At 46.5% G+C, this 57,671-nt stretch carries 50 protein-coding genes and 1 other annotated feature (1 of these 51 running past the window's edge); of the genes, 42 read left to right on the forward strand and 8 right to left on the reverse strand.

Features of this window, described 5'->3' with window-relative positions; genetic code table 11:
* Positions 1–203: 203 nt before the first annotated feature.
* Entirely contained in the window at positions 204–740 is a 537-nt protein-coding gene (locus tag NLX74_RS07120; RefSeq protein ID WP_023989335.1) for a type 1 glutamine amidotransferase domain-containing protein, read from the reverse strand.
* 338 nt (positions 741–1,078) lie between these two features.
* Here NLX74_RS07120 and NLX74_RS07125 point away from each other — a divergent pair, with 338 nt between their 5' ends.
* From NLX74_RS07125 to NLX74_RS07140, 4 genes are all read left to right on the forward strand, one after another.
* Positions 1,079–1,525 (forward strand): hypothetical protein, encoded by a 447-nt coding sequence (locus NLX74_RS07125; RefSeq protein ID WP_165177404.1) that lies wholly within the window; start codon positions 1,079–1,081, stop codon positions 1,523–1,525.
* Between the two features lie 101 nt (positions 1,526–1,626).
* Positions 1,627–1,968 (forward strand): bacillithiol system redox-active protein YtxJ, encoded by a 342-nt coding sequence (gene ytxJ, locus NLX74_RS07130; protein ID WP_061828995.1) that lies wholly within the window; start codon positions 1,627–1,629, stop codon positions 1,966–1,968.
* 106 nt (positions 1,969–2,074) lie between these two features.
* On the forward strand, positions 2,075–3,082 hold the full coding sequence (ccpA, locus tag NLX74_RS07135; RefSeq protein ID WP_061828996.1) for a catabolite control protein A: 1,008 nt from the start codon (positions 2,075–2,077) through the stop codon (positions 3,080–3,082).
* Positions 3,083–3,196: 114 nt separating this feature from the next.
* The gene (locus NLX74_RS07140) at positions 3,197–3,895 is read left to right on the forward strand and encodes a 5'-methylthioadenosine/adenosylhomocysteine nucleosidase (RefSeq protein WP_061828997.1); all 699 of its coding nucleotides are present in this window, start codon (positions 3,197–3,199) and stop codon (positions 3,893–3,895) included.
* 12 nt (positions 3,896–3,907) lie between these two features.
* Here NLX74_RS07140 and NLX74_RS07145 read toward each other — a convergent pair whose 3' ends face one another.
* On the reverse strand, positions 3,908–4,540 hold the full coding sequence (locus tag NLX74_RS07145; RefSeq protein WP_254328343.1) for a GNAT family N-acetyltransferase: 633 nt from the start codon (positions 4,538–4,540) through the stop codon (positions 3,908–3,910).
* 239 nt (positions 4,541–4,779) lie between these two features.
* Between NLX74_RS07145 and acsA the strand changes: the two genes are divergently transcribed.
* Complete coding sequence (gene acsA, locus NLX74_RS07150) at positions 4,780–6,495, forward strand: acetate--CoA ligase (protein ID WP_254328344.1); 1,716 nt, start codon at positions 4,780–4,782, stop codon at positions 6,493–6,495.
* Between the two features lie 123 nt (positions 6,496–6,618).
* Here acsA and NLX74_RS07155 read toward each other — a convergent pair whose 3' ends face one another.
* Positions 6,619–9,642: a transglycosylase domain-containing protein gene (locus tag NLX74_RS07155; protein WP_254328345.1), complete on the reverse strand. Its 3,024-nt coding sequence runs from the start codon at positions 9,640–9,642 to the stop codon at positions 6,619–6,621.
* Positions 9,643–9,777: 135 nt separating this feature from the next.
* Positions 9,778–10,044 (forward strand) — a binding site (T-box leader).
* A gap of 66 nt (positions 10,045–10,110) precedes the next feature.
* Between NLX74_RS07155 and tyrS the strand changes: the two genes are divergently transcribed.
* On the forward strand, positions 10,111–11,364 hold the full coding sequence (gene tyrS, locus NLX74_RS07160) for a tyrosine--tRNA ligase (RefSeq protein ID WP_165177396.1): 1,254 nt from the start codon (positions 10,111–10,113) through the stop codon (positions 11,362–11,364).
* Between the two features lie 202 nt (positions 11,365–11,566).
* Positions 11,567–12,436 (forward strand): AraC family transcriptional regulator, encoded by an 870-nt coding sequence (locus NLX74_RS07165; RefSeq protein WP_254328346.1) that lies wholly within the window; start codon positions 11,567–11,569, stop codon positions 12,434–12,436.
* Between the two features lie 77 nt (positions 12,437–12,513).
* On the opposite strand, the gene rpsD is transcribed toward NLX74_RS07165, so the two are convergent.
* Positions 12,514–13,113, reverse strand: coding sequence for a 30S ribosomal protein S4 (gene rpsD, locus NLX74_RS07170; protein ID WP_061829003.1), 600 nt, complete (start codon positions 13,111–13,113; stop codon positions 12,514–12,516).
* A gap of 436 nt (positions 13,114–13,549) precedes the next feature.
* Here rpsD and NLX74_RS07175 point away from each other — a divergent pair, with 436 nt between their 5' ends.
* The 5 genes from NLX74_RS07175 (at position 13,550) to NLX74_RS07195 (ending at position 18,534) form a co-directional block, all read left to right on the forward strand.
* Entirely contained in the window at positions 13,550–15,535 is a 1,986-nt protein-coding gene (locus tag NLX74_RS07175; protein ID WP_254328347.1) for a sensor domain-containing diguanylate cyclase, read from the forward strand.
* Positions 15,536–15,753: 218 nt separating this feature from the next.
* Entirely contained in the window at positions 15,754–16,578 is an 825-nt protein-coding gene (locus NLX74_RS07180) for a hypothetical protein (RefSeq protein WP_254328595.1), read from the forward strand.
* A 76-nt stretch (positions 16,579–16,654) separates the two neighbouring features.
* A complete protein-coding gene (locus tag NLX74_RS07185; RefSeq protein WP_013310916.1) occupies positions 16,655–17,770 on the forward strand; it encodes an aminopeptidase in 1,116 nt (371 codons plus the stop codon).
* Between the two features lie 89 nt (positions 17,771–17,859).
* Positions 17,860–18,102, forward strand: coding sequence for an HPr family phosphocarrier protein (locus tag NLX74_RS07190; RefSeq protein WP_013310915.1), 243 nt, complete (start codon positions 17,860–17,862; stop codon positions 18,100–18,102).
* 141 nt (positions 18,103–18,243) lie between these two features.
* The gene (locus NLX74_RS07195; RefSeq protein WP_007431028.1) at positions 18,244–18,534 is read left to right on the forward strand and encodes an Fpa/YlaN family protein; all 291 of its coding nucleotides are present in this window, start codon (positions 18,244–18,246) and stop codon (positions 18,532–18,534) included.
* A 142-nt stretch (positions 18,535–18,676) separates the two neighbouring features.
* Here NLX74_RS07195 and cax read toward each other — a convergent pair whose 3' ends face one another.
* On the reverse strand, positions 18,677–19,747 hold the full coding sequence (gene cax, locus NLX74_RS07200; RefSeq protein WP_069289890.1) for a calcium/proton exchanger: 1,071 nt from the start codon (positions 19,745–19,747) through the stop codon (positions 18,677–18,679).
* Between the two features lie 192 nt (positions 19,748–19,939).
* Between cax and NLX74_RS07205 the strand changes: the two genes are divergently transcribed.
* Positions 19,940–20,305 (forward strand): Asp23/Gls24 family envelope stress response protein, encoded by a 366-nt coding sequence (locus NLX74_RS07205; RefSeq protein ID WP_235309494.1) that lies wholly within the window; start codon positions 19,940–19,942, stop codon positions 20,303–20,305.
* A gap of 225 nt (positions 20,306–20,530) precedes the next feature.
* On the opposite strand, the gene ftsW is transcribed toward NLX74_RS07205, so the two are convergent.
* On the reverse strand, positions 20,531–21,790 hold the full coding sequence (gene ftsW / locus NLX74_RS07210; protein WP_061829008.1) for a putative lipid II flippase FtsW: 1,260 nt from the start codon (positions 21,788–21,790) through the stop codon (positions 20,531–20,533).
* Between the two features lie 249 nt (positions 21,791–22,039).
* Between ftsW and NLX74_RS07215 the strand changes: the two genes are divergently transcribed.
* The 9 genes from NLX74_RS07215 (at position 22,040) to NLX74_RS07255 (ending at position 31,343) form a co-directional block, all read left to right on the forward strand.
* Complete coding sequence (locus NLX74_RS07215; RefSeq protein ID WP_254328348.1) at positions 22,040–23,245, forward strand: M20 metallopeptidase family protein; 1,206 nt, start codon at positions 22,040–22,042, stop codon at positions 23,243–23,245.
* An 84-nt stretch (positions 23,246–23,329) separates the two neighbouring features.
* Positions 23,330–23,758, forward strand: a complete 429-nt coding sequence (locus NLX74_RS07220; RefSeq protein WP_023989320.1) for a CBS domain-containing protein — start codon at positions 23,330–23,332, stop codon at positions 23,756–23,758.
* Between the two features lie 177 nt (positions 23,759–23,935).
* On the forward strand, positions 23,936–25,759 hold the full coding sequence (locus tag NLX74_RS07225) for a DNA repair helicase XPB (protein WP_254328349.1): 1,824 nt from the start codon (positions 23,936–23,938) through the stop codon (positions 25,757–25,759).
* A 6-nt stretch (positions 25,760–25,765) separates the two neighbouring features.
* Positions 25,766–27,790 carry a helicase-associated domain-containing protein gene (locus NLX74_RS07230; RefSeq protein ID WP_254328350.1) on the forward strand — a complete coding sequence of 675 codons (2,025 nt, stop codon included), beginning with the start codon at positions 25,766–25,768 and terminating at the stop codon, positions 27,788–27,790.
* 108 nt (positions 27,791–27,898) lie between these two features.
* Entirely contained in the window at positions 27,899–28,339 is a 441-nt protein-coding gene (locus tag NLX74_RS07235; RefSeq protein WP_061829012.1) for a YlbF/YmcA family competence regulator, read from the forward strand.
* Positions 28,340–28,378: 39 nt separating this feature from the next.
* Complete coding sequence (locus NLX74_RS07240; RefSeq protein ID WP_023989316.1) at positions 28,379–28,639, forward strand: YlbG family protein; 261 nt, start codon at positions 28,379–28,381, stop codon at positions 28,637–28,639.
* Between the two features lie 230 nt (positions 28,640–28,869).
* Positions 28,870–29,307: a hypothetical protein gene (locus tag NLX74_RS07245; RefSeq protein ID WP_023989315.1), complete on the forward strand. Its 438-nt coding sequence runs from the start codon at positions 28,870–28,872 to the stop codon at positions 29,305–29,307.
* Positions 29,308–29,517: 210 nt separating this feature from the next.
* Positions 29,518–30,474 (forward strand): selenium metabolism-associated LysR family transcriptional regulator, encoded by a 957-nt coding sequence (locus NLX74_RS07250; protein ID WP_061829013.1) that lies wholly within the window; start codon positions 29,518–29,520, stop codon positions 30,472–30,474.
* On the forward strand, positions 30,474–31,343 hold the full coding sequence (locus NLX74_RS07255; RefSeq protein ID WP_235309499.1) for a PHP domain-containing protein: 870 nt from the start codon (positions 30,474–30,476) through the stop codon (positions 31,341–31,343). Before NLX74_RS07250 ends, NLX74_RS07255 begins: the two co-directional genes overlap by 1 nt.
* A 93-nt stretch (positions 31,344–31,436) precedes the next feature.
* Here the strand turns inward: NLX74_RS07255 and NLX74_RS07260 are convergent, their stop codons facing one another.
* Positions 31,437–33,182 (reverse strand): Rqc2 family fibronectin-binding protein, encoded by a 1,746-nt coding sequence (locus NLX74_RS07260; RefSeq protein ID WP_254328351.1) that lies wholly within the window; start codon positions 33,180–33,182, stop codon positions 31,437–31,439.
* A gap of 229 nt (positions 33,183–33,411) precedes the next feature.
* Between NLX74_RS07260 and NLX74_RS07265 the strand changes: the two genes are divergently transcribed.
* The 19 genes from NLX74_RS07265 to spoVM all read left to right on the forward strand — a co-directional run bounded on the left by NLX74_RS07265 (position 33,412) and on the right by spoVM (position 55,970).
* The gene (locus tag NLX74_RS07265) at positions 33,412–36,210 is read left to right on the forward strand and encodes a calcium-translocating P-type ATPase, SERCA-type (protein WP_254328352.1); all 2,799 of its coding nucleotides are present in this window, start codon (positions 33,412–33,414) and stop codon (positions 36,208–36,210) included.
* Between the two features lie 109 nt (positions 36,211–36,319).
* Positions 36,320–37,153, forward strand: coding sequence for a diaminopimelate epimerase (gene dapF / locus NLX74_RS07270; RefSeq protein ID WP_254328353.1), 834 nt, complete (start codon positions 36,320–36,322; stop codon positions 37,151–37,153).
* A 206-nt stretch (positions 37,154–37,359) separates the two neighbouring features.
* The gene (locus NLX74_RS07275; protein WP_254328354.1) at positions 37,360–38,382 is read left to right on the forward strand and encodes a hypothetical protein; all 1,023 of its coding nucleotides are present in this window, start codon (positions 37,360–37,362) and stop codon (positions 38,380–38,382) included.
* 147 nt (positions 38,383–38,529) lie between these two features.
* Positions 38,530–40,416 carry a bifunctional homocysteine S-methyltransferase/methylenetetrahydrofolate reductase gene (locus NLX74_RS07280; RefSeq protein WP_254328355.1) on the forward strand — a complete coding sequence of 629 codons (1,887 nt, stop codon included), beginning with the start codon at positions 38,530–38,532 and terminating at the stop codon, positions 40,414–40,416.
* A 35-nt stretch (positions 40,417–40,451) separates the two neighbouring features.
* Positions 40,452–41,339: a YicC/YloC family endoribonuclease gene (locus NLX74_RS07285; protein WP_254328356.1), complete on the forward strand. Its 888-nt coding sequence runs from the start codon at positions 40,452–40,454 to the stop codon at positions 41,337–41,339.
* Positions 41,340–41,395: 56 nt separating this feature from the next.
* Complete coding sequence (remA, locus tag NLX74_RS07290) at positions 41,396–41,656, forward strand: extracellular matrix/biofilm regulator RemA (RefSeq protein WP_005548256.1); 261 nt, start codon at positions 41,396–41,398, stop codon at positions 41,654–41,656.
* A gap of 14 nt (positions 41,657–41,670) precedes the next feature.
* On the forward strand, positions 41,671–42,243 hold the full coding sequence (gene gmk / locus NLX74_RS07295; protein ID WP_061829021.1) for a guanylate kinase: 573 nt from the start codon (positions 41,671–41,673) through the stop codon (positions 42,241–42,243).
* 122 nt (positions 42,244–42,365) lie between these two features.
* Positions 42,366–42,569 (forward strand): DNA-directed RNA polymerase subunit omega, encoded by a 204-nt coding sequence (gene rpoZ / locus NLX74_RS07300; protein WP_013310893.1) that lies wholly within the window; start codon positions 42,366–42,368, stop codon positions 42,567–42,569.
* 90 nt (positions 42,570–42,659) lie between these two features.
* Entirely contained in the window at positions 42,660–43,964 is a 1,305-nt protein-coding gene (gene coaBC, locus NLX74_RS07305) for a bifunctional phosphopantothenoylcysteine decarboxylase/phosphopantothenate--cysteine ligase CoaBC (protein WP_254328357.1), read from the forward strand.
* Positions 43,964–46,540, forward strand: a complete 2,577-nt coding sequence (priA, locus tag NLX74_RS07310) for a primosomal protein N' (protein WP_254328358.1) — start codon at positions 43,964–43,966, stop codon at positions 46,538–46,540. The genes coaBC and priA overlap by 1 nt, the downstream gene beginning before the upstream one ends.
* Before the next feature lie 132 nt (positions 46,541–46,672).
* Positions 46,673–47,170 carry a peptide deformylase gene (gene def, locus NLX74_RS07315; RefSeq protein ID WP_254328359.1) on the forward strand — a complete coding sequence of 166 codons (498 nt, stop codon included), beginning with the start codon at positions 46,673–46,675 and terminating at the stop codon, positions 47,168–47,170.
* Between the two features lie 6 nt (positions 47,171–47,176).
* Complete coding sequence (gene fmt, locus NLX74_RS07320; RefSeq protein ID WP_254328360.1) at positions 47,177–48,136, forward strand: methionyl-tRNA formyltransferase; 960 nt, start codon at positions 47,177–47,179, stop codon at positions 48,134–48,136.
* Positions 48,133–49,548: a 16S rRNA (cytosine(967)-C(5))-methyltransferase RsmB gene (rsmB, locus tag NLX74_RS07325; RefSeq protein ID WP_254328361.1), complete on the forward strand. Its 1,416-nt coding sequence runs from the start codon at positions 48,133–48,135 to the stop codon at positions 49,546–49,548. Before fmt ends, rsmB begins: the two co-directional genes overlap by 4 nt.
* 187 nt (positions 49,549–49,735) lie before the next feature.
* On the forward strand, positions 49,736–50,776 hold the full coding sequence (gene rlmN, locus NLX74_RS07330) for a dual-specificity RNA methyltransferase RlmN (RefSeq protein WP_254328362.1): 1,041 nt from the start codon (positions 49,736–49,738) through the stop codon (positions 50,774–50,776).
* Positions 50,777–50,782: 6 nt separating this feature from the next.
* The gene (locus NLX74_RS07335) at positions 50,783–51,559 is read left to right on the forward strand and encodes a Stp1/IreP family PP2C-type Ser/Thr phosphatase (RefSeq protein ID WP_069289875.1); all 777 of its coding nucleotides are present in this window, start codon (positions 50,783–50,785) and stop codon (positions 51,557–51,559) included.
* Positions 51,556–53,835 (forward strand): Stk1 family PASTA domain-containing Ser/Thr kinase, encoded by a 2,280-nt coding sequence (gene pknB, locus NLX74_RS07340; RefSeq protein WP_254328363.1) that lies wholly within the window; start codon positions 51,556–51,558, stop codon positions 53,833–53,835. Before NLX74_RS07335 ends, pknB begins: the two co-directional genes overlap by 4 nt.
* A 73-nt stretch (positions 53,836–53,908) precedes the next feature.
* Positions 53,909–54,826 (forward strand): ribosome small subunit-dependent GTPase A, encoded by a 918-nt coding sequence (gene rsgA, locus NLX74_RS07345; protein WP_254328364.1) that lies wholly within the window; start codon positions 53,909–53,911, stop codon positions 54,824–54,826.
* A gap of 4 nt (positions 54,827–54,830) precedes the next feature.
* Positions 54,831–55,499 carry a ribulose-phosphate 3-epimerase gene (rpe, locus tag NLX74_RS07350; RefSeq protein ID WP_061829029.1) on the forward strand — a complete coding sequence of 223 codons (669 nt, stop codon included), beginning with the start codon at positions 54,831–54,833 and terminating at the stop codon, positions 55,497–55,499.
* Positions 55,500–55,889: 390 nt separating this feature from the next.
* Complete coding sequence (spoVM, locus tag NLX74_RS07355) at positions 55,890–55,970, forward strand: stage V sporulation protein SpoVM (RefSeq protein WP_010345573.1); 81 nt, start codon at positions 55,890–55,892, stop codon at positions 55,968–55,970.
* A gap of 224 nt (positions 55,971–56,194) precedes the next feature.
* Here the strand turns inward: spoVM and rpmB are convergent, their stop codons facing one another.
* On the reverse strand, positions 56,195–56,383 hold the full coding sequence (gene rpmB, locus NLX74_RS07360; RefSeq protein ID WP_013310881.1) for a 50S ribosomal protein L28: 189 nt from the start codon (positions 56,381–56,383) through the stop codon (positions 56,195–56,197).
* Positions 56,384–56,891: 508 nt separating this feature from the next.
* On the opposite strand from rpmB, the gene NLX74_RS07365 reads away from it, so the two are divergent.
* Positions 56,892–57,671, forward strand: partial view of a DAK2 domain-containing protein gene (locus NLX74_RS07365; protein WP_254328365.1) — the beginning only. 1,005 nt of this gene lie beyond the right edge of the window; only the first 780 of its 1,785 coding nucleotides appear in the window; the start codon lies at positions 56,892–56,894; the stop codon falls past the right edge of the window.

A 57,671-nucleotide genomic window follows, 5' to 3' on the forward strand; every position in this document is an offset into this window, starting at 1 on the left:
CCGGTAGATTACAGGCGACTGGCTGCTTAAACTTGAAAGGTGTTTTGATCCCTGTCTCACAAACGGGGGTCAGTCCCATGGTTTTGAAGGTTCTTTTTTTCATCTTGTTGACAACCTCTTGTTTATGGAAAATTCATAATTAGCAATTATCCTGATTCCATTAGATTGGGTTATTCAAGCCCTGAGTGTCAGGACTTATTCTCTTATTTCCGGGTGTTATCTGCTAACAAATCGCAGAACGCTTTTCCGTAAGGTGGAAGATCAGGCGGCCGACGAGCAGATACAATATGTCCATCCGTTACAACTGCCTCATCCTTCCAAATAGCTCCTGCATTCTCCATATCATCACGAATACCTGGTGTGGAGGTTACCGTAACACCATCCAAAATTTTAGCAGAGATCAGTACCCAGCCTGCATGGCAGATTTGCCCAATCGGCTTATGAGCAGCATGAAACTCCTGTACGAGTTGAATTACTTTGGGATAGCGGCGCAGTTTATCAGGTGCCCAACCGCCAGGGACGAGAATCCCGTCATAATCACTGCTATTCAGTTCCTCAAAGGCATATTCCGCTTCAGCAGGTACGCCATATTTTCCAATATATTTTTTACCCTTTTCCGCACCGGCTAAATGCACTTCTGCGCCTTCTTCACGAACACGGTAAATCGGATACCACAGCTCCAGATCCTCGAATTCCTCATCCACTAGGGCGATAACCTTTTTTCCAGCAAGTCTTGACATCCAACCATCCTTTCGTGCGTCACATGATGACACCTCTGTTTTGTAATCTGTACTTTTACATCTTAAGAAAAAGAACGCCCGAAGTCCATTCCTTCGCAGATTCTTATGTTAGTAGTCTGCTCTTTGACAGCAATTGTCGTCATTTTCTGACTCGCCAAAGCTTTGGTAATTTGTTCATAGCTGCAATCTGTGGAAGGATTTGAGGTCCCAAAGTCGAAATAAAACAAGGTATGATAGATTTAATGGAGTTAACAAATATTTATTAGACTAGTAGATAGATATATTTGGATTCTGACGAGATCCTCGTATAGTTTGATCCTACGTAATGAGGTGGTTAAATGCATAAGCAATGTCAATGTGGCAAACCGATGGGACTGGAACTGCGAAAGGTAATCTATGCGGGCAAGGTTGAAATTTTGCACGTCCCTGTATTCTCATGCTCGTCATGCTTTTCCAGTGAGGTTTTGCAGCATGTGACGAAAGACATTAAGGCACTATTACAAAGTCTAGGGAGCAAACCTACGGCACGGAGAATATCTTTTGCTCGCAACAATGAACTGGCAGAAATCATTCGCAAGCTTGTACTGGAGGAAGCGGACAATCCCAATGTGGATTGGCAATCTGCTTTGGAGGAGCGGATGGAGCTTCGAATTAATCTCTTATTGGATCTTTATCGCTATGCGAGAAGTCTGGGAGACGAAGATTGGATGAATGATGTAGAGAGAAAATTGGTTCAATTATCCGGTTTTACCAGTGAATCGGTATTTACGAATACAAAAAACTAAAAAATATGAAAATTTTCATGGTCACCATTGGATTTTACATGTTCTTTTTGTTACGATGAGAATAGGCCATACGACAAGACACAGAAAGGAATGTATATCCAATGGCGACGATGACAAAAATGACTACTGTTCAACAATTAAATACGGCTCTGGAAGCGTCATCAGACAAGCCGTTGCTTCTCTTTAAACATAGCACACGTTGTCCGATAAGTGCAGGCGCATATCAGGAAGTGGAGTCCTATTTGCATGGCGCTCCCAACGAAAATATTGAATACGGTATCATTTATGTAGTAGAAGATCGGCCGGTGTCCAATGAAACCGCGGACAGGCTTCAGGTGAAGCATGAATCCCCGCAGGCCATTTTAATCAAGGACGGAGAGGCTGTTTGGCATACATCCCATTCGAATATTACAGCCCGTGCACTCCACGATCATCTCACATAGATAAATGTGTGCTGTCGTTGCATAAAGTAGTATTTTGTCGTATCATGGTTCTAATTAGTTGATCTAGGATTCGGTTGAAAATTTATTGGCAATGGAGAGAAGGAATGTGACGGTAACGATCTATGATGTAGCTCGCGAAGCTGGTGTCTCAATGGCCACAGTGTCCCGCGTAGTTAACAATAATCCTAATGTGAAACCTCAGACCCGCAAGAAAGTGTACGAAGCGATTGAACAATTGGGATATCGTCCAAATGCGGTCGCTAGAGGTCTGGCCAGCAAGAAGACAACGACCGTCGGCGTGGTTATACCGGATATATCGAACTCAATTTTTGCAGAAATTGCGCGCGGTATTGAAGATATAGCGAATATGTATCACTATAATATTATTTTGTGTAATGCCGACAAGCGAAAAGAAAAAGAGATTCGTGTCATCAACACATTGCTTGAAAAGCAAGTGGATGGTCTTCTGTTCATGGGTGGTACAGTAACGGACGAGCATATTCAGGCGTTCCATACAGCTGCGGTCCCTATTGTTCTATGTGCAACGAGTGATGAAAAAGGAAGCTATCCTTCGGTCGATATCGACCATGAAGCCGCTGCTTATGATGCAGTAAACACGTTGATCCGCCATGGACACCGTCAAATCGCAATGATCAGTGGTACTCTTCAAGACCCTGCAAACGGCTATGCACGTTTCCAAGGTTACAAGAGAGCACTGGAAACAGCCGGAATTGATTATCAGGAGGATCTCGTGCGAATCGGGAACTACCGTTATGAATCCGGTGTCGAGGCAATGAAATATTTTCTCGGCCTAAAGAAGAAGCCAAGTGCGATTTTTGCTGCTACGGATGAGATGGCAATTGGTGCGATCCACAGTATTCAGGATGAGGGATTGAAAGTTCCTGATGATTTTTCGGTAATCAGTGTCGACAATATTCGTATGGCCTCTATGGTTCGTCCTCAGCTGACAACCGTCGCGCAACCGATGTACGATTTGGGTGCGGTAGCGATGCGTTTGCTGACCAAGCTGATGAAAAAGGAAAACGTGGAGAACCCTCGCGTTATTTTGCCGCATGAAACTATTTTGCGGTTGTCAGTTAATTATTTAGACTAGACGCAGTGCTGAATAGGATATACCTTCGATGAAAGCTCCTTTGATGGAGCTTTTTTCGCGGATATAAAGCTTCTTATGGACATCATCATCAAACCAAGAATAGAGGGATGCGTAATGAGCCGACTTTACGGATTAATGGGTGCTATGGATGAAGAAATTGAATTGCTGCTGGCAGCGATGACGGAAGCAAGCAAGACGGTCAAGGCTGGAATCACGTACACTACAGGAATCATTCACGGGCAAAGAGTCGTTGTCTGCAAATCCGGTGTAGGCAAGGTTAATGCTGCGGTAACAACACAAATCCTGATTGATCATTTTGGTGTGGAACAGATTATATTTACGGGAGTGGCAGGGGCCGTTCATCCCGATTTAAACATTGGGGATATTGTCATCTCATCAACATGTATGCAGCATGATATGGATGTAACGCCTTTGGGTTATGCCAGAGGAGTCATTCCTTATCAGGACACCTCAGAGTTTGTAGCTGATCCTGAGCTTGTAAGTCTAGCTGAGCAAGCCTGCAAATCATTTGGCGATCGTTATATTGTCGGCAAGGTACTTTCTGGCGATCAATTTGTTGCAAGTCGTGAGTTAGTGACTGCATTGCATCAGGAAATGGACGGTGCTTGTACCGAAATGGAAGGTGCAGCTGTGGCTCAGACAGCTCATATGAACGCTGTGCCTTATGTTGTCCTACGGTCTATGTCAGATAAGGCTGATGGATCGGCTCACGTTAATTATGCTGAATTTACGGTAGAAGCTTCACATCGTTCGCATCGTATTGTGGAGTTCATGCTCAAGCATTTGGGCTAATGGTATAATTTTTTAATACATGAATCTTCGGACAAACCGGATATGGTCAAACTGCTCCTGTGATGCAAGGGGCACATCCTTTCCCATTCGTACCATCAGACAGTTAGCAGGATGTGAACATATTTCAGGATCATCAGTGGCGTACCAGACCATATCTACAGTTTTCATCAGACGTTCCATCATGCGGCGGTATTCCCACACAGAGAGACCGCTGCCTTTTAAATCCCAATGCCAATAGTATTCGGTCGTAAAAATAATATAGGATTCAAGCTGGCCGTCCTCAAAGGCAATCCGAATCATTCGGCTACCCAGGCCCAGACCACGATAGTCATCGGCTACCTCAACAGCTCCAAGTTCCAGTAAATCCTTCATGCCAGCTTCCGACCAGCGCTCCATCTCATCTGGGTAATGAAAAGTAACATATCCCAGGAGAGTTTCCCCGTTGTGGGCAATGATAATTCTGCCTTCTGGCAGTTCCGAAATATCCACTAATGCTTCGAACTGTTCCTTTGGTTTGCGAAAGGCATCTAATTGCTTGTGCATTTGAAATGAACGCAGTTGATCCGCGGATACGGGGCCTTCTACATAGATTGTTTGTCCGTTATGATCCAGCGTATCCAAGTGGTACAGTTTTAAATGCTGCATGCGTACGCCCTCCTTGTTCGCCATAAGCTCGTTCCTCATATCCCCTACTTATAGCAAAAAAACAATTAAATGAAAAGGATGGTCGTCACATCCTGACCTATGATATACTGTTTTAGACATAAAATGTTCACAATTTAAATCAATCAGTAAACCAAAGAACTTCATCTGCTTTATTGATTTTGTAAGCGTTATCTTGTTCTGTGTGATTCTCATTAATCTATTGTGAGGAGGCTGAACGTATGAAGTTTGAAGAACTCCAGACTGTAGTTCCCACATCCAACATGGGCCCGTATGAACAAGCTTACAACAACTTTCAGTGGGAAGATGCAGAGCGTCATTTTACGTGGTATGAAACAGGCAAGGTAAATATGGCACATGAAGCCATTGATCGACATGTGCAGGAAGGACGAGGGGAGAAAGCGGCACTATTGTATTGTGACGCAAACCGTCATGAAACCTACACCTTCTCTCAGCTTCGTGCTAGCTCTAACAGGTTCGGAAATGTGCTTCGCAAATACGGTATTGGTAAAGGGGAGCGGGTGTTTATTTTCATGCCGCGTTCACCCGAGCTGGTTATTAGTTTACTTGGTGTTCTAAAGGTAGGGGCTGTTGTCGGTCCATTGTTTGAGGCGTTTATGGAAACTGCGGTTAAGGATCGATTGGAGGATAGTGGGGCAGTAGCATTAGTGACCACACCTGCGCTTCTGTCACGGGTAAAACGTGAGGAGCTTCCTGAGCTGCGACATATTTTTGTGGTTGGTGATATGGATGAACGCGAGCAGGGAATTATCGATTTTGAAACAGAAATGCTCACATCCTCAGAGGAACTTGAGCCAGAATGGTTGAATCGTGAAGATGGATTAATTATTCACTATACATCAGGCTCAACAGGCAAGCCCAAAGGCGTGTATCATGTGCAAAATGCAATGATTCAGCATTACTATACTGGGAGAATGGTGCTGGATTTGCGGGAAGATGATGTGTATTGGTGTACTGCTGATCCTGGCTGGGTCACGGGAACATCATACGGTATTTTTGCTCCATGGCTAAATGGAGCGACGAATGTCATTCGTGGGGGGCGTTTCAGCCCGGAAGACTGGTACCGCACGATTGAGCGTCACGAAGTGACCATATGGTATAGTGCTCCTACAGCGTTTCGGATGCTGATGAGCGCAGGGGAGCAGGTTGTTTCCAAATATGATCTTAGCAGTCTGCGGCATGTTTTATCCGTTGGGGAACCGCTGAATCCAGAAGTGGTGCGATGGGGATGGCAAGTGTATACACAACGCATTCATGATACTTGGTGGATGACAGAAACAGGAGCACAGTTGATCTGTAATTACCCTGAGCTGCCGATTAAGCCAGGTTCGATGGGAAAGCCACTCCCAGGTATCCAGGCTGCTATTTTGGACGACAGAGGGCAGGTGTTGCCTCCTAACCGGATGGGCCACTTGGCGATCCGTACACCATGGCCATCCATGATGAATCGTATATGGAACAATCCGAACAAGTTTCAGGGATATTTCCGCTTTCCTGGTTGGTATGTATCGGGTGATTCAGCTTACATGGATGAGGACGGATATTTCTGGTTTCAGGGTAGGATTGATGATGTCATTAACTCCTCCGGGGAGCGCATCGGCCCTTTTGAGGTGGAGAGCAAGCTTCTGGAGCATCCTGCTGTAGCGGAAGCCGGAGTTATTGGAAAACCAGATACCGTGCGGGGAGAGATTATCAAAGCTTTTGTTGCACTGCGTGAAGGCTATGCACCGTCTGAAGCTTTAAAGCAGGACATCTATCGCTTCGTTAAGGAAGGGCTGTCTGCTCATGCTGCTCCACGCGAAATTGAGTTTAAGGAAAAGTTACCCAAAACCCGTTCCGGTAAAATTATGAGACGCGTGTTGAAAGCCTGGGAGCTTAACCTTCCTACAGGTGACTTATCCACCATAGAGGATTGAAGTGCTCTGCATATTAGAATTAAAAAAGGGAGTCTCCAAAGCCTTAATGGCTAAGGGGACTCCCTTTTTGTTAGGGCGAATCTCATCTTCACCCAACCTATCACTTTCTGCTTTTGTCTTCAGTTATGGACGGACGGCTCCGGAAGGAGCCGATTCCCCCATGGCATTCATGGAAGTGACACGAAACCAACCTTTTAGCTTTTTCCCTGACTTATATTCAAAGCTGGTAGATGCGGTAGAGCCTATGTTTGTAAAAGGCTCCGCACCGTTTTCGCTGTAATACACGTTATAGCCTGTAATAGTGTCCGCAGATTTACCTGCGCTCCATTGGAGCGCTACGGATGAGCCAGCGGCTTTAGCTTGAGGCTGTCCAGGGGCAGTAGGAACCTCTGTAGGCTGCGCACCTGTTCCATCTCCCTCGCCCGGAACGTTTGGAGACTCAGAATCTGCAGGTGGCACCACAGGTGCTGCGCTTGCTTTCGTGCTTGGCCCGGACTCATGACCGCCCACATCAACGGCAGTCACGTAGTAGCTGGAGCTGCTGCCTCCAGGGCTGTCAGAGAACACCTTGGAGCTGTCAGCCATAACGACCTTGCCAAGCCGTTGGAAGCTACCCCCATCTGTAGAACGATACAGACGGTATCCTACGACGTCGCTGTTTCCGCTTGGGCTAAAGCTGATTATGGCTTTACCGTCACTATAGCTTACGTTGACGCTAGATGGAGCGTTAGGAGCTGCTCCATCGTCCTTGCGTGGATCAATCTGAGTAGGAGCTTCCTTATCTGCATCCTGAGGCAGATAATAGGACAACGAGTTATGTCGTCTCATCACCTTAAAGGCTTGCTGAAGCTCTTTAATCAATTCTGAGATTGACTTTTCCCGTTTCCTAACGGTCCGTTCATATAACATATCATCCGGTGTACCATCGCGTGGAATATAATTCACACCTTGGTAGGTAATATATTTCGCACGGCTCACACCATTTTCACTGTTTTTAGGTGGATACTTACTGTTATAAATGTCCGAACCATACGCGGATGCTGTACGGCTTACAATGCCGTCAGGTCTCTTGAAGTTGTCCGTTTGGAACAGCTGAGCATCTTTAGCTGTTACTTCATTCATGATTAGAGCCCATAAGCGGCGAGCCCGCTCTTTTTGGACTTTCGTTTCAAGCTTATTAACAGGTTGCTTGTAACCAACCCATACACCTAGTGTGACGTCAGGCGTAAAGCCCTCGAACCAAACATCAGTGTAGGATTGCGTAGTGCCTGTCTTGCCGGCAATCGGAATCTTACCGGATTGATCAAAGTTCCGCTTCACCAGTCTGCCTGTGCCTTCCGACACGGCTGTACGCAACATATCTGTCATCAGGTAGGCGGTTTGCGGTGAGAAGGCCTGCACAGGATTAGGCTGATGCTTATATACAATATTGCCTTGCGAATCCACAATCTTTTCGATCATATAGGCATCATTAAACACACCGCCATTTGGAATGGCTCCATATGCATTCGTGAGTTCCTCGACGGTCACCCCGTGGGCTAAACCGCCAAGTACACCCGTTTGGGCGTTGTTATCACTAGATTCCAAGGTGGTAATACCCAGTTTTTTAGCAAAAGCCCAAGCATTGCTAATCCCTACTTTTTCGTTAAACAGCTTGAGTGCTATCGTATTTAGCGATTGATTCAGTGCATAACGCGCCGTGACCAATCCTTGATAGCGGTTGTTAGAATTTTTCGGAATGTGATATCCATTACTGCCATCTTTCAAAATAATAGGGGCATCATCCACGATACTACCAGGCTGCACAAGACCGCTGTCCAATGCAGGGAGATAGGCAGCAATCGGTTTCATTGCCGAACCCGGCTGACGTACCATCTGGGTGGCATAATTCATCTGCTCCTTTTGGAAGTCCCGACCTTCCATCATTCCAAGAATGGCGCCTGTTTTATGCTGAATCAGAATAGCCGCTGCTTGTTCGTCACCCTTGGTTTTACTAGTGGCAGAGAAGTTGTTTTTATTTTCTGCAATTTGACGCATAGATTTGTATACGCTCTTATCAATGGTGGTGTACACCATATAACCGCCTGTGCGAAGCTGCTGTTCGGCTTCTTTGAGTAAATCGTTATCATCCTTGGTCTTGGTATCTGCACTGGCATTAGCTGCTTGACCCGGATTGGTGACAGACATGAGTGCCTGCGCAGCTTGTCGTTCTGTTTCCATCATAAGGTATGGATAGGTGTTATAAGCTTTAACAGTGCGTGGTGCGAGAGATTTTTTGATATCAAAAGCCATCGCTTCATCATACTGTGCTTTATTGATTTTGTTCTCCTCCAGCATTCGACTGAGTACCAGGTGCTGGCGGTTGATGGCTCTTTTAAAGCCAGCTTCATTAAACTCACCCTTACCGTTGAAAGCAGAATAAGAAGAAGGAAGCTGTGGCAAACCTGCTAGATAGGCAGCCTGGGCTATATTAAGCTCGTTCAGATCATTCTCATTAAAGATACCTTTGGCCGCTGCTTTAATGCCAAAGACGTTGTAACCGCTTGAACCATTACCAAAAGGTACTTTATTGAGATAGGCCGTAATAATTTGTTGCTTGCTTAGGAAGCGCTCAAGGCGCAGAGAAAGCAAAATTTCTTTGACCTTGCGGTCATCCGTGCGATCGAGATTTAGAAAGACACGACGTGCAAGCTGCTGGGTGAGGGTACTACCCCCGGTTTGTACGGATTCATGCAGCGCCTTTTGCTTCACAGCACGCAGCGTTCCCGACAGATCGACACCTTTATGCTCGTAAAAATGATTATCTTCAATGGCAATGACTGCGTCAATGACGAGTTGTGGAATCTCCTTAAACGTGACAGGTCTTCGATCTTCTTCTGTCCGAAGTTGTCCGATGGGAGAGCCATCATTGAAATAAGCGAAGCCTGTGATTGCATTCTTATCTACTTCCTGTAGGATCATGGATCTGGAACGCACGGGTTCGCTTTTTACAATAGAAGCAACATAGCCGGCGGCGGCTCCTCCTGCAAATAGTGCCCCCATAAAACCGATGATGACGACCCACTTTATGACACGGCCGAGCCTTCGCATGGTTGTCCGCAAGCGGGAAGGCTTTGGCTCTGATACATTGTTTTTTTCTTCAACCATTAAGTCTTCCTCCTTTATAACAGCCATTATTATAGCATAAAATTACAAAATGAACCCATATGCTAAAAAGCCTGTCTTTTGGTGTCGTTGACTACATAAAAGCAGTGTGGTATAAATAGGTCAAAGTAAATATCGTGAAAAGCAGAGAAAGACTTCAGTAGAAGGCGGATTCACGTTGTACAGAGAGCCGATGGGTGGTGTGAATCGGTAGCGTCCCTCCTTTGAATTACCGTCTGGAGCTGTCTGGATGAATGGAAAGCATTTGCAGATTTGCGAAGCTGCCATAGTAATCCAGTACCGGGTGTAGGCCCGTTATAGGAATGAAGTGAAAGAAATGTCTGTCTTTGACATGCGTTTCTTTAATTAGGGTGGTAACGCGAGCAGCTCCTTCTCGTCCCTTGGGATGAAAGGGGCTTTTTGGTTTGTCTAATATGTAATATTTTGGATGAAAAATAGGGGGTATACAGCATGAAGTGGGAAGAATTGAAGCCGGAGCAACAGGTAGAGGTCGAGCGACAGCTAGAGGTGATACGTCGTGGAGTAGCGGAAATTGTACCTGAGGATGAGCTGAAGCGTAAGGTTATTAAATCGGTCGTTAGCGGCGAGCCACTCAAAATTAAGCTGGGTCTTGATCCATCTGCGCCTGACATTCACATCGGACATACGGTTGTTATGCACAAACTGCGCCAGTTCCAGGAATTAGGCCATCAAGTGCAACTGATTATCGGAGATTTTACGGGAAGAATTGGTGATCCGACAGGTAAATCGGAGACTCGCAAGCAACTGACTGAGGAAGATGTACAGCGTAATGCACAAACGTACAAGGAACAAATTTTTAAAATTCTCGATCCTGAAAAAACAAAGGTATTCTACAATTCCGAATGGTTAGGGCCAATGTCTTTTGCTGATGTAGTAACCCTGTCGGCCAAAGTAACGGTTGCCCGTATGTTGGAACGGGATGATTTTACAAAAAGGTACCAAAACGGATTGCCGATCAGCATCCATGAGTTCTTTTACCCGCTGATGCAGGGCATGGATTCCGTGGCTCTCCAAAGCGATATTGAATTGGGGGGGACGGATCAGAAGTTTAATCTGCTAATGGGCAGAACCCTGCAAAAAGAATACGGAGTTGAGCCGCAGGCTACGATTACATTACCATTGCTTGAAGGGCTGGATGGCGTCCAGAAGATGAGCAAAAGTTTGGGGAACTACATTGGTGTTGATGAGGAGCCGAACGAAATATACGGTAAGTCCATGTCCGTTCCTGACGAGCTGATGCTGAAATATTTTGAGCTTGCAACGGATATCAACAACGAGGAGCTGGCAGAGCTGGCGAAAGGTGTTAAGGACGGCTCAGTGCATCCACGTGATGCCAAAATGAAGCTGGCTGGAACGTTAGTGCGCATGTACCATGGTGAAGAAGCAGAGGAAGCAGCGAAGCAGCATTTTGTGACCGTATTCCAGCAACGTGCGCTGCCTGATGATATTGAAGAGTTCACCTTGACGGCTGATCAGTTAGAAGAAGGTGGCATTCGTGTGATCCAGTTGCTGACTCATCTGGGCTTTGCAGCATCTAACGGTGAAGCCAAGCGCAGTATTCAGCAGGGTTCGGTCAAAATTAACGAAGAGAAATGGACCGATGTGAACGAAGCATACACGCCGAAGGAAGGCGACATTGTGCAGGTAGGTAAACGGAAATTTGCTAAAATCAAGCTTGGATAATGAAAATATATTTAAAAGCAGCGCTGGAGATTGTATCGATCTCAGCGCTGCTTTTTTATTTCTGCAAAGTGAAAAGTCATGGTAAACTTAGCACAAATAATCAAACATGTAGGTAAAGAGTTATACATAATGAAAACGTGGGTTGCACAATTTGGGTGTAGGATCGATAACCAAAACAATTACAAGTGCGGGGAAGGATTATATGGACTATTTTAAACGAATTCAATGTGCGATTGAGTTTATTGAATTGAATCTCCGTGAGGATCTAAAAATTGCCGATATTGCTTCACAGGCATGCTTTTCAGCTTTTCATTTCCAGCGGGTTTTTCAGGCCATTTCGGGTTTTACGGTTCAACAATATATAAGAAGGAGAAGATTGTCCGAGGCGGCTGAACAGCTAAAACAATCCAATCCAAAAGTGTTGGACGTTGCTATTGAGTATCAGTACAACTCACAAGAGGCTTTTACCCGCGCTTTTGAAAAGAATTTTGGGATCACCCCTGGGAAGTATCGTAACGGTGATATTGAGCTTCCTGGGCAAAGTAAAATCAATTTTCTGGATTACCAAAAAAATACGATGGGGGATTTGGATGTGAATAAGCCGGTGATATTGCAGCTCGAAACGGTCAAAATTGTAGGATATGAATATAAAACAAACCTGAATAATGAGCAGCACTATAAAGAAATCCCAGGATTTTATGGACACTTTGGAACAAATGAATATTTTATGTGTATCCCGAACAAAATTGCACCGGGAATGTCATATGGGGTTGCCTGTCGATTTGAAGACAACGGTGCATTTTCATTTGTGGTGGGCGAGGCAGTTGAAAAAGAGTCAAAAGAACTGGCAGAGGGTTTCATATATATTGAGATTCCAGCAGGGAAATATGCTGAGTTTGACGCTTCGGGTTCAGATGGACGGGTTCAGAATATACGAGACTTTATCTATGGCACATGGCTTCCTAATTCTAATTTTGAACGGAGGGAGGGGCCTGATTTTGAAATTACGGACGTGATGAATTCCTCCTATCCAGATCATTTGAGTATGAAGGTATACATCCCCATTGAATAAAACCCTCAGGCTCGATGCATAGAGAATATAAAAAAGCACCCGAATAAATTCGGGTGCTTTTGGTGCTAATGCAAGGCTTAGCGGTTGTAGAATTCGACGATTTGTTTTTCATCGATATCTTGGGACAATTCGCCACGCTCAGGCAAACGAATGAATTTACCTTCCAGAGCTGCGTCATTGTACTCCAGGTAAGCTGCCAAGTGGTTGCGGTTTTCCAAAGCTTCTTTGATGGAAGACAGGGAACGACTTCTTTCACGAAGACCGATCACGTCGCCAGGGCTTACTTGGTAAGAAGCGATGTCAACTTTTTTACCGTTCACAGTAACGTGACCGTGAGCTACCAATTGACGTGCGCCTGCACGGGAATTAGCAAAGCCAAGACGGAATACAAGGTTGTCCAGACGGCTTTCCAGCAAGAACATAAAGTTTTCACCAGCGATACCGTGCATGTGTTGAGCTTTGTTGAACAGGGTACGGAATTGTTTTTCACCCAAGCCGTACATGTGACGCAGCTTTTGTTTCTCTTGAAGCTGCATACCGTAGTTGCTGATTTTTCTCCGTTGGTTTGCACCATGTTGTCCCGGAGGGAAAGGGCGTTTCAATTCTTTACCTGTGCCGCTCAGGGAAATACCGAGACGACGGCTCAATTTAAATTTAGGACCAGTGTAACGTGCCATTATAGAGTTAACTCCTTCATAATTAAAATTTGAGTTGGGGCTCTCTTTGCGCTCCAATTTGTTCGGCGCTACCTATTAAGGTAAGACGCACTACTGACAGAAAAGTTCAGCCGCTGTCCTGTCAGCAACAAAAAAGATGAGGGTGACACAAACTGTTACGCCCAAAATTTAAGATCCGCACAGTAGATAGTTCTGCCGTACAGTCTTTTTCAATAATATATACTATATGTAAGACTAGGTCAATGTCAAGAAGAGAAAAAGAATGAAAACGTCAAAATTTGTCGATAGGGCTTTAGAACTAAAAAAGTGGGACGAATTTCTGAAAAATGGATGCAAATTTCTAAAGTTGAGAGTAAAATAGATCATATTATGAGCTATAGTGGTGTATAGCCGCTGTCTTGGTACAGCTAACTTTGCTGTGAAGGAGCGCCTTAATATGTCGGAATTTTCAACAACGGATCAGCAAATGCTTGACAGTAAAACAGTCCAGGCTAGCGGTGCTCCGCTGTTTGATGATAAAGGATATACGTCTTTTGCCTGGCTCCAGAACATGGATATGACACCCTATGATTTCCCCTATATTAATCAGCTTCTTGTCCAAGGATATCGGAGTTGGTTACAGCAGAGCAATGGTATATCTTGGATTAACGAAGAGTATACTGCTGTTTTTAATTTTATAGGTGTTCGTGTTGCTGGTAGGGAAGAAGATGATGACGAGGATTTGGATTTGGTCGAACGTTGTTGCATATCTAGAGAGATGGAAGTGAGCCAGCGCAAACTTCGTGATGGAAGCCTTGCGTTTGTGTATATGGTTCCCATACTATGCCGTAATTATAAGAGGGAGCCCTTTGCCGCTCTTCGTTTTACACAGCCTGTTCAACATTCTGTCTCAAATCAGGACACATTGTTAGTAGCTGCTTTACATTTTAAATCCTGCTTTTACTCGAAGTTTGAGTACATATTTATGGAAGATATCCTTGGGATGCAGAATCGAAGCGATCGTGAAGGTAGACGCCGTTCTATTTTATTTCAGATTGTAAAACGGATGCATGACAAAATTGACGTGGAAGGCGTGCTGGATGAGGTATTCGGGAGCATCGCCTATTTGTTTCCCCATGTAGATATCACCTTGTACATGAGTCAGGATCGACACAGTCGCAATCCGCAGGTCAAACCTTTGCTGCTGCATGAACGGAATGAAGATGTATGCGTTCGTGCATTTATGAAAGGGCAAATGGCTGTGAACGAGCCTGTCGGTACACAAGATGAAATAACTGAAATCGCCATCCCATTACGTGGCAAGCAGGGTGTATACGGTGTTTTCCATATGATTCTTCCATCGGGTGCGGATAGTATGAAAAAAGTGGATGTAGAGCTGATTGCCATGATGGCGGATACGGCTGGTACTGCATTTGAAAATGCGAAGCTGCTTGAGCAATCGAATGTACTTATCCATGAATTGCGTCTCATTAATGAACTGGTTCAGCGCTTGAATCAGAGCCTGAAGTTAAATGAAATATTTGAATTTGCCGTGCAGGAGTTATTAAAAATGTTCATGGCGGACTTTTGTTGTATTGTACAGCTTGATCAGGATGGAAATTGTTTTAAAGTCATGTCGAGTAATGTGGAAAGCTTAAGACTGGAAAGTTACCCTCTTGAAGATGGATTTGCAGGGCTGATACGCTTAACAGGAGAACCAGTGATTGTGTCGGACTATAGAAAGGATGGAAAGATATCCTCTCATTTTATGGATGCGACAGACTCCCAGTCTTTGATGGCTGTACCTATGAAGACCAGCGATACTCCTAAAGGGGTTATACTATTGTCCAGCAAGCTTCCACACTTTTTCTCTTACGATAATTACAAAATGCTGCAAATGCTAGCCCCTCATATCGGATTGGCGGTAACCAATGCTATGCTGCACGCTGAAGTGCGGCGATTGGCTAATATGGATATGTTAACAGGTCTGTATGTACGTCACTATGTGGACCAAATCATTCAGCAACATCAGGAAAAGGATTTCTGTGGATCTCTTATTTTGGTAGATATTGATCAATTTAAACAGGTGAATGATACGCATGGGCATCAGACGGGTGACGAAATTTTGATAAGTGTCAGCAATATCGTTCGTTCGGCGACTCGCGATGAGGATGTATGTGCAAGATGGGGCGGCGAGGAGCTTGCCATTTATTTACCGCAGCTGGGGGTTCAGCAGGCGCTCGAATATGCAGAAAAAATACGTTACCGTGTGCAGCATGAAACCGAGCCTCAGGTGACTGTTTCTTGTGGGATTGCTGAATGGAACTGGCTGGATGAGCAGATCAGTATTGAATCTTTATTTTATAGGGCTGATATGGCCTTGTACGAAGCGAAAAATGAAGGACGCAATCGAATAGTTGTTGATCATGTAGCCAATGTGTAGAGAATATTCCATAGGGAATGTTCTCTTTTTGTCTTGCATAACCCATTGCAGACAGGTAATCCTAAACGTAGCTATATCGTGTGTATGATTGAATTATAGGGAAAACACGATAAAGTGAACCAGGTAGCATAACTGCCTTGAAGCAGGCTTATTGCTCATGAGTACAGTTATGTTCAGGATAGGATGGATGATGGATGTATTGGAGAAAGCAATGGGTGATGCAGGTTTGTGTGTTCCTTGTAATAGGTGTGTTAAGTGGTTGTGCACTGGATCGACAATATACTCCTGAGCAGATTTTTAAGAGAGCTGTTGCAGGAATGGCCGGCAAAGAGATGGTAACGTTTACTGGACGAACTGCAATTAGAGCTGACAGTGGTCTGCCGACGAATAAGCAGTTTGAATATCGCGGTAGGCTAAGAAATCACGATGAATTGACCATGCACTGGGGCTCTGCAGTGGCTTTTCGTAAGCAAGGTGGCTACGCAGCTCTGCAACAAGGTAAGTCCGAGGATGATGTTACACAAGAACGTTTTCTTCGTCAGAGTGGAAAATGGGTTGCGCTGACATCCGGTTATCCCCCTCTGGTTAGAAATGGTATGTTAAATCGCTTTAATCCGATTCAGGAGCTTGAGGAATTAAATACACTGAATAAGAGCATTCGTATGGAAACGGGAGCTGCCCGGGGAACTTGGGTGTTGAGGATTGAACCGGAATCTGCTTCGGCAAAGCGCTGGTTGAAAGATCGTTTAATAAAAGAAATGAATACTTTAAACCCTCAAATCGGGATATTAAAAACGCAGCATACAGGAACGAATCGAGAACTGCAAAAGAAGTTGAGCCAAATATGGGCACAAAGTTGTGAGGATATGAGCAACCAGCTGGAGCAATCCATTGTGCGTACTGTGTATCATCTGACCATAGATCGCCAAACAGGTTTACCCTTAAAGCTTTCATCGGAATGCAGGATTTCCCGACAGGGAGCGAATGAAGAACTGCATCAAGAGGCTTTGATAACCAGAGTTACTTTTAAGGACTACAAGTAACGTGGCGGGCATGATACAATGAATTTTGAATTAACCATTGTTCAAAAAGAATGAAATAGAAAAGGAGAGACACTACATGAAAGATCCTAGAATACTAAAACTGGCGGAAAATCTGGTCGGTTACTCTGTTGAAGTGCAGCCTGGAGAAAATGTATTGATCGAAATGATTGGAACAGAGCGCGACTTGCTTAACGCCATCATTCATGAAGTTGGTAAAAAAGGTGGAAATGTTTTTGTACAACTTACAGACCGTAAGGTACAGAGCGCCATGCTTCGTCACGCGACAAAGGAGATGCTGGAGACCTGGGCTGAGATTGACCTTAACCGGATGAAGCAAATGCACTGCTACATCGGAATTCGTGCAGGTGAAAATGTAAATGACCTGTCAGATGTGCCGGAAGATAAAATGAAAATGTATAATTCCATTTATCAGCATGCGGTACATAGCGAACAACGGGTGAAACACACTAAATGGGTAGTGCTGCGTTATCCGAATGACAGCATGGCTCAATTGGCGAATATCAGCACAGAAGCGTTCGAAGATTTTTATTTCGATGTGTGTAATCTGGATTATGCAAAAATGGACAAAGCTCAAGATGCATTGGCAGACCTGATGAATCGGACGGACAAGGTACGAATCAGCGGACCGGGTACGGATTTGAATTTCTCTATTAAGCAAATCGGAGCTATCAAGTGTTCAGGTCAATGCAATATCCCGGATGGCGAAGTATACAGCGCGCCTGTACGTGATTCCGTTAACGGAACTATCAGCTATAATGCACAAACCCTGTATAATGGTATTACTTTTGAAAATGTTAAATTCCGTTTTGAAAATGGTAAGATCGTGGAAGCGACGAGTAACGATACGAAGCGGCTAAATGATATTCTCGATTCTGACGAGGGAGCACGTTATATTGGCGAGTTTGCCATCGGATTTAATCCGCACATTTTACATCCAATGAAGGATATTTTGTTTGACGAGAAAATCGCCGGCAGCTTGCATTTTACACCGGGTCAAGCTTATGAAACAGCGGATAACGGTAATCGTTCATCGATCCACTGGGATTTGGTGTTGATTCAGCGTCCAGAATATGGCGGTGGTGAAATTTATTTTGACGATGTTTTGATTCGTAAAGACGGCATCTTTGTACTGCCTGAGCTGGAGCCATTAAACCCTGAGAATTTAAAATAACGATATCCGTTCTTGCTGAGAAAGCGATTTCAATGTATTATTATGGGTGAGTAACGATACATGACAATTCAGTAAAGCGAGGGATCTCTATGTCCAATAATAACGCGGCGGTTGTTGAAATTGCACAGACGGCGAGCAAGTTCACCTCTTCCATCGTCCTTCATTCCGAAAATAAGTATATTGATGTGAAAAGTATACTGGGCTTGTTTACGACCCTAGTCAGCAGCCATAGCTATGAACTACACGTTCATGGACCAGATGCGGAGGAAGCTAAGAAAGCGATCATCGAGGTATTCGAGAAGCACGGACTTCATATTTCAGTAGCCAGCTAACTTTATTCTTGAAGCAAAAGCATCCCTACCTGTAACTGTAGGGATGCTTTTTTTGTCAGGTTCTTGTATTAGCCTGCAATTTGGTCTAATATTAAGGATAGGACGTCTTGTGCGACATTGAGACATAGGGGGGAAGAATCCATGACTTCATCTGATTTGCAGGAACAATTGAATATCAAGGCTATTAATCTGCTTCAGGAAGATGCAGATAAAATAAAGAAGCTTATTGAAGTACAGATGGAGAATTTGGCAACCCGTTATTGCCCTCTCTATGAGGAAGTGCTGGATACTCAGATGTACGGATTTTCCAAGGAAGTGGATTTTGCGGTTCGCGCTGGACTTCTTCCAGAAATGGTAGGTAAACAGCTGGTCAGTGAGCTGGAACGCAATCTGGCTATTCTATATGAGGCCATGAATAATAAGGCCAATTAGGAAGACGGTTGAATTGATGAGAGCATGCGGAGTTTGAGAGCATGCTTTTTTTGATGCCTTTTTTTAAAAAAAATGTTCCTTTAGGATGGCAAAAGCGCCTCGCCCTTCCACCATCCTAATGCACATTTTAAAACCTTTAAAGCTACACAAGGAAGAAGGATACACCTAACAATACATACACTACCAGTAGCATGAGTCCCTCATACCAGTTGGTTGAGCCGTCCTGGGTGATGGATTTGGCGATAAATACAGCGACAGCAATGGCGACCAGCTCAATAGTGGTGAAAACAATATTCATCGTGTTTCCCATAAAGTAACTGACAAAAATCAGCACAGGGGCAACAAATAGTGCAATTTGCAAACTGCTGCCGACAGCTATTTCGACCGATGCACCAATTTTGTTTTTCATCGCCAGTAAAATAGCAGCGCTATGTTCTGCTGCATTACCAATAATAGCGACGAGGAAGGCACCTACGAACAATTCGCTGAGCCCAAATTGGGTCGTAAACACCTCCAGTGTACCTACCAGCCATTCGCTGACAAAAGCGACCATGACGGTAGCGAGTACCAAATAGGCAATGGATTTGTTTCTGGACCACACAGGGGCATGCTCATGTGGCAATTCTTCATCTTTTTGTTCGGTCACGTCAGCTAAATAGTCCTTATGCGTAATCATAGAGAAAATAAGCCACGCAATATACGCGACAATGAGCGTGCCTGCGACAATCAGGCTGAGCGTATCTGATTCGTTATCCGTGATAACGTGTGTGTTCAGAAAGACAGCTGGAACGAACAAGGCAATAACAGCCACAATCATCAGAGAACCACTTAATCCAGCCAGCGATATATTGAAATTTTGCACTTTGTACTTCAAACCGCCTGCGAACAGACTTGCTCCGAGCACCAGCAGCAGATTACCGATGATGGAACCGGTAAGACTGGCCTTTACCATATCGTAAAGACCTTCTTTAACGAGAAAGATGGCGATGATCAGTTCGGCTGCGTTACCAAAGGTGGCATTTAAGAACCCACCTAGACGTTGGCCAGCATAATGCGCGACACTTTCGGTCGCCCTGCCGAGAAAACCGGCTACGAATACAACAGAAATTGCACAAATGACAAATTGGGCTATTGCATTCCAATGGGTGTAATGAGCGACTGCGCTAAGAGCAAATGTCGCTATGAGCAAAGCGGGAGATAACCATTTTTTCAATGAAGAGCACCTCGATATCAATAGATGTGTACAAGTTTGGCGAAAGCTGTCACTTGTATGGATTTTCTAAATTAATATACCCAAAATGATATAGGTTGTAAACGAAAGTTGTTTTTCATACGTAGGGTTTGCATTTGGAGTGGCTGAGGCTTTACAATACAAATAAAGGATGGATGAAGGGGGACATAGGTCATGGCAGAGCAAATTCAACAACTGGAAGCAGGAAACATCAAGATTTCCAACGATGTCGTAGGTAAAATTGCCGGGATGGCCGCATTAGAGACACCGGGCATTGCTGCAATGTCAGGCGGTTTATCGGAAGGCTGGGCCAAAAGGCTGAGCGGTAAAAATGTACAAAAAGGCGTATCAGTGGAGGTTGGACAGCTGGAAGCTGCCATTGATCTACGTATTGTCGTGCTCTACGAAACACCTATTCATGAGGTATCCCGAATTCTTCAGCAAAATGTGCGAGAAGCCGTCGAAAGTATGACGGGTTTGCGGGTTGTGGAAGTGAACGTAAAAGTGGAAGGTGTCGCGTTCAAGGACGACGCAGTGTAAAAGAATCAGGAACCGACAAATTGATGTTTTTAACCAATTGTATACATGTCGGGAAATTCCGTGGGATAACCCGAATAAAAACACGAAAACTGGTGGTTATAGAATCGCCAGTTTTCGTTTTGTGAATCAACAGTATAGCCATTTTTGCAGAGGGCTCTCGTATTTTATACATAACCAAAAGAACTTCCAAAGCCACCGTTGTAAGTGGACCTTGGAAGTTCTTTTTTAGCGAAAACGGTTGGTTCTACGAGTTTGAAAGCGATTGGGTACTTCATTACGGACAGCTACCCCTGTGGTGCGTTCCTGCACCGCTTGTTTGGTGTTCTCACGAGAAATACTGAGCATAATGCCCATGGAAAACATCATGACAAGTAGGGAGGAGCCACCAAAGCTGATAAATGGAAGCGTTACGCCAGTGATTGGAATCGTTTGGGTTACACCGCCGATATTAATGAAGGCCTGAATGGCGATCAAACCCATGATGCCGGTGCCTACCAACGTTCCGAACGGATCATGACAACGCAGAGCAATGATCATGCCTCGCCAAATGAAATACAAATATAGCATCAGGAATATGGCTGTTCCGATAAATCCGAATTCTTCACCGATTACGGAAAAGATAAAATCATTAAATGAATTAGGAAGATAGTGAAGCTTGATAATACCTTTACCAAAGCCTGACCCGTTTAAGCCGCCTTCACCTATAGCTTGTAAGGACTGTACCAGATTGTATCCCGTTCCTTGTCTATATTTCTCGGGATTAAGAAAGGCTTGAAAGCGCCCGATTTTATAATCTTGCTGGGCAGCAGCTTGTCCATCTGTGGTTCCAGAATCTCCTCCAAACAACGACCCAATACCAAACACGATGGAAGCACCTAGCACGAGCAGAACAATGGATGCTGTAATATGCTTGACACTGGCTCCCCCGGCATAAATAATCAGACCACTCGTAGCAACCAAAATGAAGCAGGAACCTAAATCAGGTTGAAGCATGATGAGTCCTGCAACACAACCTACAATGACTGTTACAGGTATGTAGCCAGTCCGCAGATCTCTAAAGCGATCTCCTTTTTTGACGATGAGTGCGGATAAGTAAAGAATGATGGAAATTTTCGCAAGCTCCGTTGGCTGGAAGCCAACACTACCAAACCTGAGCCAGCTTTTTGCGCCGTTAAGTGAGCCTGTAAAAAGAACGATGATTAGCAGTAATATAGTTATGAAAAATAAAGGTACAAAAAGCTTTTTATATTTTTCCATCTTAATATTCATAGCTACCAACATAATAAAAAGTCCAAGTACAGCAAAAGCAGATTGGCGCTTCACAAAATATAAAGAATCAAAATTGTATTCTTTATTCAGCAGAGCTACGCTGGAGCTGGAGCTAAATACCATAATTACACCGAATCCAACCAGTAACAAAGTGAGGATCAGCAATTGGAAATCCGGTGTGCCTCTTCTTCGAGTCTCCGGCTTCGTATTTCTCATATCAGCTTCCCCCGGTATTCGTCACAAGGTATATTCCTCGCAGACGGTTATCATTTTATCGTTTATCCATTTTATCATATTATGTTTGATGGGCTTCTGCAAGCTCCCTGGAGCAACAGATATCGCAACAATTCCATATCTGCTACAATAGGATAAAAATGAAGACTTGAGAGTAGCGGTGCATACGTGGTGACGCTGCATGATTAATCGGGAACTTGCCCGATGCTTTAAAAGGAGAGGTGGAGCAGAATGACACAACATGTGATAGACGAGACCTGGTTTGATCGTTTGCAAGAAAACATGGTGGAATGGCGTAGACATTTACATAAGAATCCCGAAATTTCCTTTCAAGAAAGCAAAACCGCAGCTTTTGTAGCGGATAAGTTGGAGAGTTGGGGAATCGAGATTCGCCGTCAGGTAGGGGGACACGGTGTTGTAGGTACCATTCGTGGTGCTAAGCCCGGGCCTGTCGTCATGCTGCGCGCCGATATGGATGCTCTTCCTATTCAGGATGAAAAGGAATGTGAATATCGCTCCAGCGTGGACGGAGCCATGCATGCTTGCGGCCATGACGGACATACATCCGCGTTGCTTGGAACGGCTTACTATTTTAGTCTGAACCGGGACGAGCTGCAAGGAGAAATTCGGTTGTTGTTCCAACCTGCGGAGGAATTGTTGCCTGGCGGAGCGGTCAGTGTGATAAAGGATAGTGTATTGGAAGGTGTGGATGTCATTTATGGCATCCATTTATGGACACCTTTTCCGGTCGGGACGGCCGCGAGTTGCGCAGGGCCGCTGATGGCGGCGGCAGACGATTTTTATATTGAAATCACAGGTAAGGGTGGGCATGGTGGCATGCCTCAGTCCACTAATGATAGTGTGGTGGCGGGTTCAGCTCTTGTTATGCAACTGCAAAGTATCGTAAGCCGTTCAGTCGACCCTTTGCGACCTGCCGTGCTGACGGTGGGAACCATCCAAGGGGGCTCTGCGCAAAATGTGATCGCAGAAACGTGTCGCTTGAGTGGGACGATTCGTACGTTTGATGAGGAGACGCGAACGGTAATGAAGGAGCGACTGCATCAGGTGACAGAGCTTACAGCCGCAACATACGGTACAACAGCACAGGTTCGCTATATTATGGGATACCCACCAGTTGTCAATGACGCACATGAAGCACATCGTTTCTTTAATGAAGCAAAATCTGTTTTTGGCGAGGAGAATGTACAGGAAGCGTCGAAGCTGATGCCTGCTGAAGATTTTGCGTATTATTTGGAACGTGTGCCAGGTTGCTTCATGTTCGTAGGAGCGGGTAACCCAGTTAAAGGAGCGGTTTATCCACACCATCATCCGAAATTTGATTTTGATGAGGATGCGATGATTAACGCGGTTCGTTTGTTTATTGCAATGTCTACGGGATACGCTGCGGAACGAAAAGCAGGGGCAATTAAGGGCTAAAATGAGTTGAATTGGGAACGGTTCAATCTGGAGTATGAGCTGAATGAAATGGGGTACCCTACTCTTGAAAAGGAGGGAGTACCCATGAAAAAAGTTCAGGAAGTTATGACTAAAAAATGCGTAACGGTTACCCCGCAGGACAATATTTATGAAATTGCGGTCAAAATGAAGGACAATGATACTGGTTTTATTCCGGTTGTGGAAAGCGAAGGCAGTGATAAGTTGATCGGTGTAGTAACGGACCGTGATCTTGTCGTTCGCGGCTATGCTGCTAAAAATTCGGGTTCGGGTTCGGTCGATACAGTTATGACGACAGGTATTCGTACAGCTAGTGCGGACATGTCGGTGGACCAAGCAGCTGAGCTGATGGCAGAGCAGCAAATCCGTCGTTTGCCCGTGACGGAAGGAGACCGTCTGATCGGGATTGTCTCGATCGGGGATTTGGCTGTTCGTAATATTTTTGCAGACAACGCTGGAGAGGCGCTTAGTCATATTTCCGAGCAGGTCCACTAGAAGAATAATTAAGGTAGGCATTGGTTTGGGGAGGTCTTTTACCCCGAGCTTCTAATCAGGAGTTCAACCCGAATATGGGTTGAACTCCTTGCTGTTCTGGTTGATATGCGAATAAACGGATAAGCTATTTATTATATAACTTAAAATGATGTATGGTTAGATTATCAGGAGGTAGTTATGAATCCAGAACATCCTTGTATTGTACAACGTGATTTTACCGTTCTGCTGGAAATGGGCTTGCCCGGTTCAGAACGGGCTCGTTCACAGTTGCAGATTTATGCGGAGCTGGTTAAAAGCCCGTCCGCTTTTCATACATATCACCTCACTCCACTGTCTTTGTGGAACGCAGCTGCCCTCGGATGGAGTGCTGAGGACATTCAAAATAGTTTGAACTCCATGTCTCGTTGGGATATTCCACGTGATTTGTTGAAGGATATTGAACAGCTCGTTTCTCGTTATGGGACGTTGACGCTTTCAAGGGAGGGTACGGAAGAAGAGCGAACTTATAGCACAGATACGATTGGCGCATACCGTGCTGAACATGAGCCAGACGGAGGTATAAAGACAGGGAAAGCCAACAGCTATACAATAGGTGATCGCTTGATCTTGGGAGCAGAGACCCCCGCTTTACTGGATGAGCTTCTGACCAAGCAAGAGCTAAAACAGCTTGGTTTACTTCGCGTTGATGAGGTAAGCGCATCGGTCCCGCCCGAAAATCGAGGCTTGCTCAAGCAGGAATTAACGCGCTTGGGATATCCCGTTGTGGATACGGCAGGCTATCTTGAAGGGAATCAGCTTAGTTTTACCTTGGGAAAGGGACAAACGAAGTTGCAGCTTCGTGATTATCAAGTAAAGGCCGCTGATGCGTTTGAAGGAGCGGACGGCTTAGGGGGTAGTGGTGTACTGGTGCTTCCATGCGGAGCCGGAAAAACAGTGATAGGTATGGCGGTAATGAATCGGTTTCAGTGCGAGGTGCTTATTCTAACATCTAATACTACATCTGTACGTCAATGGGTAGAAGAGTTAAAGCAAAAGACGGATATTCCTGCCGATTCCATCGGGGAGTATAGTGGTCAGAAAAAAGAGGTGCGTCCGATTACGGTGGCAACTTACCAGATTTTGACACACCGTCGTACCAAAGATGGGGATTTTGAGCATATGAAACTGCTGAGTGAGCGGAAGTGGGGACTCATTATATATGATGAGGTTCATTTGCTACCCGCGCCAGTATTCCGGGCGACGGCTGACATTCAGGCTACCCGTCGTTTGGGGTTAACGGCCACGCTGGTTCGAGAGGATGGCTGTGAACGGGATGTGTTCTCTTTAATTGGACCCAAACGATACGATATGCCGTGGAAGGAGCTGGAGCGGCAGGGCTGGATCGCTCAGGTCGATTGTGTGGAGCTACGGCTTCCAATGACAGCTGAACTCTTGGAGCGCAGTATGCGTGCGGAGGGCAGACAGCAGTACCGAATTGCAGCCGAAAATCCGGTCAAACTGGAGGCGGTGCGTAGCCTGATGCAGCAGCACAGCGGTTTGCCCACGCTTATTATTGGTCAATATTTGGACCAATTGCGTATATTGGCTCAGGAGCTTGGCGTCCCACTGATTACGGGTTCAATGAGCCAGACCGAGCGGGTGCGTTGGTTCGATGCGTTCCGCAAGGGTACAATTCGGACCCTATTGGTGTCCAAGGTTGCAAACTTTGCGGTGGATTTGCCAGATGCGGCAGTAGCCATAGAGGTATCGGGTAGCTTTGGCTCTCGCCAGGAAGAAGCGCAGCGACTGGGCCGTATTTTGCGACCAAAGTCGGGCGAGAATAAAGCTTATTTTTATGCGCTAGTGACGGAGAATAGCAAGGAGACGGATTTTGCAGCTCGTCGTCAGCTGTTTCTGATCGAGCAAGGCTATGAATATGCGGTTCGCAGATTTAGTGTGACAGAGGCTATCGGAGGCCGGAATGCTAAGTCTGGAGATCGTGAGAAGAAAAAGGAGGCCTAATTAAGAATGGGCGTAACGAACACGCAAGACAGCTGGAATGAGCTTTCATCGGATGAGCTACTGGTGCTTAGACGATGCTTTATCCGGTACGCGGGACAGCCCATGAAGGAAGAAGAACCTATACAGCTTACCCGGGGAGTGTTAAGCGGAGTCGAAACGAAACTGGCACTACGTGGATTACGTGCCCGAGGCTGGCTGGAGGCTGTTACCAAATCGTGGGGCGAACGAATTTTATATATTCCGGTTCATCGGCTACCGGATCTGTACGATATGTTGTTAGAGCAAAATCCAATGAACATGATGCATTCAGATCATCCGATAACGGTACATGAATCAATGACAGGCCTGGAGTCGGAATTACTGCATGCGTTGTCACGTATTGCGGTACAAGGTGTCCCTTTGACGGCCAAAGGAACCATACATAAGCGATCATTGCAAAAATTGAATGAACTGACCCCCTTTCGCCCCGATGACCTGATGGGTCTTGGGTTGCATTATGCGCATGCAGAGCTGTATCCAGTGCAAACGGTGGTAATGATGGATTTGCTACTCAGTTTGGGGCTGTTAGTGAAAGAAACTGTGTCTTTTCGCATTCAGGAAACGGAACTGGCGACTTGGATTCGTTTGTCTGCTTGGCAAATGCGCAAGCATATTTTTGCTACACTCATGGAAAGATACGGCAAGGCCGAAGTGTCTATGCAGCATTTTCGCTATATGCTGTGTGCCGTCTCTCAGTATGTAGGAACAGAAGGGTGGATATCTATCAAGTTTCTGCTGCAATGGATGCTTCAGGTAGGCCTAATCCAGCATGAGAGTACGAGCAGAGCTGATTCCAAGAATGGTGCCCTTTTAGACCTTGTTCCTATAATCTCAAATCCGGAAGGGTTTGCGGGAGAAACGGGTTCTGATTTTAATTTCAATGAACCTTTCATGGAGGAATTGAAGGGTTGGCTTAAGGCCCTGACTGCTTTTGGAATGGGCGATTGGGGCCAGACTGTATCGGGCGAACTGTGTTTTCGCTGGAATGTATCTGTGATAGAAATGCTTCGTCCCAATAATTACGAGGATACACATCAAGAGCAAGGTGCTTTTTATGTACAACCTGATTTTGAAATATTGGTTCCACCAGATGTGGCATATGATGTGCGCTGGCGACTGGAATGCTGCTGTGAACGTGTGACAGGAGATCGTATGGTAGTATACCGGCTCACCAGAGAAAGTGTTACAGAGGCAATCGAGTTAGGGATGGAAGCCAAAGCAATTCCTGCTCTTCTGGATAAATACAGCCGAACAGGTGTGCCTGATCATGTACGTATGACGGTAGAACAGTGGGCAGGTGATGTCGGACGGACCGCTTTTGCAAAGGTAACACTTTTGCGATGTGGCACACAGGAGGATGCAGACATAGTTGCACGCCATCCCGCGTTGGAAGGATTACTGGAACGGCTGGGCGATAGGGACTTTATTATTCCGGCGAGCTCTGCTGTCAAAATACGAAAAACGCTTGCTGCAATTGGATTAGGCCCACGTCGTGAACCGGAAGGTGTGGACGAGCCAACTCATCATTACCCATTGATTTCGGAAACAGAGAATATAAGTTCAGGCAGTCCCAACAGTGAAATGGAGTCCGACCCGATTCAGGCCCGTCCTATCTTTTCCCAAGAGGGAAGAGCAGGTTTGGTTTATACAGGGCGCACACTGCATTTTTACGAACAAGAGCACATGTTGCCTGATCCGTCTGACTATTTTCCGGAAAGATCTACAGTCCCCTCCTCATGGACAAAAGAATGGAGGAGTTACCATACTTCCACTGCCCGGCAGTTGATCGAGCAAGCGATCCGTTGGCAGGCTGCTGTGGGACTGCGAATCGGTGGGGAAGAGGTTAAATGGATACCGGAGGCGGTGGTTCCCGGTGCACCATGGAGTGTCACAGGCTGGTATGCCTCAGGAATGGATGACGAAACACCTTCCCAAGCGAGCTTACAGCCAAGTGAATGGTCAGACATGCGGTTGCTGGTTCCTTTTACATAGTAGAGCCAGGAAGTGCATGAAACTCCTTCTTCTCAAAAGAAGGATGTGGTATGATAAATGAGTCTACTTTTACTGGGTAGAACTTTATATAAAGTGAGATGAACATTCATGAGCGTAGCCGAATTGAATACGGTCAATATGGCAGAAGTGCTTATTAACGCCTATGAATTGGGCGATATGGTCAACCGATCCTTTGAGGTATCGGATTATTTATATTGGAAACAGCGTGTGGAATTGAATCCGTCTATTCAGGCGTGTGTACGCAAGCTGGATGCCAAAAAGGAGCTATTCGCGGAAACGGAGCGTTTTGGGCATTTTCATCCGAACTATCATGAAGCGAAGGATGCAGTGCAGGTCGTTGAGCTGGAACTGGAACAATTCGTGGAGGTTAAGGAGTTCAAACGAGCCGAAAAGGCGCTGGATGATATGCTTCATGCCATGTCTGAAACGATTGCATATTCCGTGTCCGAGACCATTAAGGTGCCGAGCAATGATCCGAATGTGAAAAAGGGCGGATGTGGCAGCGGAGGGAAATGCTCCTGTGGATAGGTCATAGGAATGATACCGAGTGGAGGGGAGATGAAGCGAATGTTTGCCGAGCGGACAGGGTACATCATTTGGGTAAGCGATATCAAGGCTGCCCGCAATCTGGAGAAATACGGAAATGTCCACTTTATTTCAAAACGTATGCATTATGTAGTTATATATATGAATGCGGATCGGGCAGAAGACACCGTTAAAAATATTCGCAGACTTTCCTATGTGCGTAAGGTCGAGCGTTCTTTTCGAAATGAGATTAGGACGGAGTACAACGACGATAAGGAAAAGATGAAAGAATATGAAATATAAGTTTCTAATATCTAAAAATTGTAAAATATTTTTAAAAGGTCAGCCTACGGGCTGGCTTTTTTTTGTAAAGTCAGGACTTTTGCATAATGGTCTTAATGCTGTTAGACCTAAAAAATCTTTAAAAACCGCCCATAAACTTCAATTTTGTAACTTGTAGTCCCGGGTCTGTTGAGGTAACATATGAATATATTGGTAGATATAAAGACCTATCTGGTGGGGAGAGTGATCCCGTGCGTGACAAAGCAATGCAGCGATGGAGTACATACGAACCGTTCTACGTGGAGATGGGCGATAAAAAAGTCGCCGATATCGTGATTACAAATCATGCGAAAACTCGCTACTTAGATCGGATAGAGCAGAAACAGTCCGAGACGAATCATATCGCCGCCTGGCTTTGGGAATGCCTGAAGCAAAACAGGATGGAGTCCTACTATCATAACGAAGAGGATGTATATTTAATTGATGGTGATCTGGTCGTCGTGGCCGAATTTGGAGAGTTGCCCGGCGAGATGGATATTGCGGGGAATCCGCTTCACAAGATGATTGTCATTACCTTTTTGGGTCGAATGTCGGAGACCATTGAATTAAGGGATTTGAAGTCATACTATTCATGGCTACGCCATTCGCGACGCATGACACTGATGAAAAGCACTCGTAAGCAAAAATAGACGGTGATTGGGCGGTCGTCTCTAGATGAAAAAATCTCCGAACTTATGATTACCGTCAATTTTGAGTAGAAAGTATGCAGTTATCAGCTGCATGCTTTTTTTATTTCCAGCAATAAAACTCCTACAATTCAGTAAGTTTACTTGGAAATGCTTCGACAGATGTTTTTCTTATGGTAAAATAGAGAGATCAGAGGGGAGAGGGCTGTCAGTATGAACTTTCATCAGTTGCACATTTTTTATACCGTAGCGGAGCGTGGGAGCTTTTCGGCGGCGGCACAAGCGCTGCATATGACACAACCTGCGGTGACGATGCAAATTCAGTCTTTGGAAGATTATTTCGGCACGAAGCTGCTGCAACGTTCGACTAAAAAAATCGAGCTTTCAGAGGCGGGAGCGACACTACTACCTTTTGCGAAAAAAAGCATGCAACTGATTAGGGAAGCTGACGAGGCGATGTCTGCTTTTACTCACATGCTGGAGGGAAGATTGCATATTGGCGCCAGCCTAACGATTGGTGAGTATATTGTACCAAGAATGTTGGGGCCGTTTGGCCAGGAATACCCTCATATACGCATGGCAATGAATGTGATGAATACGACTCAAATTATGGATGATATACTAAAACATCAGTTGAATTTAGGACTGATTGAGGCACCAGTCCAGCATCCGGATATCGTGGTAGAACCTGTAATGCAGGACGAACTGAAACTGATTGTGCCTTCAGGACATGCGCTGGCCAAGGCTAAAAAAGTGGTTCTGGAAGATGTGTTTAAGCATCCCTTTGTAGCCAGAGAAAAGGGATCTGGTACACGTCAAGTGATAGAAGATGAGCTGAAAAGTCGTGGTGTGGATGCCTCTCGACTTGGTATTGTAATGGAGATGGGGAGCACTGGAGCGGTTAAATCGGCGGTGGAGGCTGGACTGGGAATTACCATGCTATCACCTTCTTCGGTGAAGCATGAAGTTGCGCTCGGTTTGTTGAAAATTGTAAACATTTCAGATATCGCGTTCAAACGAGAATTTTATGCAATTCATTTGAAGTCGGCGTTGTTGCCGATTCCGGTAGTCACCTTCCTGTCTTACTTGCGTCGTCATGATCAGGGAACGGACGTGCTGAGGGACTCGCAGGACGAGCTGGCAAAGGTGAAAGAGAAGGAGGATGTATAATGAAGGAACAGATTAACGTAAAACGATATGATTTACATACACACACCCAAGCATCTGACGGCATGCAGCCACCCGCAGATAATGTGCGCTGGGCCAAGGAAAAAGGGCTGGCAGGTGTAGCCATTACAGATCATGATACGGTAGCTGGTCTGGAGGAAGCTCTGAAGGAGGGAAAACGCATAGGAATTACTGTGGTGCCAGGAGTGGAAATTAGTACTCGAGCTGGCGGTAAGGATATTCACATACTCGGTTATTTTATGGATTACCGCAATAAAGTTTTTTTGGAGCGGTTGGAAAAGCTTCGCCAGGCGCGGGATACCCGTAATGATTTGATTTTGAGTCAATTGCGTAGTCTGGGCGTGGAAATCACACTGGATGAAGTGGTGGCTACGATGGGCAGACCGCTGGCACCAGATGAAAGCATTGGACGTCCGCATATGGCAGATACGCTGGTTCAAAAAGGGTATGCGAAGGATATGCGGGATGCGTTTGACCGTTATTTGGCGGAAGGAGCACCCGGATATGTGTCTGTACCCCGTGTAGAGCCTGCGGAGGCCATAAACTGGATTCGTGAAGCAGGAGGGGTTCCTGTGGTGGCCCACCCTGGCTTATACGGAAATGATGAGCTGGTTCGCTCTATTATAGAGGAGGCGAAGCCTGTGGGCTTGGAGGTGCGACATTCTGACCATGATGCTGAGGCTGAGAGCCGATATACTGCGATGGCGGCACAATATGGGCTCATTGCAACTGGCGGCTCGGATTTTCACGGTGCACGCCAAGGTGTTATTTTTCACGGTGATCTGGGTAGCCGTAGTGTGGAAGATCAGGTTGTCGAGGAATTGAGGAAGGCTGCTGTTGGACAAAAGTAAATAAAAAGCCCCTTGCTTTATGCATGGAACACAAGAAGTGTATCCTGCAAAGAACAAAGGGCTTTTTTTGTGGATTCAATAGACTGGTGAGACTTAGCCGTTTTTGATGCGATTCGGCAGCTTTTTGACCAGTTCCTCATCGGGTGTAATGAAGAGCGTACGCTGATGGTCGTAGATGACAAAGCCGGGCTTGGCTCCGCTGGGCTTACGTACATGCCGAATCAGGGTGGCGTCCACAGGCACACTGCTGGACTGCTTGGCCTGGCTAAAGTAGGCGGCGAGTTGAGCTGCTTCCTCCAGCGTCGTATCCCCGAATTGCTCAGCACGAATAACGACGTGTGACCCCGGAATATCCTTTGTGTGCAGCCAGGTGTCATTTGGTCCGGCCAGTCGATTTGTCACATATTCATTTTGCAAGTTGTTCTTGCCGACCAGTAACTCGATACCTTCGGATGATGTATAGACGTGCAGGGTTGGACGGTCGTTTTTCTTCTTTTTCTTTCCTTTTTTGACCCGATCTCTGAGATAGCCCTGCTGAACCAGTTCTTCACGTATTTCCTCAATGTCATTCATAGAGGCGTGGGCTAGCTGCTGAAGAAGATTGTCCATATAACGGATTTCTTCGTGCGTTTTCTCCAGTTGTTCGTCAATGACAGCCAAGCTGTTTTTATATTTGTTGTATTTTTTAAAATACCGTTGTGCATTATCCGATGGGTTGAGTAGCGGGTCCAGTGGGATGGTCATTGGACGCTGTTCCTCATCATAAAAGTTGGTGAGCGTCACTTCTTTGTCCCCTTTTTTCACCTCATGCAGCGAAGCGAATAGCAGCTCTCCATAAATGCGAAATTGATCCGCATCTTCCGCCTCGGCCAAATCCTGATGGAGATAGTCGAGTTTTTTTACGTTTTTACTCCGCTCGTTTTGCAGAAACCGCAGTAGGTCACTGACTTTTTGCTTAACTGTATCCCGTTCTGCCTTTTCACCGAAGAAGTCCTCCATACACTCACTGATAGTAGCGTACTCCTTACGTTCTTCTTGGATCAACCTCAGTGGAATGGCTGAGAATATCACTTTGTCTTGTGCGTTTAGTCCAGATACTGGCTGAAAACGATGATTCCGCACGTCATCCATGATGTGACTGAATGTACTCCATAGTGAACGATCACTATCACCAGATACTTCATTAGTTACTCGAGTTAGTATCTCTTCAGCAATGAGGGGACTGAGTCCAGTAAAAGTGTTCACGATCCAGCGTTTGGGAGCTTCTTCGGCCTCGATCGCTGTTTGATACGAGGATACGAAGGCTGCCTCTTCTGTTTCTAGGGGATTCAGCTTGTTTTGTGCAGGAGGTTCCGTGTATTGAAAGCCAGGCATAATGACCCGATAGCTGCTGATAGACGGTGTGACATGATGAATGCCATCCAGCATCACGCCTGTTTCCGGGTCAAGCAAAATAATGTTGCTGTGTCTACCCATCAGTTCAATGATAATTCGTTTGAGTGAAATATCTCCCAGTTCATCACGTTGACGTATATCCATGTGAATAATACGCTCCATGCCCACCTGCGTAATTTTCTCAATAACGCCTCCTTCGCAATGCTTGCGAAGGAGCATGCAAAACATAGGGGCTTCTGTCGGATTAAGAAAGCTTTGTTCTGTAAAATGTACACGCGGGAAGGTCGGATTAGCCGACAGCAGCAGCTTTACGCTTCCGCCTTGTGCCCGCAGATTCAGCACGATATCGCGATCATTTGGCTGATGTATTTTATTAATGCGCCCGCCCCGGATTCCTTGCAGTTCGTGTACGATAGCGCGGGTTACGATTCCGTCCAATGCCATAATTATGTTCTCCTTTGAAGCAAATGTATTTTCGCCTTCCTTCTATGATACATAACTTTGGGACAAAACTTAAGCGGCTTTGTGATATTTCAGGTCCTGTCCGAATAGATTGAATCTAGAAAGTCTGTCCAGCTTATCAGCAATCGCGGCACAAAAATATAATAACGGGCAGCCATCCTACGCACAACCGACGGAAACGGACTATCTGACCGGGAGGGAATTGGGGAGAATGGAACAAGCACACTGGCACCAATTAAGCAATGAACAGCTTTCAACAAGTCTGGAAGTCGACCCGAAGCAGGGTCTTTCGGAGGAACAGCTTGCGGAACGAAGAGAAAGGTCAGGATGGAATGAGCTGAGCGAGGGGAAGCGAGTTTCGGCAATCTTGCTGCTGCTCAATCAGTTCAAGGATTTTATGATGCTTGTATTGATGGGAGCGACCCTGATATCCGGAATGCTTGGCGAATATTTGGACGCGATTACCATTATTGCTATTGTTGTACTGAATGGAATTCTCGGCTTTGTACAAGAATTCAGAGCTGAGCGTTCATTGCGAGCTTTGAGACAACTGTCGGCCCCAACCGCCAAAGTGTTGCGGGGCGGCAAACGAATTCAAGTTCAGGCCAGAGAACTGGTGCCGGGTGATATTGTGCTGCTGGAAAGTGGTGATCGCATTCCCGCAGATGTAAGGTGGTTGAGTACGAACGGCTGTGATGTAGAGGAGTCCGCCCTGACAGGTGAATCAGTTCCGGTGAGTAAGCATTGCCGCCCTATTCATGCCGCCGAAGTACCACTCGGGGATCAAAAAAACATCGGTTTTATGGGCACGATGATGACCAGAGGAACCGCACAAGGAATGGTTATACGTACAGGTATGAGTACCGAAATGGGTAAGATCGCAGACTTGATTGAAAATACGGAGTCGCAGGAGACACCGTTGCAGCACAGATTGGAGCAATTGGGCAAAATTTTGATTATCGTAGCGTTGGCGCTAACGGTGCTCGTTGTCGTAGCAGGCATTTTACATGGACAGCCAGCCATGAGCATGTTCTTGGCTGGAGTGAGCTTGGCTGTGGCGGCTATACCGGAAGGGTTGCCAGCTATTGTGACGATTGCGCTCGCATTGGGTGTGCAGCGTATGATTAAACGAAAGGCGATTGTACGTAAGCTGCCTTCTGTTGAAACGCTCGGCTGTGCATCTGTCATTTGTTCCGACAAAACGGGTACCCTGACCCAAAATAAAATGACAGTCACCAAGCTATGGCTGGACGGTCGTTTCTGGGGAGTCACGGGAGAGGGCTATGACCCACACGGGCATATTATGGACAGAGACCTTCCTGCCGATCTTAAAAACGGACAATCTCTGCGTAGACTGCTGCAAGCCAGTGTGCTTTGCAACAATGCGGAAATTGTTCAAGCCGATACAGAGGAGCTACGTTCGAAAAAGAAAACCAAAGAGCCGACGCCGTCCGCCGTTTGGGAGCTGAAGGGTGATCCGACGGAAGGAGCGCTAATCACGTTAGCTGCCAAGGGCGGAGTCACGCGACAAGGGCTATATGAGCTATACACAAGGGAGCGAGAATTTCCCTTTGACTCGGATCGGAAGCGAATGTCGGTACTCGTACGCCATCAGGGAGGACACATTGTCTTTGCCAAAGGTGCCCCGGATGTACTGCTGGGTCAGTGTTCCTACATTTTATGGGAAGGAAATGTCGTTCCATTAACGGGTACATTGCGCCAAAAGGTACTGGCGGCTAACGAAGGAATGGCCTCGGAGGCGCTACGTGTACTTGGTGTCGCTTACCGTGATATCCGCTCGCATGAGCGTGTCTCCACGGTCGAGGAGGCTGAAGCACAGCTAATCTTTATTGGGCTGACAGGCATGATTGATCCGCCACGTCGTGAGGTTCGCGAAGCCATTGGCAAGTGCCGTCGTGCTGGCATTCGCACTGTGATGATTACCGGAGATCACGGTACAACTGCAGAGGCCATTGCACAGCAGCTGGGCATTCTTCAGCGCGGATCCCATGTGTTGACAGGACAGGAATTGTCTGCGATGGATGATGCGGCGCTGGACAAAGCCGTTGATACCGTCTCTGTGTATGCACGAGTTTCGCCGGAGCACAAGCTACGGATCGTTAAGTCGCTGCAAAGACGCGGACATGTCGTAGCCATGACCGGAGATGGTGTCAATGACGCTCCAGCGATAAAGGCGTCGGACATCGGTATTGCCATGGGCATTACGGGGACGGACGTGACCAAAGAAGCGGCTGCGCTTGTTCTGAGTGATGATAATTTCTCAACCATTGTAGCCGCAATTGAGGAAGGACGGAATATTTACGAGAATATCCGCAAATTTATCCGTTATCTACTCGCCTCCAATGTTGGTGAGATTTTGACGATGTTTTTTGCCATGATGGCCGGGTTGCCATTACCTTTGTTACCGATCCAGATTTTATGGGTGAATCTGGTGACAGATGGACTACCAGCGATGGCTCTGGGGGTGGACCAGCCAGAAAAGGATCTTATGGAGCACAAACCTCGTGGCGCAAAGGAAAATATTTTTGCTCGTCGATTGGGCTGGAAAATCATTAGTCGTGGCTTGTTGATTGGTTTATGTACGCTAGCGGCCTTCTGGCTGACATTACGTATTGCACCGGATGACGCAGGACAATTGATCAAAGCACAGTCCGTTGCCTTTGCTACGCTAGTCTTGGCACAGTTAATTCATGTATTTGATTGCCGCAGTTCCCGTTCTATTTTCCATCGTAATCCGTTTCAAAATAGTTATCTCGTGCTTGCCGTGCTCTCCTCCGTAGTGCTAATGCTGGTGGTTATGTACGTGCCTGTGCTGCAACCTATTTTCAAAACGGTACCGCTTGGATTGCGTGAGTGGGCGCTATCCATTGTGGCAGCCGGGATTCCTACGTTTCTTATGGGAGCGGGAAGTGTATGGGGCGGTCGACGCAATCGTCGTCGCGGCGGAAATACACACTTTTCAGCAGGACGTACGAAGTTTTCAGCCTAGTAATCGGGTCATGCATACCGCATCGCTTTCCCACTATTGCCCTGTATGATATCATGGGATCAAAGCTTTATGAGGAACATGATATCAGCAGCAACGGCGGAGGTAAGCTATGGAATTCACAAAAATGAACGGTCTAGGTAATGATTTTATCGTTTGGTTTGGGCATCAGGATTTGCCGTCTGACGCCTCGGAATTAGCTGTTCGGCTATGTGATCGACATTTTGGTGTTGGCGCCGATGGGTTGGTATATATATTGCCGTCAGAAAAAGCGGATTTCTGCATGCGCATCATTAACTCGGACGGCTCGGAGGCCGAGCAATGTGGTAATGCTATCCGTTGTGCTGCCAAATACGTATATGACCGTAAACATATCAACCGTGAACAGATCACGATCGAGACCCTGGGCGCAGGTGTGCAGCAGGTGGAACTAACTGTAGAGAACGGACTTGTTCGTAGGGTGAAGGTAGATATGGGAGAGCCGATTCTTGAGGGTTTGAAAATTCCAACTACACTAGAGCGGACTAGCGTAATTAACGAGCCTATTGAAGCTGGGGGAAGTGGTTTTCGCTTTACGGCTGTATCTATGGGGAATCCGCACTGTGTCATTTATGTGGAGGATGCGCCAAGCTTTGATCTGGGAGCCTGGGGGCCGAAGCTGGAATGCCATCCGTTGTTCCCTAAAAAAACAAATGTTGAGTTCGCCACGGTACGTAGCCGAAAGCATATAGATATGAGAGTATGGGAGAGGGGAGCCGGACCAACGCTAGCTTGTGGAACCGGAGCCTGTGCTACGCTTGTTGCTTCTGTACTAAACGGATACAGCGACCGTCACGCCATTGTAAGTCTGAAGGGCGGCGATCTGGGTATCGAATGGAGCGAGGAAGATAATCACATATATATGACGGGCCCGGCTGAGATCGTGTACGAAGGTCGTCTGTTCTGAATCATGTGAATTATAAAGATAGCGTGTAACTGGCCTATGAATCGTATAGAAGTGAGTGAAAAGAAGACCTTAGAGGTCTTCTTTTTTTGGACTTACATGCCCCTGTATACAAGGAATACGATGAAGAAGGCAATATTCTGTCTTTTTTTGGCGCCTGAACGATGTATAATATAGAAAATGAAAAAACAATAAGGAGGCCGTTCATAGTGCGGAAATTTCGTTGGATTTCAGCAGTTGCAGTCCTCATATTTGTAGCCACCGCGCTTCCGGTTCAGGCGGCGACCATTCCTGCTGCCGCGGAAACGACGGACAAGCAGGTTGGCTCGCTAACTCCGACAGTGGTAAGCCGTTTAGAAAAAGCGGTGCAAGAACTCATTGGTTCAAAGACAGCATTCCAATTTGACGATGTGACAGATATGGGGAAAACCTGGATTGTAGAGGGCGAACTGGAAGACGGAACTGCTACGTTGCAGACAGAATATAATAAAGAAAAAAACAGAGTAGATTCTACAACCATACGATATAAAATAAGCAACTTGGGAAAGGCGATGAACGCGCCACTCAAGACGAAAGTGCTAAACAGCGCCAAAGCGTTTGACAGCAAGCGTCCTCTGCAATTTGAAGCATTTTGGCGGGTCAAATCCCCTTATCAGTCCAACAAGCCTTCAAATTACTGGGTGTTTTGGGGTGCAGGAGAACAAGCTTCTTCGTTGTATGTGGATGTGGATCGAGGTAACGCTATTACCATCAACGCGGACTATGCCCTGAAGCAGGTGGACCCTGTGTTACTGAACCGTGCAATGAACACATTTAAGCGTGTGAGTGGACAGCGAATCAAGGTACAGCACGCTTCACGGTACAAGGACGAGACGAAGGGACTTTCATACTGGTCGTTTGAGGATGCAAACGAGGCGAGTGAGGTCAAAATTAGCGCGGTAACCGGTAAAGTGCTGGCCGTATCCACCTATGGGGTAGACTGGAACGATGACGCAGATTTCAAAAAAACATTTGCAAGCCCGAAATATACTGCCTCAGAAGCTTTGAAGCTAGTCAAGCCAAAGGCTCAGATGTTGTTTAATATCAATTTGACCGGCTATAAAGTGAACGTTCAAGGGAATCAATATACGTTCTCCAAGCAGCAAAAGGGGACGGATTCTATTGTGGCTAAAGTGAATAAAAAAGGGACTTTTTACGCTTACTCTCTCCATTCTTCCGATGGGAAAATGTAGTAGAAAATAGAAAAGATAAATTAAGCCGCTTTACTCCTGATATCATATTGTCGGGGAGTGGGGCGGCTTTTTTTGTTTTTGGCTTATGTTTGTAGTCTCTTTATGTTACATTAGTATGAAAATAAAGAGCGGGGTGGAGCAGAGGACATGAAACCGGATTTGCGTACTGTGCTGAATCGTGAAATTATTGTCGGAGACGGCGCAATGGGGACTTTTTTATACCAGCTAGGATTTCCAGTAAATACGTCTTTCGAAGAACTGAACATCACTTCGCCTGACGTTATATCAGACGTGCATGGTCAATATTTAAGTGCAGGAGCTCGATTGCTGGAGACTAATACATTTTCTGCAAATGATTACAAGTTAGCCCGGTTTGGATTGGAATCTAAGGTAGAAGAGATCAATCGTGCTGGTGTGAGAATTGCCAGAGCTGCGGCCGGACCTGAACATTATGTGGTAGGTGCGGTGGGTTCCATATGCGGGGGCAAACGGCTTAACATATCAAAGCTGGAGCTGGCAAGAAACTATGAGCAGCAAATTGATGCCCTTCTCTCCGAAGGAGTCGACGGCATTTTGTGCGAAACGTTTTATTCACTGGATGAAATACGCATTGCGCTTCACAGTGTACGTAAATACAGTGACATTCCGGTAATTTGTCAGTTTGCAGTTGATCAGGTTGGTCGTACCCAGGATGGTTTTTTAGTGGCGGAAGCTTTTTCGGTGCTGCGTAATGAGGGGGCAGACATCCTTGGATTTAACTGTCACTCGGGTCCGCAGGGAATTATGAGTGTAATGGAGCAGCTGGACGGCCCTTTGTCTGTACCGCTGTCCGTATATCCGAATGCGGGACTAGCAGATTATGTGGACGGTCACTATGTATACGGTGCATCACCTGAATATTTTGGAGAATGTGCCAAGTCCTTTGTAGACCTGGGGACAAGGCTGCTCGGTGGTTGCTGCGGAACTACACCGGACCATATTGCAGCTATCTCCAAAGCCTTGAACCGTTTGCAACCGCCTCCGCTGGCTTCAAAAGAAGCTTTGTCGAAGGAGTCCTTTCAAGTGGCAGAGCAGATTTCAGATGAAGAGGAACGAGGAAATGGCAGACATACCAGCGAGCCCAATATTGTGGATCTGGTTAAGGAACGACATACGGTCATTGTAGAACTGGATCCTCCGCGCGATCTGGACATTACAAGGTTTATGCAAGGTGCTCATGCATTGAAGAAAGCAGGGGCCGACGCGCTTACACTAGCTGACAACTCGCTTGCAGTCACTCGCATGAGCAACATGGCGCTTGGACATTTGGTCAGTATTGAAACAGGCTTGCGCCCATTAATTCATATAGCATGTCGTGATCGCAATCTGATTGGTACTCAATCCCACATGATGGGTTTTGACGCGCTCGGTATTGACCATGTACTGGCGGTTACTGGAGACCCGGCGCGGTTCGGTGATTTGCCAGGCGCCAGTTCGGTGTATGATATGACCTCTTTTGAAATCATACGCATGATCAAGCAATTAAATGATGGTGTCGCATTTTCCGGTAAGCCACTGAAGCAGAAAGCTAATTTTGTGGTAGGTGCCGCATTTAATCCTAATGTCAAGCATTTGGGTAAAGCCGTACAGCGGTTGGAGAAGAAGATTGCCTCCGGAGCCGATTATGTTATGACTCAGCCCGTATACGACCACGAGTTGATTGTAGCCATCGCGGAAGCGACACGACATTTGGAAGTACCGATTTTTATCGGTATTATGCCGCTGGCTAGTGGGCGCAATGCAGAATACTTGCACAATGAAGTACCAGGGATTCAGTTATCCGATGAGGTACGTGCACGTATGTCTGGTCTTGAGGGTCCGGAAGGACGAGCAATGGGCGTGTCTATTGCCAAGGAGTTACTTGATACGGCAATGGAACATTTTAATGGTATCTATTTTATGACTCCATTTATGTTCTATGAAATGACAGCTGAACTGACTTCTTACGTATGGCAAAAATCAGGCCGTGCACAGGCCCCCTTGTTTCGACTATAATAATCAATTACAATAGTATAATGGATGTGATGCCGATGTCATTGAGTATGACCGGATACGGTCAAGCCATCCTTCATTATGAGGGCTATAAAGTGCGCTTGGAATTGAAATCGGTGAATCACCGCTATTGCGAAGTGATGATGAGAATTCCGCGCGAATGGACTCGATACGAAGATGGCTTGAGAAGAACGGTTCAACAGCAGATTAAACGCGGTCGTATCGATGTCTTCATCCACAGGGAACGTGATGAAGAACAGATGCCCGCCGCGCGGTTGAATGACACTGTGGTGCAGGCTTACCTGCATGCAGCGGAGCAGCTGGCGGATCGTTATGGAGTGAAAGGAACGTTAGGGATAAGCGATATTCTTGCTTTGCCTGACGTTCTGGGTGAGCCTGGAGAGGCTTGCCCTGGAGATGAAGAGGACTGGGAAGAGCAACTACAGCGGGCTTTGAATGAAGCTTTGCAAGGTTTACTGGAGATGAGAAGGCGAGAAGGCGGGCATTTGGCGCAAGATGTGGAATCCCGTATTTTACGTCTGGAATCTCTGCATCATGAAATGACGGTCCTGGCTCCTCATGTTGTGAGCGACTACCGTAACAGGCTGAAACACAGGCTTAAAGAGCTTCAGGACGGTTCATTTACGCTTGATGAACATAAGTTCGGAATGGAGATTGCGTTATTCGCGGATCGCAGCAATATTGACGAGGAACTTACCCGGCTTCAAAGTCACTTTGGACAGTGCAAGGGATTGCTGCTGTCAGACGAGCCGGCCGGTCGCAAATTAGATTTTTTAATCCAGGAAATGAACAGGGAAGTCAACACGATCGGCTCCAAGGCTAATCATCTCACATTGGTTAATTTGGTCGTTGAGATGAAAGCAGAGCTCGAGAAAATTCGTGAGCAGGCTGCAAATATTGAGTAGCTACCTGGTAGCGGCACGGCTGCAAGAGTCACATGTATAGGGGGAAAGACCTGAATATGGCAATCAAATTGATCAATATTGGTTTCGGCAATATCGTGTCGGCCAACCGAATTATCTCCATCGTCAGTCCGGAGTCTGCTCCGATCAAGCGGATTATACAGGAAGCCAGGGACCGTCATATGCTAATTGATGCTACCTATGGCCGCCGGACGCGGGCTGTTATTATTACAGACAGTGATCATGTAATCCTGTCTGCGGTGCAGCCGGAGACGGTCGCTCATCGCCTATCCACTAAAGATGATGACAATGACGAATAAAAATGGAGTGTACTATGGCTAAGGGATTATTATTTGTAATATCCGGACCTTCGGGTGTCGGTAAAGGGACGGTAGGCAACGCATTGCGTGAGAAGCTACCAGAGATAACATACTCCGTTTCTGCTACAACTCGAACACCTCGTTCAGGCGAACAGGATGGAGTGACCTATTTTTTTAAAACGCGTGAAGAATTTTTGGGTATGATTGAACGAGATGAAATGCTGGAGTATGCTGAGTATGTAGGGAACTATTATGGTACTCCACGTGATTTTGTTGATCAGACCCTTGCGCAGGGAAAAGATATTTTTCTGGAGATTGAAGTTCAGGGAGCGCTAAAGGTTAAAGAAAAATTTCCAGAAGGCATATTCATTTTTCTGCTTCCGCCTTCGCTTGACGAATTAAAGGATAGAATCCGGGGACGGGGCACAGAAACTCAAGCGACCATAGACCACCGTATGTCGGTAGCTGTGGATGAAATGAATTTGTTGCGTCACTATGATTATGCGGTCGTCAATGATGAGATTGATTTCGCTTGTAAACGAATAGAATCCATTATTATCGCCGAACATTGTAAGGTTCATCCTTAAACGAGGGCTTTACATATGCCAAGCGTACTTAAAGAGAAATAATACTGTATAAGCTGAGCTCGAAGGTGTACACTGGAGTTCAGCTTATACAGTCCCAAAACTACATGAAGAGGTGTCTATTCGTGCTGTATCCTTCCATTGATGAAATGATGAAAAAGGCAGATAGTAAGTATTCGTTGGTTGTAGCGGCTTCACGTCGTGCCAGACAGTTGCGCGAGGGTGAAAAGACGACTCTCAAGAATCCTAAATCCCACAAACAGGTTGGAGTGGCGTTGGAAGAGATTTACGCGGATCATCTGCGTCTTGAAAGCGGCGAAGACGAGTAAGAATTATACACAACTATTATAACCGGGCGCAATGCCAATTCCTTTGACAACCGCAAGGTTGTTATTTTTTTAGGTCAGGGGGAGTTAACGATGTTGAAGGGAAAAGTTATTATTCTTGGTATAACTGGCGGAATTGCTGCTTACAAAGGGGCAGCGTTGTGTAGTAGGTTGACGCAAAAGGGCGCCGATGTTCATGTGATTATGACGGCCTCTGCCAAGGAGTTTATTACCGAACTTACGCTGCAGTCGCTCTCTCGTAATCCGGTGTACAGTGACACATTTGATGAAAGAGAGCCATCAGTCGTATCCCATATTCATCTGGCGGATGCGGCTGATTTGGTGCTTGTTGCTCCTGCAACTGCGAATATTATCGGGAAAATGGCGCATGGTCTTGCTGATGATATGCTGTCTACAACGTTGTTGGCTACAACAGCGCCTATTATGGTGGCACCTGCGATGAATGTACATATGTACACTCATCCCGCAGTCATGCAAAATATGGAGACGCTTGTATCACGTGGCGTGAAGATGATTGAGCCTGGTGAAGGATTACTGGCTTGCGGTTACGTTGGCAAAGGACGTTTGGAAGAGCCGGACACAATTGTGCAAACCATAGAGCGTTTTTTTGATCAGCAAGCTCAGGAACAAAAAACCACCATCAAGTCTGAACCACGATGGTTTGGTGACGAATCTATCGAGGCTCAAGTGCCTGAGTCACTTGTGAATGAGAATGAATCGGTGCTTTCAGGCAAAAAAGTCATTGTAACGGCTGGAGGCACGATCGAGCGAATTGATCCAGTACGTTATATCACAAATGATTCATCTGGCAAAATGGGCTTTGCCATTGCAAAAGTGGCTCAGGAGATGGGTGCAGAGGTGCACTTGATTGCCGCCAATACCAGCGCGGAACCGCCTACTGGTATTATGATTGAAAGAGTCCAGTCAGCTGAAGATATGTACGACGCTGTATTAAAGCAATGGGAAACGAGCGATATGGTCGTTATGGCTGCTGCAGTTGCAGATTATCGACCACGTGAGATTGCACAGACCAAGATCAAGAAAAAAGATAGTGTATTTACGCTAGAGCTAGTGAAGAACGTCGATATTTTAGAATCACTCGGACGGAGTAAGAAACATCAATTTTTAATTGGCTTTGCAGCTGAAACCGAACATTTGGAGACGTATGCGATAGATAAATTAGAACGTAAAAATTGTGATTTGATCGCGGCAAACGATGTAACTGTGAATGGTGCTGGTTTTGGCGTCGATACGAATGCTGTTCAAATTTATGACCGAAGCGGGATCGTAGAGCGTATTCCTGTACAGTCAAAGGAAGAAGTGGCGCGTAAGTTGCTTACTATAGCCGCGGGACGTATGGGTGGGGTGCTGCATTAATGGAGACGGGCAATTTAGTTGCCAAGGTCATTGTCGATGTACCTGCCAAGGATACGGACCGCACCTTCGATTATCTGATACCAGACTCAATGAGACCTTGGATTGAGCCGGGTAGTCGGGTAGCTGTGCCATTTGGTAAACGGACGGTGCAGGCTTTTGTCATCTCGGTAGTCCCAGCTGATGATCCACCGAAATACAGAATGAGAGCGATCCAGGAACTGCTGGATTTGGTACCACCCTTATCTGCCGACCTAGTCGAACTGGGCAAATGGATTAGCGAACGTTATGCTTGTAATCAAATTATGGCACTGCAAGTGATGATTCCTACCGCGCTCAAGGGCAAAGCAGAACGTTATATCTCAATTGCGGAACAGCATGAGTTAACGCATCCACAACGTACTATACAACCGAATCAGGGCGATGAACTCGAATGGGCACTTCTGACCGACGATGGTATGAGTGATCCGACGGAGCGTCGGATCGTTAGCTTCATTCAGGAGAAGGAGCAAGTCCCATTGCAGCAACTCAGTCGACGTTTCCCTGAGGAAGCGGAAGTTATTAAATCACTGTTACGCCGGGGTGTGCTTCAGGAAAGTCAAGTTATCAAAGACAAACTTGGCAAAAAGACCATGAAATCCGTTGATCTGGCTATCGGCATAAACGAGGCATCAACGGCGCTGGAGCAATTTTCTGCCAAAGCGCAGCGTCAGCGGGAGGTACTTGCTTTTTTGCTGGAACGTAGCGAGTTTCTGCCTCTATCGCTGAAGGAAGTCATGACCTCACTGAGTGTCTCGGCTGCAACGGTTAAGGCGCTGGAAGATAAGGGCTATGTGTTGCTGGAGGATGTCGAAGTGTTCCGCGACCCCTACCGGGGCAGACACTTCAAGCCTACAGAGCCACTCCCTCTCACAGCAGAGCAGCAGTCGGTATATGAACGGATTATTCGCCAGCTGGACACGCGTGAGCAAGGAGCTTATTTGTTGCATGGAGTCACAGGGAGCGGTAAGACGGAAATCTATCTACAGACGATTCAGCGTTGTATTGAGCAGAATCGTCAGGCCATTGTGCTGGTACCTGAAATATCGTTAACCCCACAAATGGTTGAGCGTTTTAAAGGCCGGTTTGGCGATCAGGTAGCAGTGATGCACAGTAGGTTGTCCGGGGGGGAACGGTACGATGAGTGGCGCAAAATACGCGAAGGCCGTGTGAAAGTGGCGATTGGTGCTCGCTCGGCAGTATTTGCGCCTTTTCGTGAGTTAGGTCTTATTATAATGGATGAGGAGCACGAAACGTCCTATAAGCAGGAAGAGACACCTAAATACCATGCGCGTGATGTCGCCATTCGCAGAGCCCATCAGCATGGGGCTGTTGTTATTCTCGGTTCGGCTACACCGTCGCTGGAAAGCTACTATGCGGCTCGCTCACAAAGCAACGACGAGTTTGCGCCGTTGCTGCTTGAAATGCCAACTCGCGCACTGGGGAACACGTTACCCGAAGTACATATCATGGATATGCGTGAGGAACTGCGTGCTGGCAACCGCTCTATGTTCAGCCGTGCGTTGCATAATGGAATTGCAGAGCGGTTAGAGCGTAAGGAGCAGACGGTACTACTATTGAATCGGCGTGGACACTCCACGTTCGTCATGTGCCGTAGCTGTGGCTATGTCGCGGGTTGTCCGCATTGTGATATTTCGCTTACGTATCATCAGCGGTCGAACAATTTACGTTGCCATTACTGTGGCTATTCCGAGCCCGTGCCTCAGACTTGCCCTGAGTGCGGTAGTGAGCATATTCGCTATTTCGGTACAGGTACCCAGCGAGTGGAAGAAGAGCTGGCGAAGCTATTCCCCGGTATACGTGTTGTTCGAATGGATGTTGATACAACAACAGAAAAAAATGCCCACGAAAAGCTCCTCAAGCAATTTCGTGATAAAAAAGCGGACGTGCTGCTCGGTACTCAAATGGTTGCCAAAGGCCTGGACTTTCCCGATGTGACACTGGTTGGTGTCATTACTGCGGATTCGGCTCTCAATTTACCGGATTTTCGGGCCGCGGAAAAGACTTTTCAGCTGTTAACACAAGTAGCTGGACGTGCTGGGAGACATCAATTGCCAGGGGAAGTATTTGTACAATCCTATACTCCAGAGCATTATTCGGTGATTCACGCAAGTCGCCATGATTATGCTTCTTTTGTGAGGGAAGAATTGAAACACCGCCGCAATTTGCACTATCCACCATATTGTCGTCTTATTTTGGTGACCTTTTCTCATGAACAACTCCCGGTGCTGGTCCGGCTGGCTGAGAATTATTCAGCAACACTACAGGGACGGGCCAGACAACGGGGATGGTTCGGGAATATGGATCGTCTTACATCTGATGTACTCGACATTTTGGGACCAGTAGCTTCACCCATTTCGAGAATCAAGAATAGATACCGATTTCAATGTATGATAAAATGGCGTGGAAATATCGATGCAATTAGTTTGGCTCAGCAAGTAGCTGATGAAATGGCCGAATCCGCACAGGCACAAAAGTTGCTGATTAGTCTGGATGTTGATCCGCAAATGCTTATGTAGAGTGTTGCCACAAAAGTTATTAGCACAATTAATGCGGACAAGCCGTCCGTACATAGGATAATGTAGCAGTCGCGTTTGTGATGAATACAGTTAGGCCTAAATGAAGCATAAAGAGGAAGGTGTTCTGTTGTCATGTCAATTAGAATTATAGTGTTGGAGCCGGATGACGTATTGCACAAAGTAGCAAAGGAAGTCACTAAAATTACGCCTAACGTGCAAAAGCTGCTCGACGATATGGCAGATACGATGTATGAAGCGGAGGGAGTAGGTCTTGCTGCTCCGCAAGTAGGTATTTTGAAGCGTCTCATCGTTGTAGATGCTGGAGATGAGCATGGTTTGATTAAAATGATCAATCCAGAGATCGTGGCCGAAGAAGGGGAGGAATTGGGTCCTGAAGGTTGCCTGAGTATACCAGGGTTGAACGGGGATGTGCGTCGTGCCGAGAAGGTTACAGTCAAGGGACTGGACCGCGAGGGTAAAACCATTACCGTTACAGCGACAGGGTTGCTTTCTCGTGCTTTTCAGCATGAAATTGACCATTTAAATGGAATTTTGTTCACAGATATTGCAGAAAAAGTATATGAGGTTGTGCTGGAACAGCCAGGACCGAACCGTCAGATAGGAGAGTGAGGTTCGATGAGTCAAGACATTCGTATTATCTTTATGGGTACGCCTGAGTTTGCAGTGCCATCGCTGAACATGTTACTGGATAACGGTTATAACGTGGTTGGTGTGATTACACAGCCCGATAAGCCACAGGGACGAAAAAAAATATTGACGCCTACACCAGTCAAGGAAGCGGCAGAAAAACGAGGATTACCTGTACTGCAACCGACCCGCCTGCGCCAGCCAGAAGCGGTGGCTCAGGTGGCAGAGCTGCGTCCTGATCTGATCGTAACCGCAGCCTATGGGCAAATTTTGCCTAAGTCCGTACTAGACCTGCCTCGGTTCGGCTGTCTGAATGTGCATGGTTCGTTACTTCCCCGTTATCGGGGAGGTGCACCGATCCAGCGTGCGATTATTAATGGTGAAACTGTGACGGGTGTGACGCTGATGTATATGGCGGAAGGACTGGACACTGGCGATATGATATCGCGAGTTGAGGTTGCTATAGAGCCGGAGGATACCTCTGGTACTATTTTTGAGAAGCTAAGCGTAGCTGGAGCAAAGCTTTTGCAGGACGAGCTGCCTAAGTTGCTGGCAGGCCAATCAGACCGTACGCCGCAAAACGAGGACGAGGCAACTTATGCCCCGAACCTGAACCGCGAGGATGAGCGTATTTCGTGGAGTGACAATGCTCAGCAGATATACAACCGGATTCGCGGCCTGGTTCCTTTTTCCGGTGCGTTTACGCTTTGGGAGGAAAATGTTTTTAAAATTTGGGCTGCTGAGCAGCCTTTCATAAACAGTGAAGTGAGTGCCTCAAATGTTCCAGCACCCGGAACGGTTCTTCAATTGACCGCTCGTGGCATTGAGGTGCAGACAGGCGAAGGAACTCTTTGGCTGACTCAGGTTCAACCGGCTGGCAAAAAGGTTATGGATGCCGGAACCTTTGCACGCGGCGGACAGATGAAGCCAGGCACGGTGCTCGGATGAGCGGGAGTCACTCCCGCCAGGGAGGCCAAGGCAAGGGAGTGGGTGCTAGATCCGGCAAGACTCGCAATCAGACGGCGCGGGAAGTTGCACTTGATGTGTTGACCGGTGTGGAGCAAGAGGGTGCATATAGCAATCTTGAGCTAAATCGTCGGCTTCAGCAGGCAGGTTTATCTGTAAGTGACGCTGGTTTGGCGACGGAACTTGTATATGGTACAATCGCACGCCGAAATACACTAGATTATTTCCTGAATAAATTTGTTCAAAAAGGAACGGCCAAGCTTCAGGCTTGGGTACGTTCGTTGCTGCGGATGAGTGTGTATCAGGTGGTGTATCTGGATCGAGTTCCGGATCATGCAGTCGTTAGTGAAGCGGTGACCATTGCCAAGCGTCGTGGGCATCAGGGGATTTCCGGTATGGTCAACGGCGTGCTCCGCAGCATGTTGCGTGAGCCGGACAAGCTGCGTATTCCTGACGATTTGTCACCAGAGGAACGGATTTCATTAGAACATTCCCATCCACAGTGGCTGGTTAAGCGCTGGATTAAGCAATACGGTGTAGATACTGCTGAGGCTATCTGTCAGGCTAATAATGAGCCCCCTGCGGTCAGCGTACGGGTGAATACGACAATGACCAGCCGTGATCAGCTGCTGGACGAGATGCGCTCAAAAGGGCTTGATGCCGTTCCTTCCGCAGTTAGTCCCTATGGGATTGTTGTTCGTAGCGGTGGAAATATGGCGCTTACCTCGTGGTATACGGACGGCTTGCTGTCCGTACAGGATGAAAGCTCCATGCTCGTTGCCGAAGCAGTCGCTCCTGAGCCTGGCATGCTGGTACTGGATTGTTGTGCCGCTCCAGGTGGCAAAACAGCTCATATGGCTGAGCTGATGAAGGATCAAGGCCGGATCGTTGCGAATGATCTGCATGCCCATAAGCATCAATTAATCCGTGAACAGGCTAATCGACTTGGCCTGGATGCTGTAGAAACAGTCACTGGTGATGCGCTAGAACTGAAAGAACGCTATGCTCCAGCTTCTTTTGACCGTATTTTACTGGATGCGCCATGCTCTGGCTTTGGAGTAATTCGTCGTAAACCGGACCTACGTTGGAGCAAAACTGCGCAGGATGTTCGCGACATTACACAGCTTCAGCATGAGTTGCTGGATAGTGTGGCGGGATTGTTGAAGCCAGGTGGTATTCTGGTGTATAGCACATGCACGATTGAACCGGACGAAAATGAAGGACAATTGACTCAGTTTTTAAGCGAACATCCAGAGTATGAATTGGCAGAGGGGCATTCCTTCCCGGACGTGAGCCACGAAAAGGATAGTATACTGGGAGGCTCGGTACAGCTGTTACCGCAGCATTTCCACAGCGACGGATTTTATATCGCGCGCCTGCGTCGGGTGAAATAGCGCGGAAGAGAATTCCAGGCAGCTGTCCACCAGTGTTTCCACATTCCGCCGGAACATTTCCGGCGGTTTTTTGCATGAAGACGAAAAATTTTTACCCCCTTAGGGATTTGTGCTAAAATAGGAAGAATGAAAAATACGATCTGCGATCAAACAGAACTTAATGAAGAAGGAACGGGTGCAAACATTGATGAAACCTTTTATATATGATTTAACTCTCGAAGAGCTTCAGGATTGGGCCAAGAACAATGGTGAGCCTGCTTTTCGTGGAGGACAAATTTTTGACTGGCTGTATGTGAAGCGGGTCAATGATTTCAGCGAGATGACGAATTTGTCCAAGACGCTGAGAGAGAAGCTTGAGGAGCAATTTAGTTTTGTGACGCTTAGTGAAATTACAAAGTTGGAATCAAAGGACGGTACAGTAAAATTCCTGTTCGGTTTGCACGATGATCATGCCATTGAAACGGTCATTATGAGACACAATTACGGAAACAGTATTTGTGTAACGACTCAAGTGGGTTGCCGGATTGGTTGTACTTTCTGCGCTTCGACGCTTGGAGGCCTCAAACGGAACCTGACAGCTGGTGAAATTACTGCACAGGTGGTGCAAGCTCAGAAAATCTTGGATAAAACCAATGAACGAGTGAGCAGCATCGTGATTATGGGCTCGGGCGAGCCTTTTGAAAACTATGAAGCGACCATGACGTTTTTACGTACAATGGTTCATGAAAAAGGTCTGAACATTGGTCAACGTCATATCACGGTGTCGACTAGCGGTATTGTACCGAATATTTATAAATTTGCCGACGAGGATACCCAGATTAATCTGGCAATATCCATTCATGCGCCTAATGATGCGCTTCGTTCGAAGCTGATGCCTGTAAATCGGCGTTATCCCTTTAAAGATGTTATGGATTCTCTACGTTACTATCTTGCTAAGACGGGGCGGAGAATTTCGTTTGAATATGCCCTGATTGGCGGGGTAAACGATCAGGCAGAACATGCTGAAGAGCTAGCGGATGTGTTAAAGGACATGCTGTGTCACGTCAATTTGATTCCAGTCAATCATGTGCCTGAGCGCAAGTATGTGCGCACATCACGCAGCGATATTTTTAATTTCCAACGTATTCTTGCCGAAAAAGGCGTCAATGTGACGATCCGGCGTGAACAGGGTCACGATATTGCCGCTGCTTGCGGTCAGTTGCGTGCAAAGCATATGGAGTTGGGGTGAAACCATTTGATCAAAACAGTTCATGTCAGCCATGTCGGACGTGTACGTTCGGTGAATGAGGATTCTGCCTGGATCAGGCACTTGGAGCAAGGCTATATTCTTGGGATTGTTGCCGATGGTATGGGGGGGCATTTGGCCGGTGATACGGCCAGCCGCCTTGCGGTAGAGACACTTGCCGCTGATTTGGCGACGCTGGAGAGCGGATTATCCGCACATTCTTTGACGGCGGCGCTCAGCGACGCTATTTTGCATGCCAATGAAGTCATCTTCCAGACGGCTGCACGCGATGACAAGTATCATAATATGGGAACGACAGTTGTTGCGGTTTTACTAAACGATGCATCCGGAATTATCGGACATATCGGTGATAGTCGCGCCTATGTCATATCCAAAGGAGCGGTACGTCAGCTTACAGAAGACCATACTTTGGTTAATGAGCTGTTCAAAAACGGTCAGATCAGTAAGGAAGAACGGGAGAACCATCCCCGTCGCAATGTACTGACACGGGCGCTGGGCACTGATTCCGAGGTGAAAGTGGATATTGACTCCATTGCGCTGGAAAAAGGCGATGTACTGTTACTGTGTAGCGACGGATTAAGCAATCTGGTAACGGAAGAACAAATCAGTAAAGTAGTAGGTGCCGCAGAGAATCCTCTGGAGGAGCGTGCGGATCGTCTGCTACATTTGGCGCTGCTTGCCGGAGGAGACGATAACATTACTGTGGCATTGTTTGAATTGCCCGACGACACGGTTTCATTGAGTGAAAAGGGGTGTGACGCATGATCGGGCACCTGCTAGGGGGAAGATACGAAATTATTGAGCGTATCGGTGGCGGCGGTATGGCGCTGGTGTATAAGGCTCAAGACATTTTGCTGAATCGCAATGTCGCAGTTAAAGTGTTGCGTCAGCAATTTGTTCATGATGAGGAATTTATTCGCCGGTTTCGGCGTGAGGCGCAGTCTGCGGCCTCGCTTTCGCATTCGAACGTGGTCAGTATTTATGATGTCGGTCAAGAGGATGAAATCCATTATATTGTAATGGAGTGCATCGAAGGTAAAAATTTGAATGAGATTATTAAAGAACGTGCTCCATTGCAAGTGGATGAAGCAGTACGGATTGCTTCCCAGATTTGTGATGCGCTGGAGCATGCCCACCAAAATCAGATCATTCACCGAGACATTAAGCCTCATAATATATTAATTGGACGTAATGGACGGGTTAAGGTAACCGATTTTGGGATTGCTAGAGCTGTTACGTCAACGACCATTACCCAGACGGGTTCTGTTGTGGGTTCTGTTCATTATTTTTCACCTGAGCATGCAAAGGGTGTCGTCACCGGCGAAAAATCGGACTTATATTCTTTAGGTATTGTCTTATATCAAATGCTGACGGCGCAGCTCCCTTTCCTGGGAGAAAGTCCAATTAGTGTAGCGCTCAAGCATTTGCAAGAGGAATTTGAGGAACCGCGTAAAATTAATCCGTTGATTCCGCAAAGTGTGGAAAATGTCATTCTAAAATCCATGCGCAAAAATCCAGAAGAGCGTTATCAATCGGCAGACGAAATGTTAAAAGATTTGGAAACCTGTTTGCTGCCGGGACGGCGTAATGAATCCAAGCTGGAATTTACACATTTGGATGATGAGGATCAAACACGGGTTATTCCGGCTATTAAGCCTCAACAATTAGGGATGTCTTCTAGCGGGGATGATGTACCTGCTCAATCGCGTGAGTCTGAACAGCTTCCGAGCAAGCAATCGTCTAAGAAAAATAGAAAAAAAGCGATCTTGTGGGTAACACTAGTGTTGGTGTTACTTCTGTGCATGGGCGGAGTGGTGTACTATGTGCAAAGTGTACTGGTCGTGCCTGAGGTAAAAGTACCAGGTGTATTGACACAAACAGAAGACCAAGCGAAGGTTAATCTCAGTAAAGCGGGATTACTCATCGAGGAGCCAATCCAGCATGAATACAAAGAAGGAATTGCGCCTGGAGTTGTATTTTATCAAAGCTATCCTGCAGATTCTTTAGTCAAGGAAGGAACCAAGATTAGTCTGAAAGTCGGGATTGCCAAGCCGCTCACCCCAATGCCGGATGTCAAAGGCCAAAGCTACGAAAATGCTGTTAAGCTGCTGACCGCCCAGCAAATTAAGGAGACGCAGATTCAGCAAAATGAGCAGTTCAGTGATCAGGCCGCAGGGACCGTCCTTAGTCAGACACCCGCTGCAAATGAGCCATTTGATAAGGATTCAGTCCAGGTTGTGCTCACAGTCAGCAAGGGCGCTGACACTGTGAAAATGCCAAGCCTGGTCGGGAAGACGCAGAACCAAGCGGAAAACGAGGTCAAAAAGGCTGGGCTGAAGGTTGGCTCGATTAAAGAAGAATTTAGCTATGAGCAGGAAAAAGGAAGAGTAACCAAACAATGGCCATCAGAGGCAGGCAGTGAGTTGCCGCCAAATACGGAAATTACGATTTATGTAAGTACTGGTTACCCGCCAGAAGCGATTACGCTACCATTTAATGTGCCTGTTGCGCCCAAGGAAGAGGGTAAAAACAGCAAAATTCGTATTACTTATACGGATGCGCGTGGAGAAAATCAGGAATGGGGAAGCCGCACGATTAATACGACACAGGTGTTCACTATCAACCTGCTAATGGCTCCGAACAAAGACAGTGTTGTCTCAGTATTTAGAGATGGTGACTTTATTGATACGTATCCCGTCTCATATATTGATGCGAAAAATGGCACGGTGACAATGCCTCAAATTGCTCCGCCTGCCGGAACTTCACCAACGGATACACCTGATGGTACTTCCTCGCAGAATGGAAGTGGAAACGGCGAGGAAGGTGATAGCGGGGGAGCTTCTAATGATAGTGGTAATAGTGGAGGAGACTTGAACAATCAGGAGGGCACGGGAAGTAATGGTGACCCTTCCGCCTTTGTTCCTGGGACGAATTCCACGGGGGGGACGCGCAGTGAGTTGGCGGTTAGTTATAAAAACAACCCAGGCCACGCTTCCCACAAAAAGAAGGAAAAAGTGATTGAGGCTGTTCAGCATCAGTAAACTTGCAATAGGAAGATGCTTAACCTGCTATACGCAATGAAACTTGAACATTATGAAGGAGGACATCTTACACATGCCTGAAGGTCTGATCGTCAAGGCGCTTAGCGGATATTATTATGTCTCCAGCCTGGATCAGGATGGGCGTCCGGTATCTGGCGAAGCTACGGTACAATGCAGAGCACGCGGCATTTTTAAGAAAAAAGAGATTACGCCTCTTGTTGGTGATCGGGTCGTTTACGAACTGACTGAAAACGGGGAAGGTATGGTCAAGGAGATTAGAAAGCGTACGACGGAGCTAATACGTCCTCCGGTAGCAAATACCACGCTTGCCGTGCTGCTGTTTTCCTTGCGTGAGCCGGATTTAAACCTGCCTTTACTGGACAAATTTTTAGTCCATATTGAGCACGCCGGGCTGGATACAATTATCTGTCTGACTAAGCGCGATTTGTATGAAGGCAGCCCTTCAGAGGATGACACCGTACTGGCCGTTCAGGAGATGTACCGGAAGATCGGTTATGAGGTGCTGGTAACCAGTGCCCGTACCGGAGAAGGGACGGCTGAGCTTAAGAAGCTATTGGCTGGTCAAATCAGCGTGTTTTCCGGGCAATCAGGTGTAGGAAAGTCTTCCATGCTTAATGCTCTAGAGCCTGGGTTAACGCTGGAGACGAGCGCCATAAGCAATAAGCTGGGCCGAGGAAAACATACGACTCGTCATGTGGAGCTGATTCCTCTAGACAACGGAGGATTTGTAGCAGATACACCGGGGTTTAGCCAGCTGGATTTTCTGGAGCTGGGTGTGGATGAGCTATCTCCCTGTTTTCGTGAATTCCAGCAGTATGCGGAAGGATGTAAATTTCGGGGTTGTACCCATATTCACGAGCCTGGTTGTAAAGTAAGAGAGGCCCTGGAAGAAGGACATATTTCACAGGGACGGTATGATAGCTATTTGCAGTTCTATCAGGAATTAAAAGAAAAAAAGCGGAGGTACTGAGTATATGTTAAAAATAGCACCGTCGATTTTATCCGCTGATTTTGCTCGCTTGGGCAGTGAAGTTGCGGAAGCTGAGGCAGGAGGAGCGGACTGGATTCATGTGGACGTAATGGATGGACATTTTGTATCCAATATTACACTGGGCCCACCTATCGTTCAGGCTATTCGTCCGCACACGACTCTTCCCTTGGATGTTCATCTGATGATTGAGCATCCTGAACGCTATATTGGCGATTTCGTAAAAGCAGGAGCCGATATCATCACTGTTCATGCTGAGGCCTGTGTTCATTTGCATGGTGTCCTTCACTTGATCAAGCAGCAAGGCGCTCTGGCTGGAGTGGCTCTCAATCCAGGTACTTCACCATATGCGATCAAGGAAGTGCTGCCAAATGTGGATATGATTCTGGTAATGACGGTCAATCCTGGCTTTGGAGGTCAGTCCTTCATTCCAGAGACGTTAAATAAAATCAGACAAATCCGTGCTTGGTTGAACGAATTGGGTCGTCCAGACGTACATATCGAGGTAGACGGAGGTATTGCGGAGGAGACGGCACCAGCCGTATTTGAAGCGGGGGCTGACGTGCTGGTGGCTGGTAGTGCGGTATTCGGCAGAGCAGACCGTGCAGCGGCTATTGCTGCGATTCGGGACAGTGCAGCACGTTTGTCCAAGTGAAGCTGACCGAAGCATTGTGGATGACTGTAGCGAGCATGGCGACGGGGTTGACCCTTAGCTGTTTCTCGCTAGTGAAGGCTCCTTGGAATGCCGTTCTTTCACTTTTGGCTGTTCTAATTGTCCTGTTTTATTTTCGAAAAAATGAACGGCGTGGTTTACGAATAGGTTTTGTGGTGTGCAGCGTACTTTATTATATCCTGTTTATTTTCATACTCTCAGCATATCTCTATGTTCGCGGACTTGTCTGATGGTATAGCCTGGGATGGTTGTGCATAAATATGGTTACATGAGCGGGATTCTCATGTAGCCTTTTTTTGTGGGGCAACAACCCTTGATAGGTTGCATAAACTACAGAGAACGGATGCAGGAGGATGATGGGGAGGGTGAGGCATGAAGTTTTACACAATCAAGCTGCCAAAATTTCTGGGTGGATTCGTTAAAGCCATTTTGAATACATTCCAGAAAAACTGAATTCAACGTAATGTAAACACAGGATGTAGGATGAAAGCTAGAGGTACACAGGGCACGCTTCCCGGGCATAACAGATAGGTAGCTCGGTAGTAAAAGATTGGAACGCACGGGAAGGTGCCTGACATTTTGTTTTCCTGAACCAGATGGATATTACTTTTCGAATAACCAAAAAAGCACCCGTTTAAAACGAGGTGCCTTTTGTTTATAACGATATTTTTTTACGACTACACGCGAGTCACTTTACCGGCTTTCAATGCACGAGTGCTGACATAAACGCGTTTCGGTTTACCGTTAACGAGAATGCGAACTTTTTGTACGTTGACGCCCCAAGTACGGCGATTACGGTTGTTAGCGTGAGATACGTGGTTACCGCTGCCAGGCTTTTTGCCTGTTACAGAACATTTACGAGACATGATTCCACCTCCTATTCTGAAAATAACCAAATTCCATATGGAATGGGTCTCTCTTCAGGCCGACTGGGTCAGCCGGACTTTGTAAGTCACTAACCTGAACAAAACAATACTTAAATATAATATCATAGTCAAAAAAGCTCCGTCAACTGATTCAAAAACTTTATTTATTTCTCTTTCGCATTATAGTACAATATGGGATAGTTATTGCTGCGATTATTTTGTATTTAAATGGAATGTGAATTCTTATTCCAGTCATGCCGGCGGTTCAGAGGCGGGACTATAGTTATCATTCCAGCCGATGATTTATGTTGGGTAGTTGACTGGTTTTTCATTTTATATGACCTGTAGAAGAGCGACCAGACGTGAGTACAAGAGCTTATGAAAGTGTGACATTCGTATTCGTCGTCTGGCTTTAGTATAATTTAATTGAACCTGTAGGCACAGCTGGATAAGGTGTGGTGAAGGTTGATAGTAAAACAAGTGTATTAAGCTAGGAAGGGGAATTCTCTTGAGTAATCGTTCTTTGAATGGAACAGATTTTACCGCAATGGTTTTAGCCGGGGCGGAACAATTACAGCAGCATGCGGAACATGTCAATTCACTAAATGTATTCCCGGTGCCAGACGGTGATACGGGAACTAACATGAATTTGACGATGAGCGCGGGCGTAACGGAATTAAAGAGGGGGGATTCTTCCTCCATCGGTGTCATGTCCGGCATATTATCCAAAGGTTTGCTGATGGGAGCCCGCGGCAATTCAGGGGTTATCCTGTCTCAGTTGTTTCGTGGCTTCAGCCGTTACGCTGCCCCATACGAGGAATTGAATACCCTTCAGTTCGCATCGGCATTGCAGAGCGGGGTGGATGCGGCCTACAAGGCGGTGGTTAAGCCGGTGGAGGGTACAATTCTTACCGTGGCGAAGGAAGCGGCCAAGCATGCTGTATTTTTCTCGCGCCGGACGAACGACATCACGGAATTGATGGAAGAAGTGCTTGCCAAAGCGAAGGAAACGCTTGCCATGACGCAGGACATGCTCCCTGTACTGAAGCAAGTAGGAGTTGTAGATTCGGGTGGGCAAGGCCTTGTGTATATTTATGAAGGCTTTATGCAACATATTGGAAGCGGCTTGGTGACGTCTCCAACTGCAAAAAGTGATAATGTACGCCCGGTTTTTGCTCCTCACGTATCGGAGAGACCTACTGCTACTGCAGTTGTTCCTTCCCCAGATGCGCCGATTTCTGCGCAAGCGAAGCTCGAAACGGATAATATTGAATTTTTGTATGATATG

This window comes from Paenibacillus sp. MZ03-122A, assembly GCF_024213325.1.
Classification (GTDB): Bacteria; Bacillota; Bacilli; order Paenibacillales; family Paenibacillaceae; genus Paenibacillus; species Paenibacillus polymyxa_B.

What these genes read in the sequence shown, in the direction of transcription:
- NLX74_RS07120 (WP_023989335.1), bottom strand. Translation starts at nt 740, where the DNA reads ATGTCAAGACTTGCTGGAAAAAAGGTTATCGCCCTAGTGGATGAGGAA.
- NLX74_RS07125 (WP_165177404.1), top strand. Translation starts at nt 1,079, where the DNA reads ATGCATAAGCAATGTCAATGTGGCAAACCGATGGGACTGGAACTGCGA.
- ytxJ (WP_061828995.1), top strand. Translation starts at nt 1,627, where the DNA reads ATGGCGACGATGACAAAAATGACTACTGTTCAACAATTAAATACGGCT.
- NLX74_RS07140 (WP_061828997.1), top strand. Translation starts at nt 3,197, where the DNA reads ATGAGCCGACTTTACGGATTAATGGGTGCTATGGATGAAGAAATTGAA.
- NLX74_RS07145 (WP_254328343.1), bottom strand. Translation starts at nt 4,540, where the DNA reads ATGCAGCATTTAAAACTGTACCACTTGGATACGCTGGATCATAACGGA.
- acsA (WP_254328344.1), top strand. Translation starts at nt 4,780, where the DNA reads ATGAAGTTTGAAGAACTCCAGACTGTAGTTCCCACATCCAACATGGGC.
- NLX74_RS07155 (WP_254328345.1), bottom strand. Translation starts at nt 9,642, where the DNA reads ATGGTTGAAGAAAAAAACAATGTATCAGAGCCAAAGCCTTCCCGCTTG.
- tyrS (WP_165177396.1), top strand. Translation starts at nt 10,111, where the DNA reads ATGAAGTGGGAAGAATTGAAGCCGGAGCAACAGGTAGAGGTCGAGCGA.
- NLX74_RS07165 (WP_254328346.1), top strand. Translation starts at nt 11,567, where the DNA reads ATGGACTATTTTAAACGAATTCAATGTGCGATTGAGTTTATTGAATTG.
- rpsD (WP_061829003.1), bottom strand. Translation starts at nt 13,113, where the DNA reads ATGGCACGTTACACTGGTCCTAAATTTAAATTGAGCCGTCGTCTCGGT.
- NLX74_RS07175 (WP_254328347.1), top strand. Translation starts at nt 13,550, where the DNA reads ATGTCGGAATTTTCAACAACGGATCAGCAAATGCTTGACAGTAAAACA.
- NLX74_RS07180 (WP_254328595.1), top strand. Translation starts at nt 15,754, where the DNA reads ATGCAGGTTTGTGTGTTCCTTGTAATAGGTGTGTTAAGTGGTTGTGCA.
- NLX74_RS07185 (WP_013310916.1), top strand. Translation starts at nt 16,655, where the DNA reads ATGAAAGATCCTAGAATACTAAAACTGGCGGAAAATCTGGTCGGTTAC.
- NLX74_RS07190 (WP_013310915.1), top strand. Translation starts at nt 17,860, where the DNA reads ATGTCCAATAATAACGCGGCGGTTGTTGAAATTGCACAGACGGCGAGC.
- NLX74_RS07195 (WP_007431028.1), top strand. Translation starts at nt 18,244, where the DNA reads ATGACTTCATCTGATTTGCAGGAACAATTGAATATCAAGGCTATTAAT.
- NLX74_RS07205 (WP_235309494.1), top strand. Translation starts at nt 19,940, where the DNA reads ATGGCAGAGCAAATTCAACAACTGGAAGCAGGAAACATCAAGATTTCC.
- ftsW (WP_061829008.1), bottom strand. Translation starts at nt 21,790, where the DNA reads ATGAGAAATACGAAGCCGGAGACTCGAAGAAGAGGCACACCGGATTTC.
- NLX74_RS07215 (WP_254328348.1), top strand. Translation starts at nt 22,040, where the DNA reads ATGACACAACATGTGATAGACGAGACCTGGTTTGATCGTTTGCAAGAA.
- NLX74_RS07220 (WP_023989320.1), top strand. Translation starts at nt 23,330, where the DNA reads ATGAAAAAAGTTCAGGAAGTTATGACTAAAAAATGCGTAACGGTTACC.
- NLX74_RS07225 (WP_254328349.1), top strand. Translation starts at nt 23,936, where the DNA reads ATGAATCCAGAACATCCTTGTATTGTACAACGTGATTTTACCGTTCTG.
- NLX74_RS07230 (WP_254328350.1), top strand. Translation starts at nt 25,766, where the DNA reads ATGGGCGTAACGAACACGCAAGACAGCTGGAATGAGCTTTCATCGGAT.
- NLX74_RS07235 (WP_061829012.1), top strand. Translation starts at nt 27,899, where the DNA reads ATGAGCGTAGCCGAATTGAATACGGTCAATATGGCAGAAGTGCTTATT.
- NLX74_RS07240 (WP_023989316.1), top strand. Translation starts at nt 28,379, where the DNA reads ATGTTTGCCGAGCGGACAGGGTACATCATTTGGGTAAGCGATATCAAG.
- NLX74_RS07250 (WP_061829013.1), top strand. Translation starts at nt 29,518, where the DNA reads ATGAACTTTCATCAGTTGCACATTTTTTATACCGTAGCGGAGCGTGGG.
- NLX74_RS07255 (WP_235309499.1), top strand. Translation starts at nt 30,474, where the DNA reads ATGAAGGAACAGATTAACGTAAAACGATATGATTTACATACACACACC.
- NLX74_RS07260 (WP_254328351.1), bottom strand. Translation starts at nt 33,182, where the DNA reads ATGGCATTGGACGGAATCGTAACCCGCGCTATCGTACACGAACTGCAA.
- NLX74_RS07265 (WP_254328352.1), top strand. Translation starts at nt 33,412, where the DNA reads ATGGAACAAGCACACTGGCACCAATTAAGCAATGAACAGCTTTCAACA.
- dapF (WP_254328353.1), top strand. Translation starts at nt 36,320, where the DNA reads ATGGAATTCACAAAAATGAACGGTCTAGGTAATGATTTTATCGTTTGG.
- NLX74_RS07280 (WP_254328355.1), top strand. Translation starts at nt 38,530, where the DNA reads ATGAAACCGGATTTGCGTACTGTGCTGAATCGTGAAATTATTGTCGGA.
- NLX74_RS07285 (WP_254328356.1), top strand. Translation starts at nt 40,452, where the DNA reads ATGTCATTGAGTATGACCGGATACGGTCAAGCCATCCTTCATTATGAG.
- remA (WP_005548256.1), top strand. Translation starts at nt 41,396, where the DNA reads ATGGCAATCAAATTGATCAATATTGGTTTCGGCAATATCGTGTCGGCC.
- gmk (WP_061829021.1), top strand. Translation starts at nt 41,671, where the DNA reads ATGGCTAAGGGATTATTATTTGTAATATCCGGACCTTCGGGTGTCGGT.
- coaBC (WP_254328357.1), top strand. Translation starts at nt 42,660, where the DNA reads ATGTTGAAGGGAAAAGTTATTATTCTTGGTATAACTGGCGGAATTGCT.
- priA (WP_254328358.1), top strand. Translation starts at nt 43,964, where the DNA reads ATGGAGACGGGCAATTTAGTTGCCAAGGTCATTGTCGATGTACCTGCC.
- def (WP_254328359.1), top strand. Translation starts at nt 46,673, where the DNA reads ATGTCAATTAGAATTATAGTGTTGGAGCCGGATGACGTATTGCACAAA.
- fmt (WP_254328360.1), top strand. Translation starts at nt 47,177, where the DNA reads ATGAGTCAAGACATTCGTATTATCTTTATGGGTACGCCTGAGTTTGCA.
- rsmB (WP_254328361.1), top strand. Translation starts at nt 48,133, where the DNA reads ATGAGCGGGAGTCACTCCCGCCAGGGAGGCCAAGGCAAGGGAGTGGGT.
- rlmN (WP_254328362.1), top strand. Translation starts at nt 49,736, where the DNA reads ATGAAACCTTTTATATATGATTTAACTCTCGAAGAGCTTCAGGATTGG.
- pknB (WP_254328363.1), top strand. Translation starts at nt 51,556, where the DNA reads ATGATCGGGCACCTGCTAGGGGGAAGATACGAAATTATTGAGCGTATC.
- rsgA (WP_254328364.1), top strand. Translation starts at nt 53,909, where the DNA reads ATGCCTGAAGGTCTGATCGTCAAGGCGCTTAGCGGATATTATTATGTC.
- rpe (WP_061829029.1), top strand. Translation starts at nt 54,831, where the DNA reads ATGTTAAAAATAGCACCGTCGATTTTATCCGCTGATTTTGCTCGCTTG.
- spoVM (WP_010345573.1), top strand. Translation starts at nt 55,890, where the DNA reads ATGAAGTTTTACACAATCAAGCTGCCAAAATTTCTGGGTGGATTCGTT.
- rpmB (WP_013310881.1), bottom strand. Translation starts at nt 56,383, where the DNA reads ATGTCTCGTAAATGTTCTGTAACAGGCAAAAAGCCTGGCAGCGGTAAC.